The 54,363-nt window shown below is 70.4% G+C and carries 60 protein-coding genes and 2 pseudogenes (1 of these 62 only partly in view); 25 read left to right on the forward strand and 37 right to left on the reverse strand.

Annotated features, from left to right (window positions below; translation table 11 throughout):
• Window positions 1-320, reverse strand: a 320-nt coding sequence (locus ACFVZW_RS07705) for a solute carrier family 23 protein (RefSeq protein WP_384518202.1), incomplete at its 3' end; no start/stop codon positions are given.
• Between the two features lie 4 nt (window positions 321-324).
• Between ACFVZW_RS07705 and ACFVZW_RS07710 the strand changes: the two genes are divergently transcribed.
• A complete protein-coding gene (locus tag ACFVZW_RS07710) occupies window positions 325-921 on the forward strand; it encodes a helix-turn-helix domain-containing protein (protein WP_384518205.1) in 597 nt (198 codons plus the stop codon).
• Between the two features lie 163 nt (window positions 922-1,084).
• Here the strand turns inward: ACFVZW_RS07710 and ACFVZW_RS07715 are convergent, their stop codons facing one another.
• A complete protein-coding gene (locus tag ACFVZW_RS07715; RefSeq protein WP_384518208.1) occupies window positions 1,085-2,011 on the reverse strand; it encodes an LLM class F420-dependent oxidoreductase in 927 nt (308 codons plus the stop codon).
• Between the two features lie 206 nt (window positions 2,012-2,217).
• On the opposite strand from ACFVZW_RS07715, the gene ACFVZW_RS07720 reads away from it, so the two are divergent.
• A complete protein-coding gene (locus tag ACFVZW_RS07720; RefSeq protein ID WP_384518210.1) occupies window positions 2,218-4,458 on the forward strand; it encodes a sulfatase-like hydrolase/transferase in 2,241 nt (746 codons plus the stop codon).
• 138 nt (window positions 4,459-4,596) lie between these two features.
• On the opposite strand, the gene ACFVZW_RS07725 is transcribed toward ACFVZW_RS07720, so the two are convergent.
• The 6 genes and pseudogenes from ACFVZW_RS07725 to ACFVZW_RS07750 form a co-directional block, all read right to left on the reverse strand.
• Window positions 4,597-5,343, reverse strand: a complete 747-nt coding sequence (locus ACFVZW_RS07725) for an SAM-dependent methyltransferase (RefSeq protein WP_384518213.1) — start codon at window positions 5,341-5,343, stop codon at window positions 4,597-4,599.
• A 185-nt stretch (window positions 5,344-5,528) separates the two neighbouring features.
• Window positions 5,529-5,695, reverse strand: a pseudogene (locus ACFVZW_RS07730) (IS256 family transposase); the annotation flags it as partial.
• 3 nt (window positions 5,696-5,698) lie between these two features.
• Entirely contained in the window at window positions 5,699-6,232 is a 534-nt protein-coding gene (locus ACFVZW_RS07735) for an AAA family ATPase (protein WP_384518215.1), read from the reverse strand.
• 180 nt (window positions 6,233-6,412) lie between these two features.
• Window positions 6,413-6,955: a hypothetical protein gene (locus ACFVZW_RS07740; RefSeq protein WP_384518218.1), complete on the reverse strand. Its 543-nt coding sequence runs from the start codon at window positions 6,953-6,955 to the stop codon at window positions 6,413-6,415.
• 548 nt (window positions 6,956-7,503) lie between these two features.
• Complete coding sequence (locus tag ACFVZW_RS07745) at window positions 7,504-7,926, reverse strand: DUF6325 family protein (RefSeq protein ID WP_384518221.1); 423 nt, start codon at window positions 7,924-7,926, stop codon at window positions 7,504-7,506.
• 23 nt (window positions 7,927-7,949) lie between these two features.
• On the reverse strand, window positions 7,950-8,348 hold the full coding sequence (locus ACFVZW_RS07750) for a PLDc N-terminal domain-containing protein (protein WP_384518224.1): 399 nt from the start codon (window positions 8,346-8,348) through the stop codon (window positions 7,950-7,952).
• Between the two features lie 822 nt (window positions 8,349-9,170).
• Between ACFVZW_RS07750 and ACFVZW_RS07755 the strand changes: the two genes are divergently transcribed.
• Window positions 9,171-9,629: a cyclic nucleotide-binding domain-containing protein gene (locus tag ACFVZW_RS07755; protein ID WP_384518226.1), complete on the forward strand. Its 459-nt coding sequence runs from the start codon at window positions 9,171-9,173 to the stop codon at window positions 9,627-9,629.
• A gap of 395 nt (window positions 9,630-10,024) precedes the next feature.
• Window positions 10,025-11,230, forward strand: coding sequence for a globin domain-containing protein (locus tag ACFVZW_RS07760; protein ID WP_384518229.1), 1,206 nt, complete (start codon window positions 10,025-10,027; stop codon window positions 11,228-11,230).
• A 288-nt stretch (window positions 11,231-11,518) separates the two neighbouring features.
• On the opposite strand, the gene ACFVZW_RS07765 is transcribed toward ACFVZW_RS07760, so the two are convergent.
• The 6 genes from ACFVZW_RS07765 to rpmB form a co-directional block, all read right to left on the reverse strand.
• Window positions 11,519-12,331, reverse strand: a complete 813-nt coding sequence (locus ACFVZW_RS07765) for a universal stress protein (protein ID WP_384518232.1) — start codon at window positions 12,329-12,331, stop codon at window positions 11,519-11,521.
• 170 nt (window positions 12,332-12,501) lie between these two features.
• Entirely contained in the window at window positions 12,502-12,738 is a 237-nt protein-coding gene (locus ACFVZW_RS07770) for a hypothetical protein (protein WP_384518235.1), read from the reverse strand.
• A gap of 96 nt (window positions 12,739-12,834) precedes the next feature.
• Window positions 12,835-13,611: a hypothetical protein gene (locus ACFVZW_RS07775; protein ID WP_384518237.1), complete on the reverse strand. Its 777-nt coding sequence runs from the start codon at window positions 13,609-13,611 to the stop codon at window positions 12,835-12,837.
• Between the two features lie 134 nt (window positions 13,612-13,745).
• Window positions 13,746-14,012, reverse strand: coding sequence for a hypothetical protein (locus ACFVZW_RS07780; protein WP_384518239.1), 267 nt, complete (start codon window positions 14,010-14,012; stop codon window positions 13,746-13,748).
• Between the two features lie 842 nt (window positions 14,013-14,854).
• Entirely contained in the window at window positions 14,855-15,160 is a 306-nt protein-coding gene (gene rpsN, locus ACFVZW_RS07785) for a 30S ribosomal protein S14 (RefSeq protein ID WP_384518242.1), read from the reverse strand.
• Window positions 15,160-15,396 (reverse strand): 50S ribosomal protein L28, encoded by a 237-nt coding sequence (gene rpmB / locus ACFVZW_RS07790; RefSeq protein WP_329124854.1) that lies wholly within the window; start codon window positions 15,394-15,396, stop codon window positions 15,160-15,162. The genes rpsN and rpmB overlap by 1 nt, the downstream gene beginning before the upstream one ends.
• Before the next feature lie 68 nt (window positions 15,397-15,464).
• On the opposite strand from rpmB, the gene rpmG reads away from it, so the two are divergent.
• The 6 genes from rpmG to ACFVZW_RS07820 all read left to right on the forward strand — a co-directional run bounded on the left by rpmG (window position 15,465) and on the right by ACFVZW_RS07820 (window position 19,020).
• Window positions 15,465-15,629: a 50S ribosomal protein L33 gene (gene rpmG, locus ACFVZW_RS07795; protein ID WP_007267663.1), complete on the forward strand. Its 165-nt coding sequence runs from the start codon at window positions 15,465-15,467 to the stop codon at window positions 15,627-15,629.
• 29 nt (window positions 15,630-15,658) lie between these two features.
• The gene (locus ACFVZW_RS07800; RefSeq protein ID WP_384518246.1) at window positions 15,659-15,907 is read left to right on the forward strand and encodes a type B 50S ribosomal protein L31; all 249 of its coding nucleotides are present in this window, start codon (window positions 15,659-15,661) and stop codon (window positions 15,905-15,907) included.
• Window positions 15,904-17,046: a CobW family GTP-binding protein gene (locus ACFVZW_RS07805; RefSeq protein WP_384518249.1), complete on the forward strand. Its 1,143-nt coding sequence runs from the start codon at window positions 15,904-15,906 to the stop codon at window positions 17,044-17,046. Before ACFVZW_RS07800 ends, ACFVZW_RS07805 begins: the two co-directional genes overlap by 4 nt.
• 85 nt (window positions 17,047-17,131) lie before the next feature.
• Window positions 17,132-17,368 carry a 30S ribosomal protein S18 gene (gene rpsR / locus ACFVZW_RS07810; protein ID WP_384518252.1) on the forward strand — a complete coding sequence of 79 codons (237 nt, stop codon included), beginning with the start codon at window positions 17,132-17,134 and terminating at the stop codon, window positions 17,366-17,368.
• 301 nt (window positions 17,369-17,669) lie between these two features.
• Entirely contained in the window at window positions 17,670-17,840 is a 171-nt protein-coding gene (gene rpmF / locus ACFVZW_RS07815) for a 50S ribosomal protein L32 (RefSeq protein ID WP_384518255.1), read from the forward strand.
• Window positions 17,841-17,847: 7 nt separating this feature from the next.
• The gene (locus tag ACFVZW_RS07820) at window positions 17,848-19,020 is read left to right on the forward strand and encodes a GTP-binding protein (RefSeq protein WP_384518258.1); all 1,173 of its coding nucleotides are present in this window, start codon (window positions 17,848-17,850) and stop codon (window positions 19,018-19,020) included.
• 118 nt (window positions 19,021-19,138) lie between these two features.
• Here ACFVZW_RS07820 and ACFVZW_RS07825 read toward each other — a convergent pair whose 3' ends face one another.
• A complete protein-coding gene (locus ACFVZW_RS07825) occupies window positions 19,139-19,507 on the reverse strand; it encodes a PRC-barrel domain-containing protein (protein WP_384518261.1) in 369 nt (122 codons plus the stop codon).
• Between the two features lie 409 nt (window positions 19,508-19,916).
• On the opposite strand from ACFVZW_RS07825, the gene ACFVZW_RS07830 reads away from it, so the two are divergent.
• Both ACFVZW_RS07830 and ACFVZW_RS07835 read left to right on the forward strand, forming a co-directional pair.
• Window positions 19,917-20,381, forward strand: coding sequence for an SsgA family sporulation/cell division regulator (locus ACFVZW_RS07830; RefSeq protein WP_384518265.1), 465 nt, complete (start codon window positions 19,917-19,919; stop codon window positions 20,379-20,381).
• 52 nt (window positions 20,382-20,433) lie between these two features.
• Window positions 20,434-20,691 (forward strand): WhiB family transcriptional regulator, encoded by a 258-nt coding sequence (locus ACFVZW_RS07835; RefSeq protein ID WP_384518403.1) that lies wholly within the window; start codon window positions 20,434-20,436, stop codon window positions 20,689-20,691.
• Between the two features lie 386 nt (window positions 20,692-21,077).
• Here the strand turns inward: ACFVZW_RS07835 and ACFVZW_RS07840 are convergent, their stop codons facing one another.
• The 7 genes from ACFVZW_RS07840 to ACFVZW_RS07870 all read right to left on the reverse strand — a co-directional run bounded on the left by ACFVZW_RS07840 (window position 21,078) and on the right by ACFVZW_RS07870 (window position 27,031).
• The gene (locus ACFVZW_RS07840) at window positions 21,078-21,890 is read right to left on the reverse strand and encodes an RNA polymerase sigma factor SigF (RefSeq protein ID WP_384518406.1); all 813 of its coding nucleotides are present in this window, start codon (window positions 21,888-21,890) and stop codon (window positions 21,078-21,080) included.
• A 167-nt stretch (window positions 21,891-22,057) separates the two neighbouring features.
• The gene (locus tag ACFVZW_RS07845) at window positions 22,058-22,501 is read right to left on the reverse strand and encodes an ATP-binding protein (RefSeq protein WP_384518267.1); all 444 of its coding nucleotides are present in this window, start codon (window positions 22,499-22,501) and stop codon (window positions 22,058-22,060) included.
• A 280-nt stretch (window positions 22,502-22,781) separates the two neighbouring features.
• A complete protein-coding gene (locus ACFVZW_RS07850) occupies window positions 22,782-23,735 on the reverse strand; it encodes an aldo/keto reductase family oxidoreductase (RefSeq protein ID WP_384518270.1) in 954 nt (317 codons plus the stop codon).
• A 157-nt stretch (window positions 23,736-23,892) separates the two neighbouring features.
• Window positions 23,893-24,462, reverse strand: coding sequence for a VanZ family protein (locus ACFVZW_RS07855; protein ID WP_384518273.1), 570 nt, complete (start codon window positions 24,460-24,462; stop codon window positions 23,893-23,895).
• A 96-nt stretch (window positions 24,463-24,558) separates the two neighbouring features.
• A complete protein-coding gene (locus ACFVZW_RS07860; RefSeq protein ID WP_384518276.1) occupies window positions 24,559-25,215 on the reverse strand; it encodes a DUF4230 domain-containing protein in 657 nt (218 codons plus the stop codon).
• A 401-nt stretch (window positions 25,216-25,616) separates the two neighbouring features.
• Complete coding sequence (locus ACFVZW_RS07865; protein WP_384518279.1) at window positions 25,617-26,207, reverse strand: hypothetical protein; 591 nt, start codon at window positions 26,205-26,207, stop codon at window positions 25,617-25,619.
• A 197-nt stretch (window positions 26,208-26,404) separates the two neighbouring features.
• Window positions 26,405-27,031, reverse strand: a complete 627-nt coding sequence (locus tag ACFVZW_RS07870) for a hypothetical protein (protein ID WP_384518282.1) — start codon at window positions 27,029-27,031, stop codon at window positions 26,405-26,407.
• A gap of 242 nt (window positions 27,032-27,273) precedes the next feature.
• Between ACFVZW_RS07870 and ACFVZW_RS07875 the strand changes: the two genes are divergently transcribed.
• Window positions 27,274-27,612, forward strand: coding sequence for a YkvA family protein (locus ACFVZW_RS07875; protein WP_384518285.1), 339 nt, complete (start codon window positions 27,274-27,276; stop codon window positions 27,610-27,612).
• A 177-nt stretch (window positions 27,613-27,789) separates the two neighbouring features.
• Here the strand turns inward: ACFVZW_RS07875 and ACFVZW_RS07880 are convergent, their stop codons facing one another.
• The gene (locus tag ACFVZW_RS07880; RefSeq protein WP_384518287.1) at window positions 27,790-28,284 is read right to left on the reverse strand and encodes a flavin reductase family protein; all 495 of its coding nucleotides are present in this window, start codon (window positions 28,282-28,284) and stop codon (window positions 27,790-27,792) included.
• Window positions 28,285-28,668: 384 nt separating this feature from the next.
• Window positions 28,669-29,838 (reverse strand): PP2C family protein-serine/threonine phosphatase, encoded by a 1,170-nt coding sequence (locus tag ACFVZW_RS07885; protein WP_384518290.1) that lies wholly within the window; start codon window positions 29,836-29,838, stop codon window positions 28,669-28,671.
• A gap of 611 nt (window positions 29,839-30,449) precedes the next feature.
• Here ACFVZW_RS07885 and ACFVZW_RS07890 point away from each other — a divergent pair.
• Window positions 30,450-30,605, forward strand: a complete 156-nt coding sequence (locus tag ACFVZW_RS07890) for a DUF6131 family protein (protein WP_384518293.1) — start codon at window positions 30,450-30,452, stop codon at window positions 30,603-30,605.
• Window positions 30,606-30,872: 267 nt separating this feature from the next.
• On the opposite strand, the gene ACFVZW_RS07895 is transcribed toward ACFVZW_RS07890, so the two are convergent.
• On the reverse strand, window positions 30,873-32,177 hold the full coding sequence (locus tag ACFVZW_RS07895) for an AI-2E family transporter (RefSeq protein WP_384518296.1): 1,305 nt from the start codon (window positions 32,175-32,177) through the stop codon (window positions 30,873-30,875).
• 317 nt (window positions 32,178-32,494) lie between these two features.
• Between ACFVZW_RS07895 and ACFVZW_RS07900 the strand changes: the two genes are divergently transcribed.
• Window positions 32,495-33,460, forward strand: coding sequence for an LLM class F420-dependent oxidoreductase (locus tag ACFVZW_RS07900; RefSeq protein ID WP_384518299.1), 966 nt, complete (start codon window positions 32,495-32,497; stop codon window positions 33,458-33,460).
• Window positions 33,461-33,475: 15 nt separating this feature from the next.
• Entirely contained in the window at window positions 33,476-34,144 is a 669-nt protein-coding gene (locus ACFVZW_RS07905; RefSeq protein ID WP_384518301.1) for an HAD family hydrolase, read from the forward strand.
• A gap of 136 nt (window positions 34,145-34,280) precedes the next feature.
• On the opposite strand, the gene ACFVZW_RS07910 is transcribed toward ACFVZW_RS07905, so the two are convergent.
• The 5 genes and pseudogenes from ACFVZW_RS07910 to ACFVZW_RS07930 all read right to left on the reverse strand — a co-directional run.
• Window positions 34,281-35,102 carry a metallophosphoesterase gene (locus ACFVZW_RS07910; protein WP_384518303.1) on the reverse strand — a complete coding sequence of 274 codons (822 nt, stop codon included), beginning with the start codon at window positions 35,100-35,102 and terminating at the stop codon, window positions 34,281-34,283.
• A complete protein-coding gene (locus ACFVZW_RS07915; protein ID WP_384518306.1) occupies window positions 35,099-35,365 on the reverse strand; it encodes a BON domain-containing protein in 267 nt (88 codons plus the stop codon). The genes ACFVZW_RS07910 and ACFVZW_RS07915 overlap by 4 nt, the downstream gene beginning before the upstream one ends.
• Window positions 35,352-36,032 carry a nucleotidyltransferase family protein gene (locus tag ACFVZW_RS07920; protein ID WP_384518309.1) on the reverse strand — a complete coding sequence of 227 codons (681 nt, stop codon included), beginning with the start codon at window positions 36,030-36,032 and terminating at the stop codon, window positions 35,352-35,354. Before ACFVZW_RS07920 ends, ACFVZW_RS07915 begins: the two co-directional genes overlap by 14 nt.
• A gap of 148 nt (window positions 36,033-36,180) precedes the next feature.
• On the reverse strand, window positions 36,181-36,435 hold the full coding sequence (locus ACFVZW_RS07925; protein ID WP_384518312.1) for a CDGSH iron-sulfur domain-containing protein: 255 nt from the start codon (window positions 36,433-36,435) through the stop codon (window positions 36,181-36,183).
• 246 nt (window positions 36,436-36,681) lie between these two features.
• Window positions 36,682-37,095, reverse strand: a pseudogene (locus tag ACFVZW_RS07930) (iron-containing redox enzyme family protein); the annotation flags it as partial.
• Between the two features lie 161 nt (window positions 37,096-37,256).
• On the opposite strand from ACFVZW_RS07930, the gene ACFVZW_RS07935 reads away from it, so the two are divergent.
• Together ACFVZW_RS07935 and ACFVZW_RS07940 are read left to right on the forward strand one after the other, a co-directional pair.
• Entirely contained in the window at window positions 37,257-37,472 is a 216-nt protein-coding gene (locus tag ACFVZW_RS07935) for a hypothetical protein (protein ID WP_384518314.1), read from the forward strand.
• Window positions 37,473-37,476: 4 nt separating this feature from the next.
• Window positions 37,477-38,295, forward strand: a complete 819-nt coding sequence (locus ACFVZW_RS07940; protein WP_384518317.1) for a ribonuclease BN — start codon at window positions 37,477-37,479, stop codon at window positions 38,293-38,295.
• 60 nt (window positions 38,296-38,355) lie between these two features.
• On the opposite strand, the gene ACFVZW_RS07945 is transcribed toward ACFVZW_RS07940, so the two are convergent.
• From ACFVZW_RS07945 to ACFVZW_RS07960, 4 genes are all read right to left on the reverse strand, one after another.
• Entirely contained in the window at window positions 38,356-38,757 is a 402-nt protein-coding gene (locus ACFVZW_RS07945; protein ID WP_384518320.1) for a hypothetical protein, read from the reverse strand.
• Window positions 38,758-38,953: 196 nt separating this feature from the next.
• Window positions 38,954-39,391, reverse strand: a complete 438-nt coding sequence (locus ACFVZW_RS07950; RefSeq protein ID WP_384518323.1) for an MscL family protein — start codon at window positions 39,389-39,391, stop codon at window positions 38,954-38,956.
• A 288-nt stretch (window positions 39,392-39,679) separates the two neighbouring features.
• A complete protein-coding gene (locus tag ACFVZW_RS07955) occupies window positions 39,680-40,348 on the reverse strand; it encodes a response regulator transcription factor (protein ID WP_384518326.1) in 669 nt (222 codons plus the stop codon).
• A complete protein-coding gene (locus ACFVZW_RS07960; protein ID WP_384518329.1) occupies window positions 40,345-41,616 on the reverse strand; it encodes a sensor histidine kinase in 1,272 nt (423 codons plus the stop codon). Before ACFVZW_RS07960 ends, ACFVZW_RS07955 begins: the two co-directional genes overlap by 4 nt.
• Window positions 41,617-41,752: 136 nt before the next feature.
• Between ACFVZW_RS07960 and ACFVZW_RS07965 the strand changes: the two genes are divergently transcribed.
• From ACFVZW_RS07965 to ACFVZW_RS07975, 3 genes are read left to right on the forward strand one after another with little or no spacing between them, the layout of a single operon-like run.
• The gene (locus tag ACFVZW_RS07965; protein WP_384518332.1) at window positions 41,753-42,721 is read left to right on the forward strand and encodes an ABC transporter ATP-binding protein; all 969 of its coding nucleotides are present in this window, start codon (window positions 41,753-41,755) and stop codon (window positions 42,719-42,721) included.
• A complete protein-coding gene (locus tag ACFVZW_RS07970) occupies window positions 42,718-44,280 on the forward strand; it encodes an ABC transporter permease subunit (protein ID WP_384518335.1) in 1,563 nt (520 codons plus the stop codon). The genes ACFVZW_RS07965 and ACFVZW_RS07970 overlap by 4 nt, the downstream gene beginning before the upstream one ends.
• Window positions 44,277-45,113: an ABC transporter permease subunit gene (locus tag ACFVZW_RS07975; RefSeq protein ID WP_384518336.1), complete on the forward strand. Its 837-nt coding sequence runs from the start codon at window positions 44,277-44,279 to the stop codon at window positions 45,111-45,113. The genes ACFVZW_RS07970 and ACFVZW_RS07975 overlap by 4 nt, the downstream gene beginning before the upstream one ends.
• Window positions 45,114-45,439: 326 nt before the next feature.
• Here ACFVZW_RS07975 and ACFVZW_RS07980 read toward each other — a convergent pair whose 3' ends face one another.
• Genes ACFVZW_RS07980 through ACFVZW_RS07990 form a run of 3 tightly spaced genes read right to left on the reverse strand, consistent with a single transcriptional unit; the run spans window position 45,440 to window position 49,026 of the window.
• On the reverse strand, window positions 45,440-47,755 hold the full coding sequence (locus ACFVZW_RS07980) for an ABC transporter permease (protein ID WP_384518339.1): 2,316 nt from the start codon (window positions 47,753-47,755) through the stop codon (window positions 45,440-45,442).
• A 3-nt stretch (window positions 47,756-47,758) separates the two neighbouring features.
• Window positions 47,759-48,514 (reverse strand): ABC transporter ATP-binding protein, encoded by a 756-nt coding sequence (locus ACFVZW_RS07985; protein ID WP_384518342.1) that lies wholly within the window; start codon window positions 48,512-48,514, stop codon window positions 47,759-47,761.
• The gene (locus ACFVZW_RS07990) at window positions 48,511-49,026 is read right to left on the reverse strand and encodes a PadR family transcriptional regulator (protein ID WP_362364795.1); all 516 of its coding nucleotides are present in this window, start codon (window positions 49,024-49,026) and stop codon (window positions 48,511-48,513) included. Before ACFVZW_RS07990 ends, ACFVZW_RS07985 begins: the two co-directional genes overlap by 4 nt.
• Before the next feature lie 123 nt (window positions 49,027-49,149).
• Here ACFVZW_RS07990 and ACFVZW_RS07995 point away from each other — a divergent pair, with 123 nt between their 5' ends.
• From ACFVZW_RS07995 to ACFVZW_RS08010, 4 genes are all read left to right on the forward strand, one after another.
• A complete protein-coding gene (locus ACFVZW_RS07995) occupies window positions 49,150-50,424 on the forward strand; it encodes an ABC transporter substrate-binding protein (protein ID WP_384518345.1) in 1,275 nt (424 codons plus the stop codon).
• Between the two features lie 234 nt (window positions 50,425-50,658).
• Window positions 50,659-52,314, forward strand: coding sequence for a glycoside hydrolase family 13 protein (locus ACFVZW_RS08000; RefSeq protein ID WP_384518348.1), 1,656 nt, complete (start codon window positions 50,659-50,661; stop codon window positions 52,312-52,314).
• A complete protein-coding gene (locus tag ACFVZW_RS08005; protein WP_384518351.1) occupies window positions 52,311-53,633 on the forward strand; it encodes an ABC transporter substrate-binding protein in 1,323 nt (440 codons plus the stop codon). The genes ACFVZW_RS08000 and ACFVZW_RS08005 overlap by 4 nt, the downstream gene beginning before the upstream one ends.
• 10 nt (window positions 53,634-53,643) lie before the next feature.
• Window positions 53,644-54,363, forward strand: partial view of a carbohydrate ABC transporter permease gene (locus ACFVZW_RS08010; protein WP_384518354.1) — the 5' portion only. It continues 645 nt past the right edge of the window; only the first 720 of its 1,365 coding nucleotides appear in the window; its start codon is at window positions 53,644-53,646; its stop codon lies off the right edge, out of view.

Below are 54,363 nucleotides of genomic sequence, written 5' to 3' on the forward strand. Positions count from 1 at the left end.
CCCTGGGGCGGGGAGCGCGGGCCCACACGGCCGCAGGGGGGGCGCCGGCGGGGCGGGGGGGGGGCCTCCGGCACGCCGGGCCCGCCCGCGGGGGTGAAGGCTCCCAGGCCGGTCGTCACCGCCACGACCGTTCCCGCCGCCATCCCGATGAGGACGGAGGTCTGGCGCCAGACGCCGCGCAGGAGTACGTACGCGGCGACGGTCGCCGCGACCGTGAGCGCGGCGAGGAGCACCGTCGGCGGCTCGCCCGTGCCGTCCGGGCCGGTGACGAGCCGGGCGGCGACCCGGATCATCGCGATCCCGATGAGCAGCACGGTCACGCCCATGACCAGAGGCGGGAAGAGTCGTACGACACGGGAGTTCCTGACACACGCCCGTCACACACCGCGGGTGGGCGCTGCCGTACGCCGCCGACGACGGGCACTCGACCTGACGCTCGCGGACATGGCACAGCGCAGCGGGCTCTCCTCCCCCTTCCTCAGCCAGATCGAGAACGACCGGGCGCGCCCCAGCATGCGTTCGCTCCAGCGGATCGCGGACGCCCTCGGCACCACGGCGGTACAGCTGCTCGCGGCCTCGGACGAGACCCGCACGGTCGATGTGGTGCGCGCCGGCGACGACAGCGGCCTCGACCGGGAGGCGCGCGTCCGACCGGTGGTACGCGGCCGTCATCAGCTGCACGCGCTGGAGTTCACCGGGGAGCACGAGGCGGACCGCGAGTTCCGGCACCGCAACGACGAACTGATGTACGTGGCGGACGGCTCCGTGGAGGTGGAGGCCGACGGCCGGATCCACCACCTGGGACGCGGGGACACGCTGCTGCTGTCCGGCGGCGTCCGGCACCGCTGGCACACCACCGAACCCGGCTCGCGGGTCCTGGTGGTGGCGATCGGCGACCACGTCGAGGTCCTGGAGTCCTGACCGGGCGAGACCGCCCGCTCGTGGGCCGTCCTGCGCCCGCGGCCGCCGGCCCGGGCCGCCCCGCACGGCCGAGCGGCGCAGGGCAGGGGCGCTTCGGATCAGGCCGGGCCCAGCAACGGCCACGACTTCGCCGAGCCGCGGGAACGATCCGATGCTGCCGGGCTCAGCCTCGTGAGAGTTCGCCGAGCAGTTCCCAGGTGCGGCGCCGGTCGTCTTCGCCGCTCAGGTCCGTCGCGGTGAACACCACTTCGGTCGCCCCCGCTTCACGGTAGCGCCGTATCTCGGCGGCGACGGTCTCCTCGTCGCCGAGCACGGCCAGGTCTGCGGCCCGGTCGAGACCGGAGAGCTCGATGGCGCGCTGGTAGGAGGGAACTCGCTCGTAGAGCGCGAGTGCCTCGGCCGCGTTCTGCCGCACACGCTCGGCGTCGGAGGTGACCGCGCCGGGCACGAGCGCCACGATCCGCGGCTCGGGCCGCCCCGCCGCCTCCGCGGCGGCCGTCACGGCCGGGACGATGTGCTCGGCGAGCGCACGCGGACCGGCCAGGAACGGCAGGATGCCGTCGGCGAGTTCACCGCTGACGCGCAGGGCCTGCGGCCCCATGGCGGCGACCAGTACCGGCACCGGCGGCCGGGCTCCTGGCACCGCCGCCGAGTACGGCGTCCTCGCGGTCAGCAGCTCTCCGTGGAAGTCGGCGTCGCCCGTTTCCAGGAGGGGCCGCAGGGCGGTGAGGAACTCTCTGAGCAGGCCGATGGGCCGCCGGTAAGGAAGTCCGAATCCGGTCTCGGTGAGGTGCCGGGTACCGAGGGCGAGCCCGAGGTGATACCGGCCGCCGGTGGCCGCCTGGGCCGTCTGCGCCTGGCTGGAGACGAGCAGCGGATGGCGGCCGAAGATCGGGATCGCGGCCGTCCCCACCTCCAGGCCCGGCACCTCGCGCCCGACGATCGCGGCCAGCGAGGGCGAGTCGTACGCGAAGGACTGGCCGAACCACGCGGAGTGCAGACCCGCGTCCCGCGCCTCGCGCGCGAGCCGCACGGTGCTGTCGACGGGGAGCTGTCGAGCGGTCGAGCTGAGCGTTACTCCGAGAGTCATGCACGCCGCAACAGGCGGCCCCGGGGCCGGAATTCCGGTTCCGGCGTGCACGACATGTGCCGTCACACGTTCTTCATGCCGTGTGCATGGTCCTGGTGCGGCTCTCCCTCCCATGATCGGCAGAGCGCCCGCCCCGCACCCGCGTCCGCCCCCGCAACCCGCACTCACATCCCGCAGCCGCAGCCGCACCCGAGGAGCCGTCAGCCATGACCAGTCGCCGTACCTTCCTGGCCGGTTCGACCGCCGCCCTCGGTCTGGCCTCCGTCACCGCCACCGCCGCGGGGCCGGCGCAGGCAGCGTCCTCGGTGACGGTCCCGGACGCGGCACAGGGCTCGGGCACCCGGCCGCCGAACTTCGTCGTCGTCCTCGCCGACGACCTCGGCTACGGCGCACTCGGCGCCTACGGCCAGAAGCTGATCACCACCTCCCGTCTGGACCGGCTCGCCGCCGAGGGGCTCCGCTTCACCGACGCCTACTCCACCGCCGCCGTCTGCGCCCCGTCCCGCTGCTCGTTGTTGACCGGACTGCACACCGGCCACTCCACGGTGCGCGCCAACCCCTCCTCAGGCGGCCAGGGTTCACTCACCGCCGACGACACCACCTTCGCCGAGGTGCTCCGGGCCCGCGGCTACCGCACCGCCCTGATCGGCAAGTGGGGCTTCGGGCCGGAGGCCGCCGGCCAGGACAGCCACCCGGCCGCCCGCGGCTTCGAGGAGTTCTACGGCTACATCGACCACAGCCACGCCCACCAGTACTACCCCGCGTATCTCTGGCACAACGACGTCAAGGAACCCATCCCCGCCAACGCCGGCGGCGTGAAGGCGGTGTACGCCCCGGACCTCCTGGAGCAGCGCGCCCTGGAGTTCATCGGCGCACATGCCTCCGAGCCGTTCCTCCTGCTGCTCACCCCGAACGTCCCGCACGCCCCCAGCGACATCCCCGACTCCAGTGCCTATGCCGACCGGAGCTGGACTGCCGCGAACAAGGGCCACGCGGCCCAGGTCACGTACTTCGACTCGCTCGTCGGCAAGGTGGTCGACCGGCTCCGGGAGCTCGGTCTGGAGCAGGACACGATCGTCCTCGTCACCAGCGACAACGGCCCCCACGAGGAGGGCGGGGTCAACCCCGACCTGTTCGACGCGAACGGCCCGCTGCGCGGATACAAGCGCAACCTCTACGAAGGCGGCGTACGTGTCCCCCTCATCGCCTGGGGTCCCGGGCGGGTCCGGCAGGGAACCAGTGACCGTCCCACGCCGCTGACGGACGTGCTCCCCACCCTGGCCGAACTCGGCGGCGCCCCCTCCCCCACCGACGTGGACGGGCTCTCCGCCGCTCCCCTGATCGCCGGCAGCCCGGACGCGGCGCGCCACGGACACCTGTACTGGTTCCGCGACGAGCGGGGCGTCACCAGCCGGGCCAACGCGCAGGACGGCGGGCGTGCCACCTGGCTCGCCGAGGCGGTCCGCCGGGACAACTGGAAGGCCGTGCGCTTCGCCCCCGAGCGGGACCACACCCTCCCTGATGAGCAGTGGCAGGTGGAGCTGTACGACTTGACCACCGATGTCGGCGAGACCAGCGACATCGTCGAAAAGCACCCGGCCAAGGCCGCGGAACTGGTGGCGCTCATGCGCTCGTCCTGGAAGGACGACTATCCGCGCGTCCCATTCGGCACCAGCCTGACCCTGCCCGGACTGGCCGTCCCCGGCCAGACGTTCACCGTGACCGCCACCCTCGACAACGGCTCCTCCCGCGCGTGGACCGGGGCCTCGCTCGCTCTGCGCGCCCCTGCCGGCTGGGCCGTCACCTCCACCTCCCCGACCACCGCGGCGTCACTCACCGCCGGTGGCCGTCTCACCGCCTCCTGGCGGGTCGCCCCGCCCGCGAGCACCGTCCCCGCGACCACGTGGACGCTCACCGCGGAGGGCAGCGCCCTCACCCCGGCCGGCCCCGTCCGCTACCCGACCACGGGCACGGTCCCGACCCCGCCCGCTGCCCCCACGCGTGATTCCTACCTCTCCGACCTCGCGTGGATCAGCGCCACGAATGGCTGGGGGCCGGTGGAGCGCGACGCCTCCAATGGCAAGAACGCCGCCGGCGACGGCCCGCTGATCTCCTTCGGCGGTACGACGTATCCCAAGGGCCTGGGCGTCCACGCCCCCAGCGACGTCGCCTTCCATCTCGGCGGTGCCGCCGTACGGTTCACCTCCCTGGTCGGCATCGACGACTTCTCCGCCCGTCAGAGCTCCGCCGGCGCCACCCGCGCCGAGGTCTACGGCGACGACCGCCTGCTGCTGACGACCCCCACGCTCACGGCGGCCACCGGCCCGGTCCAGGTCGACCTGGACGTGCGCGGCGTCCGCGTCCTGCGACTGGTGGTCGAGGACGCCAACAACCGCACGTCCTTCGACCACACCTCCTGGGCCCTTGCCCACGTCACCGTGGGCTGACCCCGGCCCCCACATGGCAGAGGCCGTTGCCCTTCATCGGCGAGCCGCTGCCGCCGGCCATGGCCAGTTGGGTTCGAGGTGCGGTGCCACCCGGGTGAGCCCCGGCAGGTGGCACCGGGGCTCACTGGGAGTGGTGTGTCAGCGATCCATCAGGACGAACACGCCCCACCCGAGGTATTCGCGCTGGTACCTGGCGTGCTGGACGGGTGCCGCAGCGAGCTCCGCACGCATTTCGTCGGCGAGCTCGTCGTCGGGGTTGGCATCGAGCCAGCGTCGGATGTTGAGCCACTGTGCCGCGACGTACCGGTCCCAGCTGTCCTGGTCGGCAAGGACCATTTCGACGACATCACAGCCCAGGGCACTGAACTGTTCGAGCAGTTCCGGCAGCGGGAACAGGTCGTCCTCGCGGGCCATGTGACAGCCCTCGACGGCGGCTTGGACCTCAGGCTCGCGACGCCAGTACGGTTCGCCGATCAGCATCATTCCGCCGGGAACGAGACTGCGCCGCAGGAGTTCGACCGTGCCCGCCACGCCAGAGCCGATCCAGGTGGCGCCGACGCAGGCGGCGATGCCGACGGGATCGTCGACGACATGGCCCGAGGCGTCCGCGTGCACGAAGCCGACTCGGTCGGCAACGCCCAGCTCCGCGGCCCTCCCGCGGGCAGCGTCGATGAAGACGGTGCTGATGTCCACCCCGGTGCCGGCCACACCGTGGTCCCGGGCCCAGGTGCACAGCATCTCGCCCTTGCCGCAGGCGAGGTCGAGTATGCGGGTGCCCGGCGACGGGCTGATGGCCTGACCCAGGATGGTCAGTTTCTCGCTGGTGAGCGGGTTGCAGATGCGATGGCTGCTCTCGCGGATGGTGAAGCTACGTGGCAGATCCACTACAAGGGTTCCTTCGGTCCGTGGAGGTCAGAACGGCTGGGCAATGCGGCCGACGCGAGTTGGCCGCGATTACCTGGACCGTCATCAAATGCACCTCTTCGGACGTGTGAAGGCTGGGACCGGTCGAAGGTACGGCCGCTGAGATCACCGTGTCCATCGCATTTCACCTCCTGCCGGCATGCGCCTCATGCGATGCGGGCCGCCGGGCGTTCGACGAGGTGTCCGCGCTCGAAGCGGGCTCCAGCGCGGACGAGGGTGACGAGTTGGGGTACCTTCACGGCCCGCCAGCGGACCGGGCGGACTCGACGAGCTTGAAGACCATCGCCAGTGCGGCGGCCGCGCTGCCGGCTCCCGGTCAGTGGTCCAGTGCGGGCAAGTGGGCCAGGCCGGTGTCGAGCATGATGCGGTCGACAGTCTCGGGCAGGGCGCTGCCGGCACTGATGACGGTCTCGAGCCCGTCGGGGAGTAGATCGCGCGGACGGTACCAGTCGCGCAGTTGTGTCTCGTTGACGTCCGTGGCGATCGGCTTGGTGGCATGCCGGGCAAGGGTTTCCTCGAACGGCACGTCCAAGTAGTAGCCGTGGGTCGGGCCGCGATGGTCGGCGCGCAGCCGGGCGAGCATGTCGCCGTAGTGGTCGGCGTAGAGGATGCCTTCGACCACCACGTGATAGCCGGCGTCAAGGGCGTAGCGGGCCGTCAGGTCGATCAGGCCGATGTTCGCGGCGCCGGGCCGGTCCCGTTCGCGGAGCACGATGCGGCGGAGGTTGTCCTGGCCGACAAGGGCCAGGCCGCGGCCGAACCTCTCACGGAGGCCGGCCGCGACGGACGACTTCCCCGACGCGCTGTTGCCTCGCAGCACAACCAGCCGGGTCTCTTCGGATCCCACCATCACGGCGGTCACCCTACCGACGGCCCGTGACATCACCTGAGTCGTTCTGAGACACCGCGCATCGCGACGCCCGGGAGCCATGACCAACCGCGGTTGACATGGCGGGCCTCCAGGGCGGCAGACAGGAGGCGTCAGCCGACCGTGGGAGGAATCCCCGCCCTAGAGGGCGGGGAGCGGAAGTCAATTCTTGAGCTCGTCGAGGCAGAGCACGAACTGCTTGCCCGAGCTGCGCCGCCCACCACGGGTCTGCTCGAGGTAGCCGACGTCCGACTTGCCCTCGCACTTGGTGGTGTCCAGGGTGTCGGGGATCACCTCGACCACCTTGTACGTGGCCTCGGCGCCTCCGCACTCCACCACCTGGAGGTCAGGAGAGACCGTGGACCCGGTGTTCTTGAGGCAGTCTCCGGCCTCCGCGTGGTCGGCATCGTCCTGGCTCGCGAAGTAGGCCACCGCGCAGACGATGAGGACGATCACGACACCGATGCCCTTGAGGATCTTCATGATGCCTATTCCCCCGCTCCGGGACGGCGGCGCCGGCTGCGGAGGCGCCGTCCACTGCTGCTGTTGCGGCGGCGGCTGCATCTGCATGTGCTGCTGGGGCGGGTACGTCTGCTGCTGCGGGTACCCGTACCCCGGCTGGGGCGGGTACCCCTGCGGCGGCTGCTGTGCGTACGGACCAGGCTGACCGTACGGGCCAGGGTTCGGCTGCGGCGGATAGGTCATGCGGGAGTCCCCCGTGAGCGCGTGAAGGGTGGGTAATTTGACGCGGACACGCTATAGCAAACGATCACCGCGACAGTAATGCGGTCGCCTTGCGCCAGCGAGCGCCCAACTCCTCGACAGCGCTTCCCCATGACATAGGCGAGGCCCCGGACCGCTCCGTCGGCGACCGCGAGACGGAACAGGGAGAACCCTTCGGTGTCGCGCCGACTGCCCCACCAGGCGACGAAGACGCCGACACCGATCACGGCCAAGCCTGGAGCCGGTCGAGGCGTTCCAGGTGGGTGACCGCTTCGTCCGTCAGACCCGACGCACCCGGCGGACCCGATGACGCATGCACCTGCGCGGAGGCACCCGCGCCGGGCGCGGTCCGCCATACGGGGGCCTTCTCGGCCTAGCGCCGGGAGCCTCAGCCGGAGACGGCGCTCGCCCGTACCGGAGGCGATGGCCATGCGGCGGCGACGCCGACGAGGCGTCCTCGACGCACCGAGGGGCGACCCGAGCGACCCGACGCGGCTCTCACCTTCGCGCTCCGATGCTGGTACGGCATCTCAGGCAGCGTCTTCGTAGGCCCGCTCGACCGCTTCGGCGGGGATGCGCTCATGGACGAGGAGTTCACCACCCGCGCGTCGGATGGCGCCGGTGATGCCGGCGGCCCACGTGTCCTCCCACAAGATGATGGCCGCCGACGAGTCGGGTACGAGCTCTTCGGCGATCAGGTCGAGGTCCTCCTGACTGAACAGTCCGCCACCATCCCCTCCCTCGATGTTGTCGAACACCGATGCCTCCGTGGGGTCGAGAGCATCGAGCTCGACGTGGGAGACGACGCCGTCCGCGTCCTTCTTGATGAAGGTCAGATCGAGGATCCGTATCGTGCCGCTCGCCACGAGGCGCTTCAGCTCCGGCGCGATCTCGCCTCGGAACCGGTTGCCGGGAAAGGCGACGACCATGTACTCGACAGGTCCCACGTCCACGACTTGTACCCTTTCTCCCCCCGTCAGCCGGCGAGCACCTTCCGCTTGGCCTGCTCGTACTCCTCTGCCGTGATGTCGCCGTGGTTCTTGAGGTCGGCGAGCTTGCCGAGCGCCGCGGCGTGATCGGTCGTCCCCTCGCCCGCGACGGCGGCCGCCCGTATGTACTCCTGGAACTCCTGCTCGTTCCTGCGTGCCCGGTTCAGCTCGCGTTCGCCCATGCCCTTGCCGCGGGCGATGAGGTAGACGAAGCAGCCGACGAACGGAAGGACGACGACGAGCACCGTCCAGCCCGCCTTGCCCCAGCCGCTCAACGAGTCGTCCCGGAAGATGTCGCCGATGATGCGGAAGAGCAGCATGAACCACATCACCCACAGGAACACCCACATGACGGTCCAGAACACGTTCAGCAGCGGATAGTCCATGATCGTTCTCCTCGGGGTGGCGCCGTGGGTCGCTGGCGGCCCATGGCGATGTGGATGCGGTCTTCGGCGAGTCCGGGCCCCTCTTCCATGCGCGCCCACGTCGCGACCAGCGTCGTGTTACCGGCACCCGCCGAGCCGGTGACGAAGATCGGCGGCGCCGCGGTCCGCAGTGCCGAGCCGGCGACGAGAGCCAGCGGCCCGCTCGTCCCTGTACCGAGCCTGTTCAGCAGCCGCCGCCTGCGCGCGCACCGGGGAGCGGTCACGGGGATCGAGGGCTTTGCGCTGAGCAGCGGCGGGTCCCCGGACGGGTCCACTCCCGGCTGTGCGCTGTCAACCGGCAGGAGGTCCGCCCGGACGGGCTTCCCGTCGCCCGCTGGGGCACTCATTGAACGCACAGGCAACACCGCCAAGGGAGCCGCAGAGCACATGCCCGGACCCGTCATGCCCGGACCACCGCCGCTGCGGAGCCCGGCCACGCGCGGGCCGGCACATCCATGATCGCCTGGTCGGTCGTTGATCGCATGTAGCGGCATGCGAGGGACGCCGGAAGGACGGGCAGCGGCTGGCCATCCAACATGTTCTCGCAGGTCACAAGGCACCCCACCCCCGGTCCCACCATGTTCCTCCTCGGCACGTGGCTGCGGTTTCAAGCCCTGCCGCCGGCCCCACACAGGGGGCTGGGTGACCGCTGGGGGCAGTACCTCGCGTCATCCGGCTACCCGCGTCGACAACCAAGTGCCGCGAGAAAGGACCATCCGGACCTTCCGCGCCTACACGGCATGAGCGGGAGACTGGAAACGGACACGGATGAGGAGGCCTCCCATGAGCACTCGTATGCCCCCACGGTTCACCGCAGCTCTGTCTGCAGACCACCGCGACCGTCTGTTGCAGCATGCCCGCCCGGTGGACCTTCCCGAAGGAACGCGACTGTTCGAGGAGAACGGGTACGCCGATCGGTTCTGGATCATGCGGACCGGGACGGTCACCTTGGACGTCCGCGTGCCCGGCAAGCGGCCGGCCGTGATCGACAGCGTCAGTGCCGGCGAACTACTCGGCTGGTCTTGGCTGTTCGAGCCGTACCGCTGGCACTTCGGGGCCGAGGCGATGACGCGGGTACGAGCGGACGAGTTCGACGCCGTGACGGTACGGATGATGATGGACGCCGACCCGAGCTTCGGCTCCGCGCTGGGTCACGTCGTCGGGCAGATGCTCGCCCACCGCCTCTTCTCCGCCCGGGTGCGCCTGCTGGACCTGTACGCCCACCATGGCAGCGGCCTGTAGCCCCCGATTCCCGAAGACCGTGATGCCACCTCGCGTTGCACTGTCAGCGGCGTCATGACCCACACCGCCATCGCGATCGGCCGTGACGTTGAGCCGGCATGGGGACCTGGGCATGGCACGACGTCGAGGCGTAAGCCCTTTCACGCGTCCCTTGGCTACTTCTGAGTACCTCCTTGATCAGGTAGCGTCCGGAACTGCTTAGTCCACTTCGATGCTCCCGCCCCGTCTCGAGGACCCATGTCTGCCAGTGAAGTCCCCGCCCTTACGGCATATCGGGGGCACCGCTCCATCCATGCGGCCACCCTGCGCTCCGCCCGGGTTCGGCCGTCTCGAATACCGGGCGACGGAGCTCTGATCCCTTGAGGTTCCGGATCAGACGACAAGGCAACACGCCCGTGGTCCCGCACCCGGAGGATCCGGCACCCACCCCGGCCGAGCACACCGTCGAGCCAGAGGTCACCGAAGCGCCCTTGTCGGCCCACGAGATAGATCTCATACGCGCCTCCGTCTCGGTGGTCGAGCCGCTTGCCGCAGACATGACGGTCTACTTCTACGCGATCCTCTTCGCCCGCTACCCCGAGGTACGGCCGATGTTCCCGCCGGGGATGGACACCCAGCGCGGCCGCCTGTTGCGCGCCCTGCTGCGCATCGTCGACCTGGTCGACGACCCGGAGAACCTGGTCCGCTTCTGCGGCCATCTGGGGCGTGACCACCGCAAGTTCGGGGCGCTTCGGGCGCACTTCCCCGCCGTGGGCGAATGCCTCCTCGCCTCTCTGGCCCGCTACGCCGGTCCCGCCTGGACCCAGGACATCGCAGCCGCCTGGACCAAGGCGTACGGAGCAGTCGCCGACGCCATGATCAGCGCTGCCGAGCAGGACGCGGAGACACGGCCCGCCGTCTGGCCCTCCACCATCGTGCACCTCGCCCCCCGCGGGCACGGCCTCGCCGAGGTCACCCTGCATCCCCACATGCCGTACGAGCATGCCGCCGGTCAGTTCGTCAGCATCGAGACCCCCTGGCATCCCAAGCAGTGGCGGTTCTACTCCCCCGCGAACGCACCCCGCGAGGACGGCACCCTCACCTTCCACGTACGGGCCGTGCCCGGTGGCGCGGTCAGCAATGCCCTGGTGCACAGGGCCGCCGTGGGCGACGTGGTCCATCTGGGCGCGCCGATGGGCGACATGGTGCTGGACGCCGCCGTCCACAGCGATTTGCTCTGTGTGGCCGGCGGGACGGGCCTCGCCCCCATCCGCGCGCTCATCGAAGAGGTCGCCCGACGCGGCGGCCGGCACCAGGTCGATCTGTTCCTCGGCGCCCGTACCGGTGCCGAGCTGTACGGGATGGACGACATGCTGCGCATGGCGCAGCGGCATCACTGGCTCACGGTCAGGGGCGCGATCTCCGAGGAGTACATGCCCGGGATCCAGGGCTCTCTGCCTCAGGTCCTGGCCGAGTACGGACCGTGGTACCACCACGACGTCTTCCTCAGCGGTCCGGCCCCGATGATCACGTCAGCCACGGAGACGCTCACACTCGGCGGCACATCCCCGGACCGCATCCATTACGACCCGTTCGACACCCCCGCCCTGGCCACTCCCTGAGGCGTCGTCGACCCGCTCCACTCTCGACCGAGTCGTGGAGTCGACGGTTGCCTCGTCGCAGAGTTCGCCGATACGCCGCGTTCGTTGGTGCCGAGCACATTGGCGACGTAACGGATCACCCTGTCGCGTCATCACCCACTTGGCCCCTGCATGGTCGCGCGGTTCGACTGAACGCCGTACGTCGAAACCCAGTGGACGAGTCGTACGTCACCACCCGTTCAGTCGCCTGCGATGCGCTGGCGCAGCTCGTGTGGAGCGGCTGCAGAGAGTCAGACCCTCCTGGGCTGCTCACGTCGTCCTGCGGACGGTGACGACGGGGCAGTGTGCGTGGGTCATCACGGCCTGGCTGACCGAGCCCAGAAGCAGTCCGGCGATGCCGCTGTGCCCGCGGGCGCCGACAACCAGTAGCTGGGCAGCCTTGCTCGCCTCCAGCAGGACGTCACGCGCCTTGCCGCCAACCAGGTCGCGCCTCATGGTGACGTCCGGATAGGTGTCCGCCCGGCCGGCAATCGCCTGGGCCAGCACCTGCTCGGCAGACTCGGGGGCCGTGTCGGGCGATGCTTTGTCCGGCGGCCATGCATGAACTGCCACGAGATCGGCCTTGCGCTGCGCGGCTTCGGCAAAGGCGATGTCGACGGCCTCATCGCTGTCCGGGGAGCCGTCGACGCCCAGTACGACAGGCCCTGCGTCAGTGGATGTGCGGTGCTTCTGGCGGACCGTCATCACCGGGCAACGGCTGCGGGCTGCCAAGGACACCGGTGTGGATCCCAACAGCAGGCCTACGAGGCCTCCCATACCTCTGGAGCCGACGACGATCAGGTCCGCGGCCTGTGACTCGGCTTCCAGCACGTGCACCACATCACCAGTCACGACGGCCCTGGTGACCGCTACCTCAGGAGCCACGTCAAGGGCATGGACCGCCGCTTCCTGGACCAGCGTCCTGCCGGCCGGGTCCGGCACCACGTGCCTGGGTTTGATCGGAACGTCAGCATGGACCACACGCAGAGCCGCACCGCGCCGAGCAGCTGCCATGGCGGCTGCTCCCACGGCGGCGAGGCTCGTCGACGAGCCGTCCACCCCGACAACGACCAGATTGCCCATAGCCGGCTGCTCCACTTCAGGCGGTGGATCTCAGCTTCACCCCATCGCCATGTCCCTGCAATTCTTGCCCGCCCGCCCGCCCGCCCGCCCGCCCGCCCGCCCGCGCTGCCGGGGCCGCTTGGCCGCCCCGGCAATCTCGGCAGGCGAGGCCGAGCGTCAGAACGACGAGCTCAGCCGTTGAGGCCGTTGATGGCCGTCCCCTTACCGGCCATGTTCAGGACGTCGCCGGGGCGGCCGACCGTGTCGGCGACTCCAGTGACGAGGCCAAGGCCGTCGACGCTGGCGTTCGAGACGCCGCCGATGGGGAGGCCGCCGATCGGATCAGCCGCAGCCGGAGCGGCCCCGACCGCAGCGGCAGCACCGACCAGCGTCGTGGCAACGAGAGCACGCTTGATGATGTTGTTCATGCCCTGAGAACGAAGCAGACCCGCCTCGGTCACGCGCCGCTGATGCCCCGGGCGAGATCGAAGTGACGTCAGGCCGCGTGGGACCAGTGGAGATTGTCACCGCTCTTGGGAGCGCCTGCGTGCCTTCCGGAGGATCTCCTTGGCGAGCCTCCGGCGATCCGAGTCAGCTCTGAAGCGAATACCTCGCTGCGCCTCCACTGTTTCGGCAAGCTTTCTGGCCTGCTCCGCGTCGAGCGCATCGACCATGTGCACCGCGAGCCGCAGGGCGTGGTACTGCTCGAAGGGGGTGTTCGAGTTCGCGATGGCGGCAAGGGTGGCTTCGAAGTTCCGCAGCTGCGGGCTGGCCTGCATCATCGCGAGGGCGGTGACGCGCTCCTCGTCCGTACCCTCCCGCAGCCAGCGCATGACCTCGGCCCGCTCGAAGGACTGCTCCTGAGCCAAGTCCCGCGCACGGGCGAGCACCTGTTCCATGGCCCGGGTGCGGGAGGCACCGGCGCGCATCGAGCCGCGTACCGAGCTGTAGTCGGTGGCGACAGGCCCCGCAGCGTCCAGCAGAGCCCTCGCCTCCGCGCGCAGCTTGCCGGCCGTGGCACTGTCACCCTGATGCTCGGACTCCTCCGCCAACGCGAACCTCTCCGCTGCGGCGGCCCGCATCCTCAGCGTTGCCCCTCCGAACTCAAGGCTCTCGATGCGGCTGCCGAGCAGCGCAAGGAGAATCAAGACACCCCCGAAGACGATCAGCGCAGCCGCGCCGGTCCCATTCTCGGTCGCGAAGACCGCGAGTCCCCCTATGCCGAACGACCCCGCACCCAGGAGAGCCGTGATCGTACGCAAGGTGGGCGTGAACCAGACGGTCGTGGCGCTCGTCTTCACCGGCCTCTCCGCTTCAGTTCGGATGGACGTGAAACTACCGGCAACCAGGCATGGAGCCTGTCAATTGAGGCTCCGTGTTGTCGTCGAGGGGCACGGCGCTGGCTCTTCCTCAGGTTGGGTACTGAGCTTGCCGTTCAACCTCGGCCCGAGACGATTCGGGCGAGCGCCTCAGTGGGCCGGCAGAGCCATGCGAGAAGAGTGCTCGTGACCACGAACCAGTGGACACTGATTCGGTCCTGCTCCTTGTCCAGGATTGTTGGGGCCTCACCCCGGTAGACGTAGCGGAGGTACCGGCGGCGGACCGGCGCTCCGGCCACCAGCAGCACTGGTGAGACGACAAGGATGGCCACCGGGACCAGGGCTCGCGCGGCGGCGAGCTTTGCTTTCTCCTCGTATCGCATGCGCTCAGCTTGTCCTCTAGCCTCAACCCCTTGAAGGGGTGGGTATGAATCAGACGGTCTTCGAGTCCATCAGGTACTCAGCTGCATGCCAGGACTGCGGTGCGGAGTTGGACTGCTGGGGTGTCCAAGCCTTGGTGAGCAGCTCCTTGCGCTGGGACGTGGAATGCAGTTGCCCAGCCTGCGGGTTCGCCATGGTCGTGTGTGGTGGTGAACTACCTGCCGAGCTACGAAGTCGACTGCTCTCCGAGCGTGGAGCAGCCCGCCTTCAGGTGGACCCATCGGCGAGGAACCCTGCGATCATGCGGGTTCTGCGGTCAGAACTCGGCATTGGTCTGACGGAAGTCAAGTCCTTGCTGAGGGAGGTCTTGGCGGGAACCTACTCGGGCACGATGCCGGAGATGGAGCTCCTGGCGCGCAAGCTGCGAGCGTCCGGCATTGATGCCGTTGCCGCTCGGCCATAGAAGCCCTGCCTCGACCGTTCAGTTGCCTCTCCGGTGAGGCGAAGCTGAGCGAGCGCGGCCAGGGCGGGCCTGGTTCCGGAGGGGTCCTGACCTCTGGTCCCGCTATCACGCTCCCCCTCCCCACAGCCTTCAGCCGTGCCGGGGTACGCGCCGGCAACCGGTGTCGACCAGGCCGCAAACCCGTCGCTGCGGCGCGCTCCGCCGTCACGGGTCGCCGCGTCGATCATGCTGTCGCCGACCACTCGCAGCACGTTCGCAGTATCCGGGACGGCGAAGAGCTGTTGCCGCGTCCTTTCGCAGTCGATACGGGCCGGCGGCACGCGAGCCCCACACGTCCCGCCGGAGATGTGGACCCTCGCGTGCTCGCCGAACGAGGGGGTGCTACCAGGAGGACTTGGTGACTCCGGGCAGGAATCCGGCATGCGCCTGCTGGCGCATCCGGACACGGGACAGTCCGAACTTCCGCAGGTGTCCACGGGGCCGGCCGTCGACGCTGTCCCGGTTGCGTACCCGGGTGGCGCTGGCATTGCGGGGCTGCCTGCGCAGCTCTTCCAGCGCGCTCCGGCGCTCGGCCTCGGTCGAGGACGGCCGCCGGAGGACGTCCTTCAGCTCGCCGCGCCGCGCGGCGTACCGCGCGACGACGGCCTTGCGCTTCTCGTTCTGCGCGATCTTGCTCTTCTTGGCCATCAGACCCTCACTCCCCGCGCACGGATCCTTGCCACCGCGGCCTCGATGCCGATGCTGTCGATGGTCTTGATCGCCTTCGCGCTCAGTGTCAGGCGGACATGGCGCCCCTCGCTCGGCAGCCAGTAGCGCTTGCGCTGGATGTTGGGGTCGAAGCGGCGGGACGTGCGCCGGTGCGAGTGGGAGATGGTGTTGCCGAAGCCCGGGCGGGCGCCGGTCAGCTGGCATTGGGCGGACATGGTGCTGCTGCCTCTCTCTGAACCGGAACCGTTATTGAAAACGATTCCCATTCCCGTATAGTAGCGGCATGGCACGCAACGAAGTACGCCCGATCATCAAGCTCCGCTCCACCGCGGGCACCGGCTACACCTACGTCACCCGCAAGAACCGGCGGAACGACCCGGACCGCATGGTGCTGCGCAAGTTCGACCCGGTGGTACGCCGGCACGTCGACTTCCGCGAAGAGCGCTGACCCTCCGCCCCCTGTTTGAAGGACCCCCCATGAAGCCTGGAATCCACCCCGCCTACGGCCCCGTCGTCTTCCGCGACAAGGCCGCCGACTTCGCCTTCCTCACCCGCTCGACCGCCACCAGTGACAAGACGGTGGACTGGGAGGACGGAAACACCTACCCCGTCATCGACGTCGAGATCTCCTCGCAGAGCCACCCCTTCTACACCGGCACCGCCCGCGTCCTGGACACCGCCGGCCGGGTCGAGCGCTTCCAGCGCCGCTACGGGAGCAAGGCGTGACCCTGCCCGTCGTCATCGTCGGCGGGCTCCACGCCGACGCCCGCAGGGAAGTCGTGGACCGGCTGCTGCATGCCGTCCCCGGCAGCGTCGCCCTCCATCACGACCTGTCCACTGCAGCGCGGGGCACCGTGCAGCGCCTGGTGCGCGACGCATCGGGCGACCTGTCCCGGGGCGAGGCGCCCCTGGTCAACGACTGCGCCTGCTGCGCACTGCGCGAAGATCTCGTCCCCGAGCTGGAACGACTGGCCGGCAGCGGTCTGACCCGGCTGGCCGTCGTCGAACTGTGGGACTCGGTCGAACCCAAGGCGATGGCCGAGGTCATCGCCGCACACGGCGCCGACGCACTCGATCTCACCGGCGTGATCACCGCGGTGGACCCGGCGCTCGTCCTGCCCTACCTCGTCAACGGCGACGACCTGGCGGAGGCGGGTCTCGCGGCAGCCGCCACCGATCAGCGCACTGTCGGTGACACCTGGGCGCGGCAGCTTGAGTACGCCCCCGTACTCGCCCTCGTCGACAGCGAGGAAGCCGACGACGAGGACCGCGCCCTGCTGGCCCAGCTCCACCCGACCGCTCGACGGGTGGATGCTTCGTCCGGCGAGCTGGCGGCGCTGGCCTTCGCCGGATTCGACGTGGAAACGGCGGCCGCCGCCCAGCACCCGGCCTGTGCCCTTCTCCCCCAGGAGGCGGAGGAAGCGGGAGTCACCACCTTCGTCTGGCACCGCCGCCGCCCCTTCCACCCCGAGCGCCTCTACCAGGCCTTGGAAGACCTCTGCTGTTCCGCCGCCCGCAGCCGCGGCCGGTTCTGGCTCGCCGACCGCCCCGACACCCTGCTCGCCTGGGACGCCGCGGGCGGCGCCCTGTGCGTGGAGAACGCCGGCCCCTGGCTGGCCTCCCTGCCGGATGCCGCCTGGGAGCTGGTCCCGCCGATGCGCCGCGTGGCAGCCTCACTCGACTGGCATCCCGACCACGGCGACTGCTGCCAGCACCTCGTCTTCACCTCCCCCGGCCTCGACCGTCACGGCTTGGAGCAACTCCTCGAGTCCTGCCTCCTCACCGACGCCGAGTACGCGGCGGGACCCGAGGCATGGAAGTCCCTTCCGGCCGCCTTCGACTCCCTCCTCGACCCCGTCTCCTGACGACCCGACGACCCGACGACCGACGACCCCCTCCCGACGACCGACAACCGACAACCGACGACCGCAAGTCATGCAAGGAACGCACATGGCCCGCCGCCAGAACCCCCTCAAGCCGCTCAAGTCCCGCCCCAACCCGCTGGACGCAGCAGGGGTTGGCTACATCGACTACAAGGACACCGATCTGCTGCGGAAGTTCGTCTCCGACCGCGGCAAGATCCGCAGCCGTCGCGTCACACGCGTCACCGCCCAGCAGCAGCGACAGCTCGCCGCGGCGATCAAGAACGCCCGCGAAATGGCCTTGCTCCCGTACGGGACTCGGTAGAGCAGCCTCGCAGCGGCCGAGGACACCCCGACGACGCCTCTGCGGGGCCGACGGGCATGACGGCGTGGGAAGGCCGGGGCGCTACGGGGCCCTCCATGTCGAGATCCCGATCCCCGCGACGGCCACCGCCGGGCGACTCGGCGCCCTTCCAGCGTTGCCGGCTGGGGCCCCTTCCCCGTAAGCGGTCCTCCCCCATGTCCTGGACGGGACCGGTCGCACTGAGGACGCAGACACAGTCAGCAACGGAATCCATTCTCATACGGGCGCCGCAATCGCCCCCGAATCACCCAAGGAGAAGCCCATGGCTGTCCCCAAGCGGAAGATGTCCCGCAGCAACACCCGCCACCGCAGGGCCCAGTGGAAGGCCACGACGCCCCAGCTGGTCCCGATCACGGTCGACGGCTCGGTGCACCTGGTGCCGCAGCGCCTGGTGCAGGCGTACGAGCGCGGCCTGCTGCGCCCCGAGGGCTGAGCAGGTCATGACGACGTACGACCGACTGCCCGTCACGGTCCTCTCCGGGTTCCTCGGCGCGGGAAAGACCACCCTGCTCAACCACATCCTCGGCAACCGCGAAGGGCTGCGCGTCGCGGTCATCGTCAACGACATGAGTGAGGTCAACATCGACGCCGCGCTCGTCCGCGGTGGCGAGGCCGCCCTGTCGCGCACCGAGGAGCGACTGGTCGAGATGACCAACGGGTGTATCTGCTGCACGCTGCGCGACGACCTGCTCGAAGAGGTCGACCGGCTCGCATGCGAGGGACGCTTCGACTACCTGCTCATCGAGTCCAGCGGTATCTCGGAACCCATGCCCGTCGCCGCCACGTTCTCCTTCCCGCGCGACGACGGCGCCACCCTAGGCGATCTCGCCCGCCTCGACACCATGGTCACCGTCGTCGACGCGGCGAACTTCCTGCCGGAGCTCGCCGGCGGCGACGAGCTCACCGCGCGCGGCCTCGACCAGTACGAGGACGACGAACGCACCGTCAGCGACCTCCTCATGGACCAGATCGAGTTCGCGAACGTCATCGTTCTCAACAAGCTCGACCTTGTGGGGCCGAACGAAGCCGCACGACTGCGCGCCACCCTCACGCGCCTCAACCCCGAGGCCCGGATCGTCCCAGCCGTACGCGGGCATGTGGCCCTCGAACAGGTCCTGGGCACCGGTCTGTTCGACCTGGAGCGGGCTCAGCAGGCTCCCGGCTGGGTCAAGGAGCTCAACGGAGACCACGTTCCGGAAACGGAGGAGTACGGGATCTCGTCCCTCGTCTTCCGCTCCGACCGCCCCTTCCACCCCGGCCGCCTGTGGACCTTCGTCACCAAGGGCCTCGACAGCGGCACCTTCGGCCACGTTCTGCGCTCGAAGGGCTTCTTCCGACTCGCCAGCCGCCCCCGCGTGACCGGCCTGTGGTCCCAGGCCGGCGCGGTGGCCCGCTTCGAGCCCTCGGGCACCCTCGGCCACGACACCACCCAGGGCCAGGAACTCGTCTTCATCGGCACCGGACTACGCCCCGACGCCCTCCGGGCAGCCCTTGACGCCTGCCTGCTCAGCCACGGCGAGGCCGTTGCCACCACGGACGACTTCCCTGCCTGGGAGACGTACGGCGTCGACGACGCCTGCGAGCACGAGCACGCCACCCCGGAGGCGGCCTGAAACTCCGGGCTGGGCAGTGGTCGCAGCCACGGCACTGCCCAGCCCGGCAAGCCTCCTGGTCCGACTGATGTGAAGAGGACTCGAACTCGTCGAGCTGGGGCCCTCTTCACACGAAGAATCAGATCAGCGGGCCTCCGAAGGGGCCTCCCAGTCCGTAGTACGTGTCCAGCTCATGGCGGTAGCCGGGGTCATCGAGGTGCTTGTCACGGTGGAACTGGGGAGCGTCCTTGATCTGCTCCTTGGTCCGGTCGACGAAGATCTTGCGGTCGTCCACGTCGATTCGAACCACGGTTCCGGCCGGAAGGAGGACCTCCTTGCCGAAGATCCAGACCCCGGTGTCCACGACCAGATAGGCGTCGCCGACCTCGTCGGAGTGCTTGTCCACCTTCCCGATGCTGCCGTCGATCGCCTCGACCTTGTAGCCGGTCAATACGGTACCGGCCAGATGACCCGCGGTCGACTTGTAGCTCCACACGTGCTCAGTCACGCGAAAACAACTCCTCCGGTAGGCAAGGACTGCCAGCAGATTGCGGCCGTCCTCTTCTTCCGTGTGTACTTCGCAGCGGGGTGCCTTCCCCGCCTGAGCTCCGCCTGCCCCGGCCCCGGCAACACATTCACCCGATCTCACGGCAGCAGCGGAAATGACCGTCGCGGCACGGCGGCGAGCAGCTTGCTTGCTTGCTCAGTGACTGCATGCGTGTCGATGTGTGAAACCTCAGCAGCCCGCGCTTGCAAGGGAGTTCGTCCTTGCATGGGGCACCCGAGGCTTCCGGCCGCAGGCATGCCTTTCGCGCCCCTGTCACAGAAACAGTGCGTGAAATCCCTGTCCCGGGTTACGAGCGGAGGTACGGCGCCGCGCAGACAGCGGCGCGACTTCCCCGACGGAACTGGTGACGATGTCCGAATCGAGCCGACACGAGACCACCCAGCCGCCCTCGGTACCCCCAGCGCCCCCGGTGCGGTCGTGGCACACCGCCGCCCGTCAGCTCCAAGGAGGGATCGGTCTGCCCGTCGAGGCTACGTTCCACTACGACCCCGACGACCCCTGGGCGGTACGCGTGACCTTCCGGCTTCCGCCGGGCAGGCTCGTCGACTGGACCTTCTCCCGAGAGCTGCTGCGCTCCGGGACCCGCGTCCTGAGCGGCGAGGGCGACATCCGGCTGTGGCCGCTGCGCTGCGGTGGCAGGGAAGGACGCGTCCGCATGCGGCTGGGCCCGGCAGGGGCGTTCGCCGTGGTCGACGTCGACCGCGCGGGCCTGCGGAGCTGGCTGGGCGAGACGTACGTCGCCGTGCCCGAGGGAGCGGAGGCCGCGCGGATCGTCTGGGCGGCCGAGACCTCTCAGCTCTTCGCGCGGCCGTAGTGCCGGATTCGTGCGAGGGACTGACGAAGGCATGTGAAAGGAGGAACTGATGCTGGACAGCTGGCGTGCACGTGCGGCCTGCCAGGATGTCGACCCCGACCTCTTCTTCCCTGTGGGAACAGGCGCACCGGCGCTGATCCAGGCCGAGGAGGCCAAGGAGATCTGCCGGCGCTGCCCCGTACGCGAGGAATGCCTGCGCTGGGCAATGGACGACTCCCGCCAGGTGACGGGCGTGTGGGGCGGCCTGCGCGAGGACGAGCGGCAGTCGCTGAAGCGAAAGTCGCGCCGCCGGGCGAACAAGGCGAAATGAGCGCTCGTACGAAGCGCGGTGGCAGGCCGTGACGGGCATGGCGCCGAGGGTCGGCCGATTGGAAGGCACGTCCTGCCCCACTTACGTCTTCGGGCGGCACGGCCCGGTCTCGACCCGGCGTAGAGCGTCGGCACGATCTGCTTGCCGTGCTGCCCGAACCCGCATTCCCGACGGCTCGGGTGGCACGGGACGACGGGGTGGGTCGTGGACGGATTCTCCAGCGCTCTCCCGTGCAGGGCGCGTTCACGGCAGCAGGGCCTGGCGCGTACGTCACGACGTTGGTGACGGGTTCGCTGACGACGAGCGGTGCCTGCACGGAACGGCCTCACCAGAAGGGGGTTGGTGAGGCCGTTCCGCGGAGGGCATCCCGTCCGCGTCGATCGTGCTTACGACTGGTCGAGCATGCCCTTGCGCAGGTGCTCCAGATTGCGGGAGAGCAGTCGGGAGACGTGCATCTGGGAGATGCCGAGCTCATTGCCGATCTCCGACTGCGTCAGCTCCTCGACGAAACGCAGATGCAGGATCCGGCGGCTGCGGTCGTCGAGTTCGACGAGCAGCGGTGCCAGCGTGTGGAAGTCCTCGAAGAGCTCGAGCGCCGGGTCCTCCACTCCGATGAACTCGGCGAGCGCCGTGGCGTCGTCTTCGCCGTCGGGGCCGAAGGCAGCGTCGAGCGACGCGGAGTTGTAGCCGTTGGAGGCTATCCGCGCCTCGATCACCTCGTCCTCGGAGAGGTTCATCAGGGTCGCCAGCTCCGCCACGCTCGGTGCGCGTCCGAGCCGGGAGCTCAGCTCCTCGGTCGCCTTGGCGAGCTCGAGCCGGGCTTCCTGCAACCGGCGCGGTACATGGACCGCCCAGGAGGTGTCCCGGAAGAAGCGCTTGATCTCACCCACGATGTAGGGAATGGCGAAGCTGGTGAACTCCACCTCCCGGGAGAGGTCGAACCGGTCGATGGCCTTGATGAGACCGATGGTGCCGACCTGGACGATGTCCTCCATCTCGTCGCCGCGGGCTCCCCGGAACCGGCCTGCCGCGTAGCGCACGAGCGACATGTTCATCTCAATCAGCGTGTTGCGCGCGTACTGGTACTCGTGTGTGCCTTCCTCCATTTCCGCCAGCTTGTCGAAGAACAGCTTCGACAGCTCGCGCGCGTCCTTCGGGGCGACCTTGCGGGGCGATTCGAGTACGGGAAGGTCCTCCATACCCGTCTCGACACCGGTCCTCGTCTCCGTCGTCACCTCAGTCGGCACTCTGATGACCTTCTCTCGTCGGTTGGCAACGGTTGCCCCCGTGGGGACTTCGCCTACCCCCACTTCCGCGAGGCATGTCAGGAAACGCTCAGCGGGAAGAAGAAACCCCGACCGAGCCGTCACGCGAGGGAAAGACGGGCCCGGACGCGCTTTCCGGACAGCTGCGGCTCCACGGTGACGCTCTCGCAGACCGCCACCACGATCTCGAGACCGTGCTGTCCGATGCGCTGGGGATCGTGGGACCGGGCTACGGGAGCGGTGTCGAGCCGGTCGGCCACCGAGATGTCCAGGGCGTCCTCGAACCATTCGAGAAGCACCCGGCAGGGACCTGGCGCGTGCCGCACCGCATTGGTCACCAATTCGCTGACCACCAGGCGCGCCAGATCGACGCGCTCTTGGGTCACCGGATCGTCTCCGGCGGTCGGCACGGCGGTGAGGAAGTCGGCTGCGAAGTCGCGGGCCGACGCGATCGTCCTGTACCCCATGTCGGCGTCTTCGTAGGACACGCTCGCCGACAGCGACGGCCGACGCACCGCGCTGCTCCTGATGATCACCTCACCCATCGCCCGTCCTCCCTCGTGTGGCCGTCGCCCTTCCCGCCCTGTCCGTCGGGTTTCCCCTGCGCGCCCGCCCCACACCGCGCACACCCGACAAGTACGGATGCGGCCGGCAGAAATGACGAACGCGGGTGGCCGAGGTCCGGTTGCGACGGGACGCGTCCAGGAGGGGGACACGGGCGTGGGCGCCACCCCGTCGAGGGATGGCGCCCACAGCGTCCTGTTCGCCCCTGGGCGGGCAGCGCAGGCCGTTCTTCCTAGCCCTCCGCCGGCAGGCTCGTCGTGGCTACGGCAGCGCGGCGCCGCGGGCGGAGATCCACAGGGCGTACCACTCGTCGTGGCTGAGGTCGGGCTCGCTCGTCGCGGCGTCTCGGCAGGCTCGGATGCGCTCCGGGTTCGACGTACCGATGACGGGGGCGATACGGGCCGGGTGGCGCCGCAGCCACCAGAGCACGATCGTCTCCGGCGTGGTGCCCTTGGCCTCGGCGAGCGAGGTCACGAGCGCGGCCGTGGCCGTCTCCTGCGGGGTCTGCTGTGCCCCGGTGTAGCGCCCCTGTGCCAGCGCGCCCCATGCCTGAAGCCCGATGCCGTGGGTCAGGCAGTGCTCGACGGTACCTGCGGGGAACCCGTTGGCCGCGGACTCCGGGGTGTTGACGAGGATGCCGTCCTCCAGCCAGGCGCGCTGGTGCAGGCTCATCTCCAGCTGGTTGGCCACGAGCGGCAGGTCCATATGGGCCTGGAGCCGGGCGATCTGCGCGGAGTTCATGTTCGAGACTCCGAAACGGCGGACGAGCCCCTGCCGGTGGAGCGAGGTCAGGGCGGCGCCGATGTCGGCGGGGTCGGCCAGCGGGTCGGGGCGGTGCAGGAGGAGGACGTCGAGGACGTCGGTGCGCAGCCGTTCCAGACTCTCCTCGACCCTGCGGACGATGGAGGTGCCTCGCAGGTCGTACAGGCCGGGCCGGTCTCCTTCGGCCAGGCGGATGCCGCACTTGGTCTGCAGGGTGATCCGGTCGCGCAGCCCGGCCGAGCGGGCGAGGACCTCGCCGAAGACGGCTTCCGACTTTCCGTGCCGGTAGATGTCGGCGTGGTCGAAGGCGGTGATGCCGCTGTCCAGCGCCGCCTCGACGGCTGCCTCCGCAGCGTCGATGTCGGCGGCCGTGTGGGGCTGTGCGTCCCAGCCTCCCCCCAGGCCCATGCAGCCGAAGAGGAGGCGGTGGTCGGTCTTCTCGGGCGTGGTCACCGAGTCACTTTCGCACACGTACTCGACGCGGTGCCACGGGACGGCATGCGAGGTCAGCCCCGCTTGCGTGGCCGGTACGGACCCACGGGGCCAGGGCGAACCAGTTTCCTCCAGATGAGGGAGTACGGCGGGACCGCCGTCGCCAGCCCGCCCTTGGTCAGGTGCGGCGCTGCCACCACCAGCGGCGCCCGTGCCGCGGATGCACCGCCCTGCCCATGCGGCGACCCACCAGAGCGTAGCCGAGCAGCGCGCCCGTAGTGTTGAGCAGCACGTCGTCGATGTCGAAGGCTCGCCCCGTGACCAGGGCCCCCTGGATCAGTTCGACCAGGAGCATCGTCGCCACCGTCAGCAGGGTGATCCCCACGAACCCCCGGCTACGGGGGGACACGACCGGTAGCAGCAGGCCGAACGGCACGCCCAGAAGAACGTTGCCGCCGAGCTGCTTGACGGTGTCCCGGAAGGCAGGCTGTGCGAGGTAGGCGCGGATCGAGTCCCCCGGCCGGAGGTTGGCGTGGGTGAGCATCTCCGACGCCGGCGATGGCTGGAGGGTCAGCCGGGCGAGGACGACGCCGAAGGCCACCATCGCCGCGAGGGCCAGCACGGTGACGCCGACGCGGAACAAGCGCCCGGGCCCCGCCCCTGGGGTCTTCTCCTTCCCCTTCTTCGTCTCCTTCTGCTTCTGCTGCCGCTCGGTCGTGACGCGGCGCCATCCGGTACGTGACGTCATGGCAGCCCCAACTCCGCATATTTCCAAGATGGTTGCGGGTGCCCCCGATAGCGGACCGGACACCCTTTCGACGCATGGATCCCGGGCGGGAACCGGCTATGGCGAGTACGTGACGGTGACCTGCTCGAAGCCGAGGGCGCGGAGCAGGCCTTGGAGCATCGACGTGGTGTTCTTCTCGGCCCGGAGCGTCAGGTCGCTCTCCTTGGCGGCGGCGCCGATGCGGTCGGCGGCGAGGACGTGGACGGCGTGCTCGTCGGCCGGGTTGTCGGAGAACAGGTCGCCCAGTCGGTCGACCAGGCCGCGCTGCTTCGAGACGGTGTAGGAGCGCTTGGGGTCCACGGACGGCTCGGCGAGCTGCGCATGCGGCAGACGGAGGGTGGCAGCGCTGCGCTTCTCGTCGACGGTCACGCTGCCCCGGCCGATGCCGCCGAAGTCGACGTACGCGGCCACGCTGCCGCTCGCGACGAAGAGCGTGCGAGTCCCGCGGATCGAGTCGGGCAGCAGCCGGGCGTCCTTCTCGAGGTCGACCACGACCTGGTAGTTGCCGGCAGCGCCCTCGTACCGGTGCATGTCCTGGATGGACTTCAGCACCGCCGGACCGGAACGGTCCCGCGTGTCGACGCCGAACACGTCGTCCAGTCCCGGCACGTGGACGAACCGCCCCAGGAGGAAGAGGACCAGGGACAGCACGACGAGCACGACGGCGACAGCAGGCCACCTGCGCGGGGCCCTTCCTTCTGCGTCTGCTTCCATGTGTTACGGGTGCCCCGCGAGCGGGTCATCACTCCCAACCAGTCTCGTTCTGGGGTTGGTTGGGAGCCACTCCAGGGATGCGCCGACCGTCGGCTGCTCTGCAGTGTTGCCCGTCAAACGCGCCAGAAGCCCCGCCGGAAGGAACTCTGACGGGGCCCCTCTGGAGACCACGCGTGGGGCGGGTGCGGTGGACGCCGCTGGTGCCGTACGGATGACCGCGGCGGCGTCTTCCTCGATCCGGGCGCCCGGCAACGACGGCATGCGGCGCACTAGGCGTGTCTGGGCTGGCCCGGCCGGACCGGGTCCGGTCGGCGCGAGTGCGCGGGTTCCGCGGCCCGTCATCGCAGAAGCCCCCCATGGGGTCCAGGGGGCTTCTGCGCGCTGCGGTGGGTGGTACCGGGTCACGCCCTGAGCAGCCGCTCCGTCACCTCGCGGTAGGTCCGCAGGGTGAGCCGGAGCTGCTCGGTGTCGGGGCCCGGCCCATCCGGATCGCCGTTCTCCTGCCAGCCCGCCCGCAACGCGGTGCGGCGGTCCCTCAGGGAGGCGATGAGCTGTTGCTCCGCCGCGGCGAGGACCTCGGCCGCCTCGGCGACCGAGTCGTGGGGCGAGTCGACGAACCCTGCGAGCGCGTGGTGCAGACGCTGTCCGAGGCGGTCGCGTTCGCCATCGCCGAGCAGCTGTCCGGCAGGGCCTCCGTCGCCGCCGGCGGCGGGCCCGTGACCCGTACCGGATACAGAGCCGCCCCTACCGTTGACGTCGTACTCACCACGGTCGCCGTGGTCCGGACTGCGACCGTCGCCGGAAGCGTGGCCGTCGCCCGGCCGGCCCGTCGTGTCCCGTCCGCGCGGCGCGGCGGGGGGCGCGGCGGGAGCGTTCGTACGGCTCCCGCCGCTCCGGCCCGTGGCACCGGGGTCCTCGGACGGGCGGGCGGGCTCTGGCGCCTGCGGCAGAGGCTTCGCCGGAGGCGGGGTGGGCGGCGGGGACGCGCTCACCGGCGGTGCGGTGGGTGGTGTCGCTGGATGGCCGGTGCGCTGGGCGGGCACGGCCGCGGCAGGGGCTCCCCCGGTTCCGCCGGACGCCGGCCCGCCGGCGCCGCCCGCCGCGCCCGGGGCCCTCTGGGGCGCGGATTCACGCCGCGCTTCTCCATCGGCACCACCGGCTGTCCACTGGTCCCGGTCCTCGCGTCCCATCACGCGCCACTTCCCGGCCTGAGGAGATGCCCGCGGTGTCGCCCGGACACCGAGCGTGCTCGGGCATCCCCGTTGCCGGTCGAATCCCCGGCCGCCGTCAGGTCCTCGAACAGGGCACGTGCGTGAACCAGCGCCTCCCGCAGCTCCTCGGTGGAGGCGGACTTGGAGTGCACCGCACGGCGTACCGTGCGCAGGCCCTCCACGTGGTGCGGATGGTGTACCGACAGGGCGGCGAGCTGCTCCTCGCGCCGATCGGGATCCGGGAAGCCCCGGGTCGCGGCGATCCGCGTGAGGAACTCGTCGGCGTCGGCGACGGCCTGCCGTGGCGCGTCGACGAAGCGCTCCTGGAGCATGGTCCACTGAGCGGCGTAGTGCTCGCGGATCTCCGGCTCCAGCGGCAGAGGGCGGATGCCGCCGTGCCGCTCGACCCGCTCGCGCAGGTCCTGGTGGGCGGACTCGCTGTCGCCGCCGTGCCGTTCGAGGGTGCGGTCGTACTCGGGGCCGAAGCGTCGCTTGAGGGAGCGCGTGCCGCTGCCCGTGCCCGTGCGGGCCCGGAGCAGGACACCGGCCGCCGCTAGCGCGGCGACCGTCGCCACGATGATGAGAACTGCGGTCAGGGTCGACATGACTGCCTTCCTGGATAGTGACTCCTGGCTGGCTGTTCGTCACTGCTTGCTGGGCGCCTGTCGGTTCGGCTTGCCGCTTCTCAGGCGGTCAAACCCGGCGCACGCCAGTGTCACCGGTGCGGCGGGCGGAGAGACCGCCGCCGGGTACGGCCGATGAGGCCGGACAGCGGGCCTGGCGTCGTAACCTGGAACCTCCGCGGACGATAGGCGCGGCCGGGACGTTACAGGGGTAGGAGAGCAGCATGGACAGCGCCCTCTGGCTCATCGTGGCCGTGGTTCTCGTGCTCGTGGTGGCGGGATTCGCGGCCGTTCTGCTCGTACGCGTCTTCCAGGCTCGCAGGCTGCTGGTCGACGCCGGCGTCCCGTTGCAGCACAAGGCCCTGTTCTGGGCGGCGGTGGTGTACACGGTCTCGCCGATCGACCTGATCCCGGACCCGGTCTACCTGGACGACATCGGTGTACTCCTGGTCGCCCTGCGGGCGCTGCATGCGGCGGCAGCCGGGAGCGGGGCGGACTCCAAGAGACTGCAGGCGGGCTCGGAAGCCTCGACCAGCCGTCCGTCGAGAGTGCCGCCCCAGTAGCGGTGGGTTCCGGCGGCGGCCTGCGCCGCCGGTCCCCCGACGACCCGGAGCATCGGCCTTAACGGCCCTGCCATTCGCCGGAGCGTCCACTGCGTGGACTGAAAGCATCAGGGTCGCCGTGGTCGACATTGCGTACGCATGAGAGGAAAGGCGACCGTGCCGGACAGTCATCCGGTCTCAGGCCGGATGACCGGGCGAGAAGTGGGTGACGTCGCTGAGGCGCAGGAGATCGGTCCGGTCGGCTACAGGTGGCGCGGAACCTTCGGCGACCGGAGCGAGCAGGAAGCCGACGTGGTCTCCACCGTCCCACCGGGTCTCCACCCGGCCGACGAACCATGCGCATGCGTCGGAGAGTACGGGTACGCCGCCGGGCCCAGGCGTCCAGTCAACCCGGGCGAACTTGTCGATCTCGTCGCCGGTCTCCTCTCCGAACAGCCGCGCGGTCTCCATCCGCGTACGCCTCAGAACGTGCACCGCCAGGTGGGAGGAGCGACAGGCCACGCCATAGGTGTGGTTCTTCCGGGACAGCCACACCGTGAAGCGCGCCGGGTGGATCGAGGACTGCGAAGCGAACCCCACGACGCACCCTGCGCGCTCGCCGTCAGCGGCCACAGCCGTCACCAGGTGCACGGGGAGATCGAGCGCCTCCGTGAAGGCATCCAGACCCGACATGGGCGGCTCCCCTTTCATGGGATTCAGTCACGACCCCTCGACCGCGTGCGGCCCACACACGGGAACGCGCAGTCTCCCGGCCTTCAAGATCCCACCCGTATCCCGGAGTGCTGCGTGAGGCACGCCGGGTCCCTTCCAGAACGAACCGCAGGCCGACACGGCCGGCGAACTCGACGACCGAGCAGTGCGCGTCGAGGATCCAAGGCCCGGGTGTCCGGGGTGTCACGCAGGTCGATGCCTGTGACGCGCGAGGTGATGCCTGTGACGAGTGGGATCCCGAGCTCCTGGGTCTGAGGCGAGCGTTGGAGATCGGAGCACCGCTTCCTCAGCGCTCTGCATGACACACGCTCGCACTCCGGCGGGCCGCCGGGAGCAGCCCCGGTCTCAGTGGGTGGGGTGCCATTCCGCGAGGAGGATGGTGGCGTCGTCGTTGAGGTGATGGCTCTGGTGCGTCAGGAGGTTCTCGATCAGGCGGCGGAGGGCTTCAGGTGCGGGGTCGCCTGCCGCCATGGAGCGGATGATCGTGTCGGCGAGGCGGGTTTCACCGAACAGCTGATTGTCGGTCGAACGTGCTTCGGTGACGCCGTCACTGTAGAGAAGGACACGGTCGCCGGGTTCCAACCGCGTCCGGTGCTGCGCCGGGGCCGATTCGGCGTGGAATCCGAAGCCAAGGGGAAGCTGTACAGGTCTTTCCAGAGCATCGGTCAGCACATGACCGTCGCGGATCAGCAAGGGCGCGGGGTGGCCGCAGTTGACCCAGGTGAGCTCTCCCCGCACGGTGTCGAGTTCGGCGATGATCCCGGTCATGAGGCGGTTCGGGATCCACTGGGCGAGGGTGCGGTCGATGGTTCTGGCGATGTCCGGCAAGGTGCCGCCGGAGCGGCGGGTGGATCGGCAGGCTGCCAGGCCGACCGCGCTCGCGCCGCCGGAGGCCAGGTCGTGGCCCATGGCGTCCAGGAGTGCCAGGTGCAGGCGTCCGTTGGTGAATCCGTGGTCGAAGGCGTCGCCGCCGATGTCGTAGGCCGGCTCCAGCACAGCGGTCGACGTGGCCTCTCTGGTCCCGATCGTTCTCGGCGGCAGGAACGCCCACAGAAGTTCGGCCTGGAGCGTCATGGAGCGGCTGCGACCTCGTGTGATGAGAAGGTCGTTGTGGGTGGTCTTGGAGATGACCAGCAGCGTGGCCAGGCTTGCCAGGGCCTTGCAGGAGTCCAACCAGCCGGCATCCAGTCCTGGGCCCGCTTCCATGACTCCGACGCGCTCGATCCCGTCGTTCAGCGGCAGCCAGGCGGTGGTGCCGTCGCTGCCCAACTGCACCCGCTGGGTGCGGTAGGCCAGGCCGGCCAGTGAGCCGTCGATGGCGAGTCTGTCGCCGTCGCCCGCCGCCGAGGGATCCGACCGCCGGCCCGCACTCTCGCGAACGGGGAGCACCACCAGCCCCGCCTGCTGTACGTCGGCCACGTACACGCGCGCCCTTGTGGCCCCCAGGCGCCGCGCGGCCTCATCGATCAGGACGGGCAGTTCACCGGCGGACGCGTCGTGCGACCGCTCCAGCACCCAGGCCAGAACGGGACCCAGCCCACTCCCCGTCGGCTCGTCAGCTTTCACCGCAGGATCGCTCCAGGCAGGCCGCTACAGCACAGCGACAGTTCACAGAAACGCCCTCAGTTCGGACGGTACGGACACGACCATCTTCGTCACCTGTCAGGGCTGAGACCTCCCGACACGTCGAACATCGACCGAGGTGCTGGGCTGAGGCCACGACGGGGGCGTGGCGACTTGGGCGGGCGTCGCACGGCCGAAGCACGAACGCTGCGGGCAGCAATCTGATCTTGAGCGTGGAGCATCCTGGCGGCTGGTCCCGACGTGTCGCGGCAGTCGATTGCCGGGAAGGGAGGGGACGGGAAGGGCTCGGCGATCCTACGGAGTTCGGAGATGCCGGGCCATCGGCCTCCGGCGGGGGACGACCTGACAATCTCCGGATCGTGCGGAGCTCCATGCGCCCGGCCGGCCACCGTGGCGTCCTGACCCGAAGCCGGGATGACACATAGAACAGCGGGATGCGGGCAGTCGCTGCGCACGGGTGGCGGAACGTTACCGGCTTCGCCGCCCGCCGTCTGCAGTGGCCTCGCCACGAGCCTGGCCCCAACGAGAAACCGAGGCACACCATGCTCCTCGTCGGAGTCATTCTCCTCATCATCGGACTCCTCACCGGCATCGCCATCCTCTGGACCATCGGGATCGTCCTGGTCGTCGTCGGCGCCGTCCTGTGGATCCTCGGATCCGTCGGACACGCGGTCGGAGGCCGCCGACACTACTGGTGAGCCGACCAGTGCATGCCGCGCTCCCACCCGTACAGTGCCCAGGCGACCGCACTTGGGGGAGCGCGGCGGCGAACTTCGCTGTGACCCATCCTGTGCCCGCGACGTGGGCTGGTGGACGGTACGGAAGCGGTGACTCCCGCGTGAGTTCCCGGCCCTCGGTGTCGACGAACCGGCGGGGCACGCCGTACGTTCCGCCGCCCGCCCGCCGGCCCGGAGCCCGCCGCGGACGTCCCGCCACGAAGGTCAGCCCGTCAGCCTCCTCAATGGTCACTGGTCTGCGCCCTCCTCCGTGTCCGCCTCCTGCTCCCCGCCCGGAGCCACTTGGGAGTGCGCCGCGTCCGGCACGGTCCCAGCAGGATGGGCGCGGAGGTATGCGACGACGGTGTTGCCCACGGCGACGAGCGGGACCGCCACCACGGCCCCGCCGATACCCGCGACGATGCCGCCGGTCGCGACGGCCAGGACGACCGCCAGTGGGTGGACCCGCACAGCCCTGCCCAGGATGAACGGCTGCAGCACGTGCCCTTCGATCTGCTGCACCAGGAGGACGACCATCAGCGCCATCAGCGCCGTGAAGACGCCCTCGGTGACGAGCGCGACGACGACAGCGAGCGCCCCGGAGACGACGGCGCCGACGAGGGGCACGAAGGAGGACAGGAAGATCACCACGCCGATGGGAACGGCGAGCGGCACGCCGAGGAAGTGGATTCCCACGCCGATGAAGACGGCGTCGATCATGGCAACGATCATGGTGCCCCGCACGTATGCGGTGAGGGTCCGCCAGGCGCGCGGGCCGGCGCCGGCGACACCGGGGCGTGCCGCGGCGGGGACCAGCTTGAGCGACCACAGCCAGATGCGCTTGCCGTCGTACAGCAGGAAGAGGGTGGCGAACATGGCCAGCAACAGCCCGGTGATCACCTCCACCAGCACGGTCACGCCTTGGAGCCCGGCGGACGTGATCTCACTCGTGCTGTTGCCGATGGTGTCGCTCAGGGCTTCGGCAATGTCGTTGATCTGTTTCTCCGTGACGTGGAGCGGGCTGTCCAGCAACCATTGCTTGAGTTCGTCGATGCCTTCCTGAACGCGCTCGGAGAGGTTTCCGAGGTTGTCGAGCACCTGCCAGACAACAAACCATCCGACCAGTCCGAGCAGCACGAATCCGCAGGTCGCCGTCGACGCCGTCGCCGCACCACGGGAGAGTCCGTGACGGTGCAGCCGGGCGACCGTCGGCTGGAGCAGCGCGGTGACCAGAAGGGCGACCACGAAGGCGAGCACGACCAGCCGTACCGCTCCGATGACCCGCATCAGCACCCAGAGGGTGGCCGCGAGCACCAGGAACCGCCAACCGGCCTCCGCGGCCACCCGAACGGCCCAGGGCACCGAAGCCGCGGCACTCGGGGGCCTCGGCCCGCCATCGCGTCGCAGCTCCGGAGGAAGCGACTCGTCCCACGCTCCGTCGTCCTCGGCTTCCCGTTGGGCCCGGAGCCGCGCTCGACGCTCGCCGAAGGCGGAGGCACTCCGCTTCGCACGTCCGAGCCATCCGCGCGGGCCGGGCTGTCGAGGTCGGTCCACTCCGGAGAACCTCCGAGTCGTGTGTGCGGAAGAGCTCCTCCCAGGCTGGCGCGTACTCCGCCCACCGGCACGTCGGGCGCCGCCTGATCGCGCCGGCGTCGTGATCAGCCCGGCCAGGTGCCGGTGAGGCGGCGGGGGGCGCCGGCGAGGATCGCGCCGTGAACAACTGCGACGAGCAGACTCTCGCCACGGACGGCCGAGCACACGCCCCCTCGACGACTCGTCCGAGTGAGGGGCGATTCAACGCCGGTCCGCCGCGTGCCTAGGTGCGGATTACGGAGGGTTTCATTGCGGCAGATTACGGCAAGGCGCCTCATATGGTACGAATCGGCTACACCATGATGACCGAGCAGGCCGGTCCTCAAGAGCTGGTGTCGCATGTCGTCGGAGCAGAGCGTGTGGGCTTCGACTTCTCCGTCATCTCCGACCACTCGTTCCCCTGGCTCGACTCCCAGGGGCATGCGCCGTACGCGTGGAGCGTTCTGGGCGCGGCGGCGCAGGCGACGTCACGCATCCCTCTGATGACGTTCGTGACCTGCCCGACCTTCCGCTACCACCCCGCGGTGATCGCGCAGAAGGCCGCGACGATGCAGGTGCTGTGCGACGGCCGCTTCCGCCTCGGCCTCGGCTCCGGCGAGAACCTGAACGAACACATCGTCGGGCCCGGCTGGCCGGCCGCCCACGTCCGGCTGGAGATGCTGGAGGAGGCTGTGGGCATCATTCGCGGGCTGTTCGACGGCGGGTACGTCACTCATCACGGCATGCATCTCGACGTGGAGAACGCCAAGCTCTGGGACCTTCCCCCCACACCGCCTCCGATCGGCATCGCCGTCTCCGGAGAGCGGTCCTGCGAGCTGGCGGGCCGCCGCGCGGACGTACTGATCGCCACTGAGCCCGAGAAGGACCTGCTGAGCGCGTTCGCGACGCACGGTGGCGCCGGCAAGCCGTGCATCGGGCAGCTCCCGGTCTGCTACGACCCCGACCGCGCCGCGGCGGTGGCTCGGGCACACGAGCAGTTCCGCTGGGCCCTCGGCGGCTGGGAGGTCAATGCCGAGCTGCCCGGCCCGGCGGGCTTCGCGGGAGCCACGGCGCACACGCGTCCCGAGGACGTCGCCGAGGCGATTCCCTGCGGCGACGATGTGCAAGCCTTTGTCGAGGCCGTGCACCCTTATGTCGAAGCCGGGTTCACCGAGGTCGCCCTGGTCCAGATCGGGGGCGACCACCAAGCCCCGTTCCTGGACTGGGCGGAGACGAAGCTGCTGCCCGCCCTGCGCGAGGTGTGAGGTGAGGGAGTCGAGATGAGCCGCGCAGCGTTGTTCGATGTCGATGGCACCCTCACGGACACCAACCATCTGCATGTCACCGCGTGGTGGGAGGCCCTGCGGCAGGCGGGGCACGCCGTCCCGATGCACGCCATCCATCGTGCCGTCGGTCTTCCCGGCGAGGATCTGCTCGATCATGTCCTGGGTGAGGGCCGTGATCGTTCGGAGGACGATCGCCTGACTGCCGCACATGACACCCTCTACGCCACGTACTTCGACCGACTTCCCGCACTGGACTCGGCCTCCGAACTGCTGCGGGTTCTCGCGCGGCAGGGCTGGACAGTCCTGCTCGTCACCTCCGCCAAGGACAACGAGCTCAGAGCCCTGCGCCGTGCCATCGACGCCGACGACGCGATCTCGGATACGGCCACCGCCGATGACGTCGAGGACGGCAAACCCGCACCCGAACCGGTCGAGCAGGCCCTGGAGTCGGCGCGGGTATCGCCCGAGCGGGCGGTGTTCGTCGGCGACACGGTGTGGGACATGAAGGCCGCCACGGCGGCCGGTGTGACGTGCGTGGGACTGCTGTGCGGCGGGATCCCCCGCCACGACCTGGAAGAGGCAGGCGCCGCCGCCGTCTACCGAGATCCTGCCGAGCTGCTGCAGCGACTCGGCGAGAGCCCCTTCTCGTCGGTGACGCCCTGAATCATCTCCGAGGCGGGCCTCTACGGCGGGGTGATCGATGGGAGGTACACGAAGTCGGGGGAGCCGGGCGGCGGCGACGAACGCGCTCGATACCCGTGCTGACGACACCATCGTGTGCGGCGGACAGCCTCCTCAGTCACCGGATGCCTCGGACACGACCGCTCGCAGGCACAGGCTCGCTCAGCCGATCGAGTGGCAGGTCGTAGAGTGCGAAGGCCCGGTCGATGACCGGCTGGGCCACGTTGCGGACACGGACGCCGCCCGCCGTCGTGCCGTGCTCCGCGCCGAGGTGCGCGTGGCCGTGGACGGCGAGGTCCGCTCCCGCCGCGTCGATGGCCTCCGCGAGCAGATAGCTCCCGAGGAAGGGATAGATCTCCAGCGGCTCGCCCGCCAAGGTGTCCGGCACCGGAGAGAAGTGCGTCAGTGCGATCCGTATCCGGCACCCGCCGGCCGCCAGCCCCGCGAGCGCGTGCCGGAGCCCGTCCGCAGCCAGCCGGGTCGTACGGACGAAGGCCTTCATCTCCGGCTCGCCGAATTCACCCGCACTGCGGCCCGCGAATCCTCCGCAGAAGCCCTTCACCCCGGCGATGCCCACGGTGTACTCCCCCACCGTCACTCGCGTGGCGCGCCCTTCGAGGACGGCTACCCCGGCCGCCTCCAGTGTGCGCGTGACGCCTGCCGCCTGGTCCGCGTCGTAGTCGTGATTCCCGAGCACCGCCACCACCGGCACCCCGAGATGGCGCACCTCCTCGGCCACCACCTCCGCCTCGGCGACCGTGCCGTGCCGCGTCAGGTCCCCCGCCAGCAGCAGGACATCGGCACACTCCGGCAGTGTCTCGAAGGCGGGACGGAGCAGTCCGCTGCAGTCGGGGCCGAGGTGGATGTCGCCGACGGCCGCTACCCGTACGACGTCACGCACTGCCTGAGCCGCGGCCGTCGCCGCGCCGTGGCCGGTCACGGAATCTCCTCGTGCCGGGCGGGGGGTTCGGCGCCCGCGACAACGAGATCGGCGCGGACGGGCAGGCCCGCGAACTCGGCGTGCGCCAGGCGTAGGATCTCGCCACGCCGCTCGGCGGTCTGCACCGTGCCGGTGAGCAGCACCGTTCCGCCCCGCAGTTCGACGCGTACGCCGAGCTCTCCGAGGTCCTCCTTCGCGAGCCGCTCCCGCAGATGCGCGATCCGGTACTCGACCGGGTACGCCCCCTGGTCACCGAGTGTCATCGTCACCCCTCTGCTTGTGGGGAGCGGCCACCGGAATGACATCGAGCAGTTCCAGCAGGTACAGGAACGCCGCCGCCATCGCTGCGTCGCCGGTCTCGCGGCGTACCCGGTCCCAATCGACCTTCTCCCGCAGACCACGCGCCAGCGGCAGCAGCGCGCCGAAGTCGCAGTGATGCTCGGAGAGCGCCGCAAGTCGGCTGGTCATCATGTCGGTCGGGGCCAGGACAGGCATGTGGACGGAGTCCACGGGCAGGTGCTCCGCCCGGTCGAGGAGTTCGCTGGTGACCGGGCGGCCGGCCAGCGCGAAGATCAGATCGATGTCCTCCCCGCCCGCGCGGGCCTTGATCAGCCAGTCCTCGGCCGGGGCGACGATCTGCACACCCTCCCGCTCCAGCAGCTGGACGACCGTGTCGGCGTCCTCTCGCCGCAGGGCGAAGTCGGTGTCGTGCTGGAGCGGGACGGGAATGCCGTGCGCGTACGCGGCGACGCTACCGACAAGCGCGAACGGGCATCCCGAGGTCTTGAGCAAGGAGCCGATCGCCTTGGTGGTCTCCAGAATGGCCTGCGTGTGGTCGGCCGGCAGCGCTTCATGGGCCCCAGAACCCGGCCGGACCGACCGGGCAGTCGGATCGGAAGCAGGCCGTTCCCAGGCATCCGTGAGATTCATTGCGCGTTCCTCTCACCGCGGAACAAGCGACTACCCACGTACCCGGCATACATCCACGCTCCCGGGAGCGCCTCCAGGGCCTACCGCTTTCGTTGACCACTCCTTCTCCGGCTGTCGTGCGGTCGACTCCACGGAGTGACGCACGAACTCAGGAGTCGGGATTCGACGCCTCGTCGCCTGCTCCCTCGGTTCTCGACGGTCCTGGCCGTGTCCGGCGCCGGTGGCTGGTGTCGCACCAGGAATGGTGACGGCTGCGGCGGCATGTGCAGAGCGCAACGCAGAACCGGTCCGACGTGACGCGGGTGCCGTCTTCCAGAACGACTTCGACCGGACCTTCCATGAGCATCGGCCCGTCCGCCTGGGCAGTGATGCGACACACGCTCTCAGCGGGTTCGTTCGGCACGGATGACCACCAGCTCCTCCGACTCGTCACCTGACTACACAAGGGCCTGGCTGCACAACCACGATCGCCTGGACCTGAGGACGGGACCGAATCGCACCGCTGCCCGCTCCAGGGTCTCGGCCCTCAATCCGGCCGCCCGCAAGCCCGCAAGGGTAGGGGCCTCTCCGCTCAGCGCGGAGTGCACGAGAAGGAGCACACCGCCGGCCCGCAGCAGGCGAGGCACTTCCTGGCAGATTCGATCGAGAATCAGCCGACCGTCACGCCCGGCCTCCCACGCCCGCGCTGAGCCTCGATGGGGAGAGCGTCGAGCGGGCCGGGGACGTACGGAGGGTTGCTGACGACCAGGTCGAAGGTGCGTACCGCGACCGGCATCGTCAGGTCACCACGCAGGACGCGGATCCGCTTCCGTGCCAGCCGTGCCAAGGCGATGTCGGCCTCCAGGTGGGGCTCGTCCTCGAAGAGCCCTGCGATGACCTCTCGCCGGACGACCTGCTCGTGAACAGCGTCGGCCTCGACGTGCTCGGCGTAGAAGAACTCCGCCGCTCGGCCTGCTACGGTGCGCCGCATCGCCGCGGCCAGGCGAGCGGATCCGGGCGAGGAGGTGATCTCCACGGCCGCGAAGTGGCCGATGAGGCAGCCCCGCAGCGCACGGTGTCTGCCGGGGGACGTACTGCTGACGCCCGTTGCCGCTCGGACACGATTCCACGCGCTACGCCTGCGGCCTGCTGGGGCCTTCTGCGCGGAACCGTTTCGGACAGGTAGCGAGGGGGCAGCCACGCCGCGTGGGGCCGTATCCGAAAACGATCAAGGGAGCCGCCCCCATGTCGACTGGGACGCTTTCGGCCATCACCGTGATGGTGGTCGCCCTGAGAGCGGTGGCCACGGATCGCACCATGCAGCGGCGCCGTCGACTCGTCACCTCGCTCATCCAGGCTCGCGGGTACCCAACGGAGAAACTCGGCCAGCCGGCACGGCACCTCTCCGTCGAGTACGGCCGCACCCTGCTGCACTACCGGCAGCGGCCCGGGCTCCGATAAGACGATGACCACCGATCCTGCAAGGCGATGGTCCCCGTTCGGTCGGACACGCAGCGTGATCCGCCGATCGCGGGCCGGGCACCGGTGGGGGCGGATCAGCGATCTGGAGCTGTGGCAACGTTCGCTGGGCTTCGCTGCGCTCGGTTTCCTCACGCTGGTACCGCTGCTGATCGTCGTGTCGGCCGCGGATACGGCGGGTGGGAGGGGGTTCGCTCAGTGGCTGGGGGACGGACTCGGCGTATCGGCGGCCGCCAGGGACGAGATCGAGCGGTTGTTCGCTCTGCCGGGACGGGTGTTGCGGACCACGACGGCGTTCAGCCTCGCCCTGCTCACGGTGTTCGGTCTCTCGTTCGGCACAGTGGTGCAGAGCGGCTACGAGAAGGCCTGGGATCTGCCCCCGGCCCGCTGGCGGGCGAGGTGGCGGCATGTGGTGTGGCTGGCAGTCCTCATCGGGGTGCTCTACCTGTTCGCGGTCACATCCTTGTGGCGCGACCCGGCTCGTGGTGTCGTCGTGGTGAGCGGCATCCTGTTCTTCTGGTGGTCCCACCGGCTGCTGCTCGGCGGCCGGGTCTCTTGGCTCGCCCTGCTGCCCGGAGCGGTGTCCACCATGCTGGGACTGCTCGGACTGCGAATCTTCTCCCGGCTCGTCTTCTCTCCACTGATCGCATCGAGCGCCGTCACCTACGGCCCGTTCGGTGCGTTCCTCGTCATCGAGACATGGCTCGTCGCCGTGGGCGTGGTCGTCTTCGGCGGTGCGCTGGCCGGCCGGATGATCGACGATGAACTGCCCCGCATGACGCATGCGCTGAAACGGCGACGGTGATTCGGGCGCGCGTCGTGGCGCAGATTCAGAACTCCGCCGCGGCGAGGGGGTGACCGAGCCTCAAAGAGCGTTCTGTTCCGGCGGGGCGTTCGGGCCTCGTCGGCGGGACCGTATGAAGCGCACCAGGTGCGTGATGCCGTAGCCGAGCAGCCAGGGCAACACCGTGATGCCTCCGATGTACACGACCAGGTAGCCGAGGAAGTCCTCCAGGTTCGCCGGCGGATCCAGGCCGCCGTCCACCCGTCGCGGCCGCTCCCACCTGCTCAGTGGGAAGGTCATGAGGATCGCCGAGGTCAGCACCGGTGTCAGCGGGACCAGCACCGACCACAGCCGAGGCCGTCGACCGGGCGCCGAGGCGCACCACACCCCCAGCGAGACCATGGCGAACGGCCCGAACAGCACCCACAACAGGGTCGGGAGCATGAGCAGCGCCCACCACTCGTCCGTGTACCCGAACATCATCGGCGTCGCCCCCCTGCTTCGCCCGCCCCTCGGGGGCGTTTTCTCCCCCGTCGCGTCGATGTCAACCTACCGCCGACGGTCCCCCCACAGCATCCGGGTTTCGCGCCTGCGCGTGGCCGCCCGGTCAGGGTGCTCGATCCGGAGGTGCGGGATCCGGGGGCGATTGCGCCAGGATGCCGTTCGAGCGAGGGCCCTGTCAGGCGGGCGCGCCCGCGGGTGGCTGCTCGCTGGTGCAGTAGCGGCACTTGGTGGCCGCCTCGGGGATGTCCTCGGCCAGACAGGCCGGACAGGTCTTCACCGGCCCCGGCTCGCCGAAGGCGGTGATACCGCGGCGCGCCTGGTAGTGCTTGTACGGCACGACGATCAGGAAGTACACGACTGCCACGAAGATGAGGAAGTAGATCAGCGCCGAGATGAACTCCCCGATGTCGAGGTACGTCGCGGCGTTCCCCTCCTCTCCGAGCTGCCAGCCCAGTCCGGCGGAGTCACCGCCCTGGAACCGGGCGACGATCGGGTTGACGACGTAGTCGGTGAACGCCTTGATCAGGGTGGAGAAGGCCAGCGCGATGACCAGACCGACGGCGATCACGATGACGTCGCCGCGCATGAGGAAGTTCTTGAAGCCCTTGAGCACGTTTGTTCTCCCTTTCCGGAGACAGGCGTGCTCAGCACGCTAAGTCCGGCTCGGCTCGGGGTTGGTGAGCCACGGCGGGAAGCACCCGGACGGCGGCCCGCGGTCTGGGCCGTGGGTGATCGCCTCGAAGCGGGTTCGCTGGTCGGACGATGCGCCTCTGTGATCGCGACGGCCTTCACCTGGGCGCGTCCACCCACTGGGTGGACGGAGTGAGCGGACGCGCGGTCCGGCACACCCGAGTCACTCGGATGACGCACCCACTTCGTCGCCCTGACCCGTGCCGTCGGCTCAGTCGGCCGGGTCGACGATCCGGTAACCCACGCCGGGTGTGGTGGTGATGACCAAGGGGTCGCCGAGTTTGCGGCGCAGGCGGCTGATGGTCACGGTGACGGTGTTGGTGAACGGGTCGGCATGCTCGTCCCAGACCCGTTCGAGGAGGTCCTCCGCGCTGAGGAAGGCGGGGCTCGCGTCCAGGAGGGCTTCGAGCACCGCGAACTCCTTGACGGAGAGGTTGAGCCGGCGACCGTCGCGGCCTGCTGTGCGGTGCAGCGGGTCGAGTTCGATGCCCGCCGCGCGCAGAGTGCGGGACCGGGCGGAGGGCCGGCGGCGGGCCAGGGAGCGGATGCGCAGGACGAGTTCGGGGAAATGGAAGGGCTTGGCGAGGTAGTCGTCGGCGCCGAGGGTCAGGCCGCTGACGCGGTCGCCGGGCGAGGCGGCGGCGGTCAGCATCAGGACCATCACACGGCCGTCCCGCTCGCTGATCATCCGGCAGAGGGTGTCGCCGTGGATGCCGGGCAGGTCGCGGTCGAGCACGACGACGTCGTACGCGTTGACGTCCAGTTTGGCTGCGGCGTCGATCCCGTCGTGGGCCAGGTCCACGGCCATCCCCTGGTCGCGCAGCCCTTCGGCGATCACCTCGGCGAGGGCGCGGGCATCCTCGACCACCAGGACTCTCACCGTGCCACGTCCATTCCTGTGCCGTGCGGCGAGCCGGGGGCTCCCGCCGTCCTGTCATCGGTGCGGGGAAGAGTCACGGTGACGCGCAGGCCGCCGTCGGCGCGGGCCTGGAGGTCCAGGGCGCCACGGTGCGCCTCGGCGATGGCAGCGACGATGGAGAGTCCGAGGCCGCTGCCCCGGCCGGTGCCGGTACGATCCGCGCCGAGGCGGCGGAAGGGCAGCGCGAGGTCCGCCACCCGCCGCTGCTCCAGGACCGGGCCGCTGGACTCGATGACGAGGGACACCGCGGTTCCGTCGTCGCCTTCGCCTTCCTCGCCCCGTACCTCGACGCCGATCCAGCCTCCCGAGTCGTTGTGCGCTATCGCGTTGTCGACCACGTTGTCGGCCAGGCGCCGCAGAAGCGTCCGGCTGCCCCACACCCACGCGGAGCCGTCGATCCCCTCTTCGCGGACCGTCAGGCCCTTGGCCTCGATGTCCCCGGCTCGTGCGTTCAGGGCGGCCCGTGCGACCTGGCCCAGGGGGAGCCGTCCCGCGTCGGTGAACTCACCGTGCCGGGTGCGCGCCAGGACAAGGAAGCTCTCCAACAACCGGTCCACCTGGTCGAGTTCGGTACGCATGCGGGCGGCCAGCGTGGCCGTCGTGTCGGGTACGGGGCCCGGCTTGGCGAGGGCCACGTCCAGGGAGGCCCGCATCGTGGTGAGCGGGGTGCGCAGTTCGTGGGAGGCGTTGGCGACGAAGAGACGCTGGGCGTCGAAGGAGCCCTCCAGGCGACCGAGGAGGTCGTCGATGGTGTCCGCGAGGTCCTTCACTTCGTCGCGGGGGCCGTCGACCGCCAGGCGCTCGTGCAGGTTGTCGGCGGTGATCCGGCGGGTTGCCGCCGTCACCATGCGCAGCGGGCGCAGCACCCGGCCGGCGACGAACCAGCCGAGACCGACCGAGACCACCGTCATGACACCGAACGCGATGGCGGACCCGATCAGGATCTCCTTGGACTGGGTGTCGTGCGCCTGGGCCAGTTCCTGCTCCAACTGATCGATGCGGCCCTGGGCCTGTGCCGCCGTGGTGGGCCGACCCGTGTCGCCGCCGGGCGCGACCTGAGTGGACCGCGATCCGCCGGACGCCACCACGGCCGCGATGGCGAGCAGCACCGTCCCGGAGAGCAGGAACAGAGCGACGTACAAGGCGGTGAAGCGTGCACGGGCGGTGCCACGGCGCAGGCCGAGTCGGGCGGTCGGGCCCGCGAACCATCGGGGTGGTCCCCACTCCATCCGCTTGCTCCCTTCTCGGTGACGGAACCAGGGACGCCCCGGCCGTGACTCTGATCAGGCTAAGCGGCGCCGCCTAACAGCGAGATGACAGTGCTCGTTCGTCCGCTGTAACCGATGCCGTCGCAGGGTGAGGCTCATGAGAGATGAGAGCGCCGCCGTCGGCGGCCACGACACGGAGGCGACCATCGAGGTCGCCGGTCTGCGCAAACGGTTCGGGTCCCGACAGGCCCTGGACGGAATGACGTTCACCGTGCGTCCGGGACGGGTGACCGGCTTCGTCGGCCCGAACGGCGCGGGAAAGTCGACCGCGATGCGCGTGATCCTGGGCCTGGACGCGGCCGAGGCAGGCACTGCCCTCGTCGGCGGGGTGCCGTACCGGAGTCTGCGACGCCCGCTGCGGCACGTGGGGGCGCTGCTCGACGCCTCGGCGTTGCAACCCGGCCGCACCGCCCGTAACCACCTGCTCTGGCTGGCCCACTCCCAGGGGGTGCCGGCCCGGCGGGTGGACGAGGTCATCGAGCAGGCCGGCCTGGGCTCGGCGGCCCGGCGCAAGGCGGGCGGCTTCTCCTTGGGCATGAGGCAGCGCCTGGGAATCGCGGCGGCTCTGCTCGGAGACCCGCCGGTGGTCATGCTGGACGAGCCGTTCAACGGCCTGGACCCTGACGGGATCGTGTGGATGCGGGGCTTCCTGGCGACGCTCGCCCGGCAGGGCCGCGCCGTCCTGGTCTCCAGTCATCTGATGAGTGAACTCGAAGGCACCGCGGACCACCTCGTGGTGATCGGACGCGGCCGGGTCGTCGCGGACACCAGCGTGTCCGAGCTGCTCGCCGAGGCGTCCGGGGGCCGGGTCGTCCTGCGTACCTCCGCGCCCCCGCGCGCCGCCCGGATCCTGCACGGCGCGGGCGCCACCGTGCTCGCCACCGGCCCCGACACGCTCGGTGTCACGGGACTGCCCGACGAGGAGATCGTGGCCCTGCTCGCCCGGAACGGAGTGCCCTTCTCGCAGGTGTCCGCGCACCGGGCGACGCTCGAGGAGGCGTACATGGAGCTCACCCGGGACGCGGTGGAGTACCGGGGTATCCCGGCGGGGGAGGTCACGCGATGACGACCACCCTCACGCCACGCACGCCGGCCACGCAACGTGACGCGCGGGGTGGGTTCCTCGCTGCGCTCCACGCCGAGTGGACGAAGTTCCGTACGGTACGCGGCTGGGTGCTCGCCATGGCGGCCGCGCTTCTGGCAACGATCGTGGTCGGCCTGCTCGGCACGGCCGCACCCGCCCCCGACAGCTCCGGCACCGGCACCTCCTCGTACCCGAAGGGTCCCGGAGGCGAAGCCGTCAACGACAACTTCTACCTGGTCCACAAGACGCTGACCGGCGACGGCAGCCTCACCGTCGACCTGCGGTCCCTGAGCGGGGTGGCCGACACGGGGATCGGCAGCGGGTCGGTCTCGGGCACCCAGCCCTGGGCGAAGGCCGGGATCATCATGAAGGAGAGCCTCACCCGAGGATCCCGGTATGCGGCGGTCATGGCCACCGGCGGCCACGGCGTGCGTATGCAGTACGACTTCACCCATGACACGGCAGGCCCTCCCGGCAAGGTCGCCGCGGACTCCCCGCGTCGGCTGCGCCTGGTCCGCTCCGGCGACACCCTCACCGGCTACGTCTCCACCGACGGCTCTCGCTGGACCGAAGTCGACAGCGTGAAGCTGCCCGGGCTTCCGCACACCGTGCGGGCCGGGTTCTTCGCGGCGTCACCGCAGGCGATGCAGGAGACCGGCGCGGGCGCGGGCTTCAGCCCCGCCGCGGCCACCGGCACCTTCGGCACCCCGGAGCTGACGGGCGGTTGGTCCCCGGGTGCGTGGAGCGGCACACAGGTGGGCGGCGACGCAGGCACGTCCGGCAGCTACTCGAGCACCATCAAGGGCGGCTTCACCCGGACCGGCGGCGGGTTCACCGTGACCGGGGCCGGCGACATCGCGCCGGTCGTCGGCGGGCCCGTCATGGGCGGCGGCTTCTCCGTCGAGAACTTCCTCGTCGGTACGTTCGCCGGACTCGTCGTGGTGACCGCCGTGGGCACGGTGTTCATCACCGGCGAGTACCGGCACGGCCTGCTGCGTACGACCATGGCGGCCGTCCCGCCGCGGGGCCGGGTGCTCGGCGCCAAGGCCCTGGTGGCCGGCGGCGTCGCGTTCGCCGTCGGCCTGGTCGCCGCCGCGATCACCATTCCCATCGGGAAGAGCAGCGCACTCGGCAGGGGCTTCCACGTCTTCCCGGTCGCGGCGGCGACCGAACTGCGCGTCATGGCCGGCACCGGACTCCTCTGCGCGGCCGCGGCCGTACTCGCCCTCGGCGTCGGCACACTGCTGCGGCGCAGCGCCACGGCGGTCGCCCTGGTCATCGCGTCGATCGTGCTGCCCTTCCTGCTCGCCACCTCAGGCGTGCTGCCCCCGGGCGTCTCGGAGTGGCTGCTTCGAGTGACTCCGGCGGCGGGCTTCGCCGTCCAGCAGACCCTGCCGTACTACGCCCATGTGCTCAGCGTGTACGAGCCGTCGACCGGTTACCACCCGCTGACGCCGTGGACCGGCTTCGCCGTGCTGGGCGGCTATGCCGCGCTCGCGTTCGGCCTGGCCGTGGTGCGGCTGCGCAGGAGGGACGTATGAGTCTCCTCGGTAACGGACCACTCGTCAGCAAGGCGGCCGGCGGCGGCCGAGGGGGCTTCGGCCACGCTCTGCGCGCGGAATGGACGAAGCTGCGCAGCGCGGGGGGAACGGGATGGCTGGTCCTGCTCGTCGTCGCACTGACCGTGGCCGTCGGCTCCGGCACCGCCAAGGCCGTGAAGTGCCCGGACGCGGGATGCGGGCAGGACGCCGTCAGGCTCGCCCTGACCGGCGTCACCGCCGGACAGGCGGTCATCGCCGTCCTCGCGGTCCTGGCCGTCAGCGGCGAGTACGGCACCGGGATGATCCGCACCACGCTCATGGCGGTGCCGAACAGGATCACCGTCCTCACCGCCAAGGCGACCGTCCTCACCGTGGTCGTCCTGGCCTGCGGGACGATCGCCGTCCTGCTCTCCCTCCTCGCCGGCCGCCACATCCTGCCCGGCAACGGCTTCACCGAGGCGCACGGCTACGCCCCGCTGTCCCTGGCCGACGGCCCGACCCTGCGCGCGGCCGCCGGCTCCGTTCTCTACCTCGGTCTGGTCGCTCTGATCGGCCTCGGCGTGGCAACGGCGGTACGGGAGGCGGCGACCGCCATCGGGATCACCCTCGGGCTGCTCTACCTCTTCCCGGTCGTCGCCCAAGTGGTCCACGATCCGGAGTGGCAGCGGCACCTTCAGCAGATCGCGCCGATGACCGCCGGGCTCGCGGTCCAGGCCACCGTCAACCTGCCCGGGCTGCCCATCGGCCCCTGGGCCGGGCTGGGTGTGCTCGCCGCGTGGGCCGCGGCCGCGCTGCTGGTCGGCGGCCTGCTCCTGCAGAGGCGCGACGCGTAGCCACATCGGGCGCCGAACCGGCGCGGCTGCGAGCTGGTCGGGCTGGGCCAGGACGAGGACGGGGATTTCGTCGAGCCGGCCGCCGGCACGCAGCTGCGCTCGTGCAATCTCGTCCGCTGCGACAGCTGCCGTGCGGTGCGCGAGGTGCGCGAGGCGGAGGTGTGAATTGCCGTGGGCAGAAGCCGCCGCTCACGCCGTTCCCTGCGTTCGGCCCCGAACGTAGGCATGCTCGGTGTTGCGTTCCCCGGCGAACCCGCCAGGGCCGGTAGGCGTGCGCGCGCGGCGGCGCCGGCCGAGGCGGTCCGGCTGCCGCGCGCTGTGGGACGTCAGTTGACCGCGCTCAGGGTGTCCGCGAGGCGGCGGCGGGCCGCGCGGGACGCGGGGAGGGCCGTCAGGGCGATCGCGCCGAGGACGGCGGCGGCGCTCATGGCCGCGAGGTATCCGGCGGGCAGGACCTGGGCGATGCCCGAGCCGATGCCTGTGGTGTGGGCCTCGTGGTCGATGAGCCAGCGAGCGAAGGGTACGCCGAGGGCCGTCGCGGCGAGGGTGGCGGCGAGCGCGGTGCAGCCGATGGCCGTCACGGTGACGGCGGTGATCTGGCGCGGGGAGAGGCCGATGGCCTTCAGGGCCAGCAGGTCTCGTTCGCCGTCGCGGATGCTGCCGCCGATCGCCGTGGACAGTTCGGTCAGGCCGATCAGGGCGAGGACGGTGATCAGGCCGACGACGACGCCGCGCAGGGCGGAAAGCCGGTCGGCGGGGGTGGTGACCTCGTGGATGTCGAGGTGGCCCCGGGAGGCGTCGGCGAGTTCGGCGCGGACCGAGTGCGGGTCGGCTCCTGGCTCGAGACGGAGCTGGTAGAGGGTGGGGCTCAGCGCGGGGTCGTTCTCGCGCAGGGTGTCGAGCGAGGTGGAGATGACCCTGCCGCCGTTCTCCGGTTCGATGCTGCGGCCGACGAGGTGGAGTACCTGCGGGTGGCCGCCGACCGTCACGCGCACCCAGTCGCCGACGCGTACGTCGAGCAGGTCGAGCAGGCCCTGGCCGGCGACGGCCTCGTCGGGGCCGTGGGCGGGGCGGCCCTCGGCGATCGTGTACGGGTAGGGCTCGTCGCGGGTGCCGAGACCGCGCAGGGCGATGGTGCCGGTCTGGCCGGGGACCAGTGCGGCGACCTCCAGGCCTGGATGGGCGGCGGTGATCTTCCTGTTGGCCTCCAGCAGCGCGGCGGCCTCGCGGTCGGTGAGCGTCGCGTCGGGGCGGGCGGTGAGCGCGGCGGCGTGGCCGAGCTGCTCGGGGCGGCTGTCGAAGCGTTCGATGGTGGTCCAGGCGCTGAGCGCCACGGTGATCAGCAGCAGCGGCAGGGCGAGGCGGACGATGGTGGCCGGGGCTCGCCGGCCTCGGCCGAAGGCCCGGTGCCAGCCGAGGATCAGGGTGGGCGGCATGCGCAGTCCGAGCGCGGCTCGGGCGGCGCGGGACAGCCCTCCCCCGGACGTCGTCCGGGCAGACCCCCAGCCCGGTGCCGCGGTGGCGGGGACGACGGGTACGGGCTCCACTCGTCCGGCCCGCCACGCTGCGAGGCAGGTGGCCACTCCGATGAACAGCACCGCCGCGACGGGCACCGCGAGCAGCGCCGCCGTGTGGCCCTCGAGCCCCTGCCACACGCCGACGGCGTCACCGAGCCGGCCGGGCAGGCGGTTGCCGAGCGTCCGGACGGCCGCCGTGGCGAGGGTCGCCCCGAGTACGGCGAAGCCGAGGTGCTGGACGAGGAAGACGCGTACGACCTGGCCGGGTGTGAAGCCGATGGCCTTGAGGACGGAGATGTCGCGTAGGTGGCCGCGCACCCGGGTGCTGATGGCGCCGAACACCGCGAGGGCGGCGGCGATCAGCGCGCCGAGCCCGAAGAGTCCGAGGACCTGACCGAGCAGCTTGGTGTCGCCCTGGGCCTCGGCGCGGGCCTGCTGCCAGGTGGAGACGTCGGTGACGGCGCCGGAGCCGAGCGTGGTGACGGCGCGCTGGACGGCGTAGTCGGTGTCCTCCGGGTCGGTGAGGCGCAGTCCGACGACCTGGCCGCCGCCACGTTCGTCCGGCACCGCGCGCGGCAGTGCCCAGACGGTGCCGGGCCGCTCACCGGCGCGGTAGCGGGGCTCCGCGCTGTCGGCGACGCCGAGGACGGTCAGGGTACGGCCGTTCGGCAGGGTCAGGCGGTCGCCGGGTTCGGCCCACAGTGCACGGGCGAGGCCGGATTCCAGGACGACTCCGTCGGGGACGGCGTCGTCGAGCCAGCGGCCCGACGTGAGCACGGCCCGACCGGTGGCCGGGGGCTCCGTGCCGGTGGCGCGCAGTTCCACGCCGGCGCGGGCACCCCGGGAGGCGACGGTGTCCGACGCGGTGCGGTAGGGGCCGGAGAGCTGCTCGACGCCGTCCAGGGCGGCGAGGGAGCCGGTGTCGGCGGCGGGGCCGGTATGGATCCACACGTGAGCGCCGCGGGACTGGGTGAAGATCCGTTGCCAGGGGTTGGTGGCGTAGCCGAAGAGCGCCGTGGCCAGCAGCAGCGCGGCGACGATCCCGGCGGTGGCGGCGACCATGAACAGCGCCTCGCCCCGGTGGGTGCGCAGATCGGCATGCGCCCAGCGCAGCATGGCCCGCACGGGTCAGTCCTTCAGTTCCAGTACGCCGGCGAGGCCGGTGCCGCGTGGCGGCGTGGCGCCCAGGTCGACGTCGTCGGCTATCCGGCCGTCGAAGAAGCTGATCACCCGGTCCGCGGCGCTGGCGAGCCGTGCGTCGTGGGTGACGAGCACGATGGTCTGGCCGCCTTGGTGGAAGCGGGCGAGCTGCCGCATCACCTCGCGGGTGCCCTTGCTGTCGAGACTGCCGGCCGGTTCGTCGGCGAGGAGCAGCCGCGGCTGGTTGACCAGGGCGCGGGCGAGGGCGACGCGCTGCTGTTCGCCGCCGGACAGCTCGCCGGGCATGCTGCGGGCCTTGCTCTCGAGGCCCAGCTCGGCGAGGAGCTTCTCGCGTTCGGCGCGGGCGTGTTTGGCGGAGGTGCCGGCCAGCAGGGCGGGCAGTTCGACGTTGTCGGCGACGGTGAGGTTGGAGACGAGGTTGAAGAACTGGAAGACGATGCCGATGCGACGGCGCCGCTCCACCGCCCAGCGGGCCTCGGACCAGCTGTCGGTGCTCTCGCCGTCGAGCTGGAGCGAGCCGCTGTCGGGACGCTGGAGGCCGCCGAGCAGATGCAGCAGGGTGGACTTGCCGGCGCCTGAGGGGCCGGTGACGGCGACGAATTCGCCCCGCCGCACGGTCAGGTCGACGCCGCGTACGGCGTGGGCGGGCGCGCCCTCACTGTGGTGGGTCTTGACGATGCGCTCCGCGTGCAGCAGCGGCACGGGTACGGCGGAGTCCGTCATTGCAGCTCCTCCAGCTCCTCCTGGCATCGCTCCAGCCAGTCGAGGTCGGCCTGGAGGTGCAGCATGGCGCCTTCGATCAGCAGGTGGGCTATGCGGTTGTCCCGGTCTTCGGCGGCGGCCAGCTTGGACAGATTGCGCATGGTGGTGAGGTATTCGCGTCGCTGCTTGTTGATGAGGGCGATCTGGTCGGCGAGACCCGTGCGCGGGGCGAGGGCGAGCTTCATGAAGAACTCGTCCCGTACCCGCGGCTCGTCCGCCGTCTCGTCGAACCAGGCGCGCAGTGCTTCCTGCCCGGCGTCGGTGAGGCGGTAGATCTTCTTGTTGGGGCGGCTCTCCTGGGCGATCTCCTCGCCCTCGATCAGCCCGGACTTCTCCAGCCGGCCGAGCGTGACGTAGATCTGGCCGACGTTGGTGGGAGGGTACGCGGCGCCCAGCAGTTGCTCAAGGTCCTGCTTGAGCTCGTAGCCGTGGGCGGGGCCCCTGGCCAGGAGGGCGAGGAGGGGATGACGCACCCGTACTGTCCTCCCTTGGCGTGCTCCCGTTGTGATGAGGGCTCTAGTATCGCCCATGCCTAACGGGTATACATGCCCTGTTGCTGGACGAAGGTGTACGGCGCGGCGCTCTGGGAGGAACCTATGCGGTGGATACGGGCCGCGGGTAGGGGATTCCTGGTTCTCGCGGTCGTACTGACGGGTTACATGGCCTCCGGCGCCCCGTCGGGCGGCGCGGAACGCGAGGGCGGGCGCGGCCCCATGACGCTGGCCACGGCCGGTGATCTCACCGGCTATCTCGGCTCGGTCCTGGACGGCTGGAACCGCGCGCATCCGGCCGAGAAGGTCACCCTGGTCGAGCTGCCGGATTCGGCCGACGAGACCCGGGCCCAGATGATCACGGATCTGAGGTCGGGCGAGGGCAGGTTCGATCTGCTCAACATCGATGTCGCGTGGACGTCGGAGTTCGCCGCGGCGGGGTGGATCGCGCCGCTGGAGCGGGGCCGGTTCCCGTTGGAGAGCTTCCTCCCGCCGGTGGTGGACACCGCGACGTACGACGGGCGGCTGTACGCGGTCCCGTATGTGACGAACGCCGGGATGCTCTTCTACCGCAAGGACGTGCTGGACCGCGAGGGAGAGCGCCCGCCGCGGACGTGGGCGGAGCTGGAGCGCCAGGCCCGCACCATCGCCCCGAAACACGGCCTGGGTGGGTACGCGGGCCAGTTCCTGCCGTACGAGGGGCTGACGGTCAACGCCGCCGAGGCGGTGTATTCGGCGGGCGGGACGGTCCTCGGCGACGAGGGCGAGCGGGTCACGGTCGACTCGGCGGCAGCCCGCGAAGGGCTGGGGTTCCTCGCCGGTGGCGTGCGGGACGGCTGGATACCGAAGGAAGCCCTGACGTACAAGGAGGAGGAGTCCCGGCAGGCGTTCCAGGACGGCCGGCTGCTCTTCCTGCGCAACTGGCCGTACGCCTACGCCGGTGCCTCCGGCGCTCAGTCGAGAGTCGCGGGGAAGTTCGGCGCGGTGCCGCTGCCGGGCCCCGGAGGGCCGGGCGCGAGTGTGCTGGGCGGCTCCAATCTGGCCGTGAGCAGCCATGCCCGGCACCCCGAGTCGGCGCGTGACCTGATCGCGTACCTCACGAGCGAGCGGGTGCAGCGCCGCGTCCTGAGCGAAGGCGCCCTGCCGCCGGTGCGGGCCGCCCTGTACGAGGATCCGGCGCTCGTGGCGCGCTTCCCGTATCTGCCCGCGCTGCGGGCGAGTGTGCTCTCTGCCGCGCCGCGCCCCAAGAGCCCGCATTACGAGCAGGTGAGCCTCGCCGTGCAGGCCGTGGCGCATGACGCGATGGCGCAGCACCAGACGCCCGAGGCGGCGGTGCGTCGGCTCGCGGACGAGCTCGCGGCCATCGCCCGTCGTCGCTGACTCCCTTCTCATCACTCTGTCACCTCCGGGGCGCCTACTTACCTGTTAGGGATCAGCATGTGGACTGACGCGCCCTGAGTACCGGGACAAACTAGGGCATTCAACCCCAACAAGCGCCGTTCTTCGGCAGCTTCGTTGACACCCTCTCGTCACTCCTACTTAACATGTATGCATAACCGCTACCCGCTCTGGGTGGCGCGCACCCCTTCACGCAGAAATACAGGTCAACGGGTGATGCTCACAGCCCCAAGCCACCGCCACTGGTGGCGCGACGCGGTGATCTACCAGGTGTACGTCCGCAGCTTCCTGGACAGCACCGGCGACGGGATCGGCGACCTCGCCGGTGTCCGGGCCGGCCTGCCGTATCTGAAGAAGCTCGGGGTCGACGGCATCTGGCTGAGCCCCTTCTACCCGTCGCCGCAGCACGACCACGGGTACGACGTCGCCGACTACTGCGACGTGGACCCCGTCTTCGGCGACCTCGCCGAATTCGGCCTGCTGGTCGCCGACGCCCACCGACTGGGCATCAAGGTGCTGTTGGACATCGTCCCCAACCACTGCTCCAGCGAGCACTCCTGGTTCCGCGAGGCACTGGCGGCCGGTCCCGGCGGCCAAGCCCGCGCCCGCTTCCACTTCGCCGAGGGCCGCGGCCCCGACGGCGACGAGCCGCCCAACAACTGGCATGCCATGTTCGGCGGCCCCGCCTGGAGCCGGGTCACCGAGCCGGACGGTACCCCCGGCCAGTGGTACCTGCACATGTTCACCCCCGAGCAGCCGGACCTGAACTGGCGCAACCCCGAGGTCGGCGCCCACTTCGACCACGCCCTGCGCTTCTGGCTGGACCGGGGCGTCGACGGCTTCCGCATCGACGTGGCGGCCGGACTCTTCAAGCACCCCGACCTGCCGGACTCCCCCGACCCGGAGGCCGACGCCCGCACCCGCGACTCGGTCAACCCGCTCGCCTGGAACCGGCCCGAGGTGCACGACGTGTGGCGCCACTGGCGGTCGGTGTGCGAGGAGTACACGGCCCAGGACGGGCGCGAGCGGCTGCTGGTCGGCGAGGTGTCGGTGCCGACCGCCCGCGAGCATGCCCGGTACGTCCGCCCCGACGAGCTGCACCAGGCGTTCTTCTTCGACCTGCTGGGAGCGCCCTGGGACTCCGACACCTTCCGCAAGGTGATCGACGAGGCGATGCGCGACATCGCGGGCACCGGCTCCACCGTCACCTGGGTGCTCAACAACCACGACCAGGTGCGCACGGTGACCCGGTACGGCGAGTCCGGCACCGAAGGCAGCGGGCTCGGCGCCGCCCGGGCGCGCGCCGCCGCCCTGCTGATGCTGGCCCTGCCCGGCGCCGCGTACATCTACCAGGGCGAGGAGCTGGGCCTGCCGGAGGTCGTGGACCTGCCGGACGAGGTGCTCACCGACCCGATATTCCGGCGCACCGGAAGCCGGGCCCGGATCCGCGACGGCTGCCGCGTGCCGCTGCCGTGGTCGGGGCACGCCTCCCCGTTCGGCTTCAGCACGGGGGCGGAGAGCGCCAAGCCGTGGCTGCCCCAGCCCGGCTGGTTCGCCGAGCACGCCACCGACCGGGCGCTGGCCGACACCCGCTCGTTCTGGCACCTGTACCGCGAGGGCCTGCAGCTGCGGCACGGACTGCCGCAGCTGGGCGAGGGGACCTTGCGCTGGCTGGACGCGCCGCCCGGCGTGCTGGCCTTCCTGCGCGGCGACGGGCTCGTCTGCGCCGTCAATTTCGGCACCGCTCCGGTGCCCGCCCCGGTCTCCGGCGCCCCGCTGCTGGCCAGCGGACCGTGCCCCACCGGCGCACTGCCCGGATCCACCGCCGCCTGGTGGATCAGTGACGACACCACCCTGGAGGGACTGCGATGAACAAGCGACGGATGACGATGGCCTGCTGCTCCGCACTCACCCTGGCGCTCGGCGCCACCGCGTGCGGCGGCGGCCCCGTGAGCGCCGGCGGCGGCAGCAAGGAGCTGTCCGGCCAGACCCTGGATGTGGCCGGTGTCTGGTCGGGCGCCGAGCAGAAGAACTTCCAGAAGGTGCTGGACGCCTTCACCGAGAAGACCGGCGCCAAGACCCGGTTCGTGTCCACCGGCGACAACGTCTCCACCGTCGTCGGCAGCAAGATCGAGGGCGGCAACGCCCCCGACGTGGTCCTGGTCCCGCAGGTCGGCGTGCTCCAGCAGTTCGCCCGGCAGAACTGGCTCAAGCCGCTGTCGGAGACCACGAAGAAGGCCGTCGACGCCAACTACGCGCCTGTGTGGAAGAACTACGGCTCCGTCGACGGCACCCTGTACGGCCTGTACTTCAAGGCCGCCCACAAGTCGACCGTCTGGTACAGCCCGGAGGCGTTCGACCAGGCCGGCGTGAAGCCGCCGAAGACGTACGAGGACATGCTCAAGAGCGGCCAGGCGGTGTCCGACTCGGGTCTGCCTGCCTTCGCGGTCGCCGGTGAGGACGGCTGGACGCTCACCGACTGGTTCGAGAACATCTACCTCTCCCAGGCCGGCCCCGAGAAGTACGACCGGCTCGCCAAGCACGAGTTGGCGTGGACCGACCCGACCGTGGTGAAGGCGCTGACCACCCTCGGCGCGCTCTTCTCCGACAAGAAGCTGATCGCGGGCGGCCAGAAGGGCGCACTGGGCACCGACTTCCCGGGCTCCGTCGAGAAGGTCTTCGGCCCGAAGCCCGAGGCCGCGATGGTGTACGAGGGCGACTTCGTCGCCGGTATCGCCAAGGACCAGTTCGGCAGGAAGATCGGCGAGGATGCCACCTTCTTCCCCTTCCCGGCGGTCGCGGGCGGCAAGGCGCCGGTGGTCAGCGGCGGTGACGCGGCCGTCGTCCTGAAGGACGGCAAGAACCAGGCGGCCGCGACGGCGTTCCTGGAGTACCTCGCGACGCCGGAGGCCGCGGCCGTGTGGGCCGAGGCGGGCGGCTTCCTGTCGCCCAACAAGAAGCTCGACCTCGCCTCCTACGGCGACGACACGCTGCGCGAGACGGCCAAGTCGCTGATAGACGCCGGGGATTCGGTGCGCTTCGACATGTCGGACCAGGCTCCGGCGGCGTTCGGCGGCACCAAGGGCGTGGGCGAGTGGAAGATCCTCCAGGACTTCCTGCGCGACCCGTCGAACCCGGCCGCCATCGCCGCGGCGCTGGAAGGCGCGGCGGCCAAGGCGTACAAGAACTGAGGCGGGCGTCATGACCACAGCCACCGCTCCCCCACCACCCCGGGTCGACTCCGCGAAGGGCGGCCGCCGGGACAACGGTCCGCGGGACCGGGCCCGGCGCCGCCGGCGGATGATCGCCGTGGCGTTCGTGCTGCCGTCGCTGCTGCTGCTCGGCGCCCTGGTCGTCTACCCGGTGCTATTCTCCGTGGGCCGCAGCTTCTTCGACGCGGCCGGCACACGGTTCGTCGGCGGGGACAACTATGCGGAGATCTTCCGCGACCCGGCCACCCTGACCGCCGTCCGCAACAGCGCCATCTGGGTCGTCGTCGCGCCGACGCTGCTGACCGGGCTGGGGCTTGTCCTCGCGGTGCTGGTGGAGAAGGTCCGCTGGGCGACCGCGTTCAAGCTGCTGCTGTTCATGCCGATGGCCGTGTCCTTCCTGGCGGCGGGCATCATCTTCCGCCTCGCCTACGAGGAGGACCCGGACAAGGGCGTGCTGAACGCGGCCGCGGTCGGCGTGCACGGAGTGTTCCAGGACTCCTCGTCGTATCCCACGGCCCGGGCCCGCGAGGGTCAGGGGCTCGACAAGCGGCCGGACGGCTCGTACGGGACGGCCGATGCCGTCTCCCCAGGACAGAGCGTCACCCTCGGCGTCGTCGGAGTACCGCCCAAGGAGCTGCCCGCCGACGCGAAGCCGGCCGCATCCGGCAAGGCCGGTCCGAAGGACGTGACCGGCGCCGTGTACCTGGAC

Origin of the sequence: Streptomyces sp. NPDC059567 (genome assembly GCF_042735655.1) — a bacterium.
Taxonomy (GTDB): domain Bacteria; phylum Actinomycetota; class Actinomycetes; order Streptomycetales; family Streptomycetaceae; genus Streptomyces.

Bases quoted from the DNA above. Each gene is read 5' to 3' on its own strand.
- ACFVZW_RS07960 (WP_384518329.1), bottom strand. From the start codon at position 41,616: ATGGAGTGGGGACCACCCCGATGGTTCGCGGGCCCGACCGCCCGACTC.
- ACFVZW_RS07720 (WP_384518210.1), top strand. From the start codon at position 2,218: ATGACCAGTCGCCGTACCTTCCTGGCCGGTTCGACCGCCGCCCTCGGT.
- ACFVZW_RS07840 (WP_384518406.1), bottom strand. From the start codon at position 21,890: ATGGAGGACCTTCCCGTACTCGAATCGCCCCGCAAGGTCGCCCCGAAG.
- ACFVZW_RS07915 (WP_384518306.1), bottom strand. From the start codon at position 35,365: ATGACACTCGGTGACCAGGGGGCGTACCCGGTCGAGTACCGGATCGCG.
- rpmF (WP_384518255.1), top strand. From the start codon at position 17,670: ATGGCTGTCCCCAAGCGGAAGATGTCCCGCAGCAACACCCGCCACCGC.
- rpsN (WP_384518242.1), bottom strand. From the start codon at position 15,160: ATGGCCAAGAAGAGCAAGATCGCGCAGAACGAGAAGCGCAAGGCCGTC.
- ACFVZW_RS07975 (WP_384518336.1), top strand. From the start codon at position 44,277: ATGAGTCTCCTCGGTAACGGACCACTCGTCAGCAAGGCGGCCGGCGGC.
- ACFVZW_RS07845 (WP_384518267.1), bottom strand. From the start codon at position 22,501: ATGGGTGAGGTGATCATCAGGAGCAGCGCGGTGCGTCGGCCGTCGCTG.
- rpmG (WP_007267663.1), top strand. From the start codon at position 15,465: ATGGCACGCAACGAAGTACGCCCGATCATCAAGCTCCGCTCCACCGCG.
- ACFVZW_RS07740 (WP_384518218.1), bottom strand. From the start codon at position 6,955: ATGACCTATCCGCCGCAGCCGAACCCTGGCCCGTACGGTCAGCCTGGT.
- ACFVZW_RS07995 (WP_384518345.1), top strand. From the start codon at position 49,150: ATGCGGTGGATACGGGCCGCGGGTAGGGGATTCCTGGTTCTCGCGGTC.
- ACFVZW_RS07860 (WP_384518276.1), bottom strand. From the start codon at position 25,215: ATGGAAGCAGACGCAGAAGGAAGGGCCCCGCGCAGGTGGCCTGCTGTC.
- ACFVZW_RS07800 (WP_384518246.1), top strand. From the start codon at position 15,659: ATGAAGCCTGGAATCCACCCCGCCTACGGCCCCGTCGTCTTCCGCGAC.
- ACFVZW_RS07900 (WP_384518299.1), top strand. From the start codon at position 32,495: ATGGTACGAATCGGCTACACCATGATGACCGAGCAGGCCGGTCCTCAA.
- ACFVZW_RS07880 (WP_384518287.1), bottom strand. From the start codon at position 28,284: ATGTCGGGTCTGGATGCCTTCACGGAGGCGCTCGATCTCCCCGTGCAC.
- ACFVZW_RS07765 (WP_384518232.1), bottom strand. From the start codon at position 12,331: ATGGGCAATCTGGTCGTTGTCGGGGTGGACGGCTCGTCGACGAGCCTC.
- rpmB (WP_329124854.1), bottom strand. From the start codon at position 15,396: ATGTCCGCCCAATGCCAGCTGACCGGCGCCCGCCCGGGCTTCGGCAAC.
- ACFVZW_RS07735 (WP_384518215.1), bottom strand. From the start codon at position 6,232: ATGGTGGGATCCGAAGAGACCCGGCTGGTTGTGCTGCGAGGCAACAGC.
- ACFVZW_RS07780 (WP_384518239.1), bottom strand. From the start codon at position 14,012: ATGCGATACGAGGAGAAAGCAAAGCTCGCCGCCGCGCGAGCCCTGGTC.
- ACFVZW_RS08005 (WP_384518351.1), top strand. From the start codon at position 52,311: ATGAACAAGCGACGGATGACGATGGCCTGCTGCTCCGCACTCACCCTG.
- ACFVZW_RS07940 (WP_384518317.1), top strand. From the start codon at position 37,477: ATGACCACCGATCCTGCAAGGCGATGGTCCCCGTTCGGTCGGACACGC.
- ACFVZW_RS07855 (WP_384518273.1), bottom strand. From the start codon at position 24,462: ATGACGTCACGTACCGGATGGCGCCGCGTCACGACCGAGCGGCAGCAG.
- ACFVZW_RS07755 (WP_384518226.1), top strand. From the start codon at position 9,171: ATGAGCACTCGTATGCCCCCACGGTTCACCGCAGCTCTGTCTGCAGAC.
- rpsR (WP_384518252.1), top strand. From the start codon at position 17,132: ATGGCCCGCCGCCAGAACCCCCTCAAGCCGCTCAAGTCCCGCCCCAAC.
- ACFVZW_RS07770 (WP_384518235.1), bottom strand. From the start codon at position 12,738: ATGAACAACATCATCAAGCGTGCTCTCGTTGCCACGACGCTGGTCGGT.
- ACFVZW_RS07965 (WP_384518332.1), top strand. From the start codon at position 41,753: ATGAGAGATGAGAGCGCCGCCGTCGGCGGCCACGACACGGAGGCGACC.
- ACFVZW_RS07905 (WP_384518301.1), top strand. From the start codon at position 33,476: ATGAGCCGCGCAGCGTTGTTCGATGTCGATGGCACCCTCACGGACACC.
- ACFVZW_RS07890 (WP_384518293.1), top strand. From the start codon at position 30,450: ATGCTCCTCGTCGGAGTCATTCTCCTCATCATCGGACTCCTCACCGGC.
- ACFVZW_RS07945 (WP_384518320.1), bottom strand. From the start codon at position 38,757: ATGATGTTCGGGTACACGGACGAGTGGTGGGCGCTGCTCATGCTCCCG.
- ACFVZW_RS07985 (WP_384518342.1), bottom strand. From the start codon at position 48,514: ATGACGGACTCCGCCGTACCCGTGCCGCTGCTGCACGCGGAGCGCATC.
- ACFVZW_RS07875 (WP_384518285.1), top strand. From the start codon at position 27,274: ATGGACAGCGCCCTCTGGCTCATCGTGGCCGTGGTTCTCGTGCTCGTG.
- ACFVZW_RS07935 (WP_384518314.1), top strand. From the start codon at position 37,257: ATGTCGACTGGGACGCTTTCGGCCATCACCGTGATGGTGGTCGCCCTG.
- ACFVZW_RS07970 (WP_384518335.1), top strand. From the start codon at position 42,718: ATGACGACCACCCTCACGCCACGCACGCCGGCCACGCAACGTGACGCG.
- ACFVZW_RS07820 (WP_384518258.1), top strand. From the start codon at position 17,848: ATGACGACGTACGACCGACTGCCCGTCACGGTCCTCTCCGGGTTCCTC.
- ACFVZW_RS07715 (WP_384518208.1), bottom strand. From the start codon at position 2,011: ATGACTCTCGGAGTAACGCTCAGCTCGACCGCTCGACAGCTCCCCGTC.
- ACFVZW_RS07830 (WP_384518265.1), top strand. From the start codon at position 19,917: ATGTCCGAATCGAGCCGACACGAGACCACCCAGCCGCCCTCGGTACCC.
- ACFVZW_RS07920 (WP_384518309.1), bottom strand. From the start codon at position 36,032: ATGAATCTCACGGATGCCTGGGAACGGCCTGCTTCCGATCCGACTGCC.
- ACFVZW_RS07750 (WP_384518224.1), bottom strand. From the start codon at position 8,348: ATGGACTATCCGCTGCTGAACGTGTTCTGGACCGTCATGTGGGTGTTC.
- ACFVZW_RS07710 (WP_384518205.1), top strand. From the start codon at position 325: ATGACCAGAGGCGGGAAGAGTCGTACGACACGGGAGTTCCTGACACAC.
- ACFVZW_RS07870 (WP_384518282.1), bottom strand. From the start codon at position 27,031: ATGTCGACCCTGACCGCAGTTCTCATCATCGTGGCGACGGTCGCCGCG.
- ACFVZW_RS08000 (WP_384518348.1), top strand. From the start codon at position 50,659: ATGCTCACAGCCCCAAGCCACCGCCACTGGTGGCGCGACGCGGTGATC.